The sequence below is a fragment of the Clostridioides mangenotii TR genome (genome assembly GCF_000498755.1).
GTDB lineage: Bacteria > Bacillota > Clostridia > Peptostreptococcales > Peptostreptococcaceae > Metaclostridioides > Metaclostridioides mangenotii_A.
The window spans coordinates 57,672-109,540 of the sequence record NZ_AXUS01000008.1 but is presented as its reverse complement, the minus strand read 5'-3'; the positions used below and the strand labels follow the sequence as shown (position 1 = coordinate 109,540).

At 31.4% G+C, this 51,869-nt stretch carries 42 protein-coding genes, 1 rRNA gene and 3 pseudogenes (1 of these 46 only partly in view); 5 read left to right on the top strand and 41 right to left on the bottom strand.

What is annotated here, in order from left to right:
• From T473_RS0105810 to T473_RS0105800, 3 genes are all read right to left on the bottom strand, one after another.
• Positions 1–94: ribosomal RNA gene (locus T473_RS0105810) — 16S ribosomal RNA — on the bottom strand; the annotation flags it as partial.
• A 355-nt stretch (positions 95–449) separates the two neighbouring features.
• Positions 450–1,823, bottom strand: a complete 1,374-nt coding sequence (locus tag T473_RS0105805) for a hypothetical protein (RefSeq protein ID WP_024621053.1) — start codon at positions 1,821–1,823, stop codon at positions 450–452.
• A gap of 252 nt (positions 1,824–2,075) precedes the next feature.
• Positions 2,076–3,320 (bottom strand): serine hydroxymethyltransferase, encoded by a 1,245-nt coding sequence (locus T473_RS0105800; protein ID WP_024621052.1) that lies wholly within the window; start codon positions 3,318–3,320, stop codon positions 2,076–2,078.
• 330 nt (positions 3,321–3,650) lie between these two features.
• Between T473_RS0105800 and T473_RS0105795 the strand changes: the two genes are divergently transcribed.
• Together T473_RS0105795 and T473_RS0105790 are read left to right on the top strand one after the other, a co-directional pair.
• Complete coding sequence (locus T473_RS0105795) at positions 3,651–4,439, top strand: threonine/serine exporter family protein (RefSeq protein ID WP_024621051.1); 789 nt, start codon at positions 3,651–3,653, stop codon at positions 4,437–4,439.
• Positions 4,439–5,143, top strand: coding sequence for a threonine/serine exporter family protein (locus T473_RS0105790; protein WP_024621050.1), 705 nt, complete (start codon positions 4,439–4,441; stop codon positions 5,141–5,143). The genes T473_RS0105795 and T473_RS0105790 overlap by 1 nt, the downstream gene beginning before the upstream one ends.
• A 142-nt stretch (positions 5,144–5,285) precedes the next feature.
• Here T473_RS0105790 and T473_RS0105785 read toward each other — a convergent pair whose 3' ends face one another.
• From T473_RS0105785 to uppS, 21 genes and pseudogenes are all read right to left on the bottom strand, one after another.
• Positions 5,286–5,723 (bottom strand): SoxR reducing system RseC family protein, encoded by a 438-nt coding sequence (locus T473_RS0105785; RefSeq protein WP_024621049.1) that lies wholly within the window; start codon positions 5,721–5,723, stop codon positions 5,286–5,288.
• Between the two features lie 12 nt (positions 5,724–5,735).
• The gene (locus T473_RS0105780; protein WP_024621048.1) at positions 5,736–6,029 is read right to left on the bottom strand and encodes a metal-sensitive transcriptional regulator; all 294 of its coding nucleotides are present in this window, start codon (positions 6,027–6,029) and stop codon (positions 5,736–5,738) included.
• A 191-nt stretch (positions 6,030–6,220) separates the two neighbouring features.
• Positions 6,221–8,001: pseudogene (gene aspS / locus T473_RS16315) on the bottom strand (aspartate--tRNA ligase).
• 251 nt (positions 8,002–8,252) lie between these two features.
• A complete protein-coding gene (hisS, locus tag T473_RS0105770; RefSeq protein ID WP_024621047.1) occupies positions 8,253–9,515 on the bottom strand; it encodes a histidine--tRNA ligase in 1,263 nt (420 codons plus the stop codon).
• Positions 9,496–11,114 (bottom strand): annotated as a pseudogene (gene hemZ / locus T473_RS19985) (coproporphyrinogen dehydrogenase HemZ). Before hemZ ends, hisS begins: the two are co-directional and overlap by 20 nt.
• Positions 11,115–11,134: 20 nt before the next feature.
• Positions 11,135–11,752: an MBL fold metallo-hydrolase gene (locus tag T473_RS0105760; RefSeq protein ID WP_024621046.1), complete on the bottom strand. Its 618-nt coding sequence runs from the start codon at positions 11,750–11,752 to the stop codon at positions 11,135–11,137.
• 12 nt (positions 11,753–11,764) lie between these two features.
• Entirely contained in the window at positions 11,765–12,214 is a 450-nt protein-coding gene (dtd, locus tag T473_RS0105755; RefSeq protein ID WP_024621045.1) for a D-aminoacyl-tRNA deacylase, read from the bottom strand.
• A 30-nt stretch (positions 12,215–12,244) separates the two neighbouring features.
• Entirely contained in the window at positions 12,245–14,464 is a 2,220-nt protein-coding gene (locus T473_RS0105750) for a RelA/SpoT family protein (protein ID WP_024621044.1), read from the bottom strand.
• 237 nt (positions 14,465–14,701) lie between these two features.
• Positions 14,702–15,214, bottom strand: a complete 513-nt coding sequence (locus T473_RS0105745) for an adenine phosphoribosyltransferase (protein ID WP_024621043.1) — start codon at positions 15,212–15,214, stop codon at positions 14,702–14,704.
• Between the two features lie 10 nt (positions 15,215–15,224).
• Complete coding sequence (gene recJ, locus T473_RS0105740; protein ID WP_024621042.1) at positions 15,225–17,699, bottom strand: single-stranded-DNA-specific exonuclease RecJ; 2,475 nt, start codon at positions 17,697–17,699, stop codon at positions 15,225–15,227.
• A gap of 36 nt (positions 17,700–17,735) precedes the next feature.
• A complete protein-coding gene (locus T473_RS0105735) occupies positions 17,736–19,397 on the bottom strand; it encodes an ABC1 kinase family protein (protein ID WP_024621041.1) in 1,662 nt (553 codons plus the stop codon).
• A gap of 92 nt (positions 19,398–19,489) precedes the next feature.
• Positions 19,490–19,987, bottom strand: a complete 498-nt coding sequence (locus T473_RS0105730; protein ID WP_024621040.1) for a gamma carbonic anhydrase family protein — start codon at positions 19,985–19,987, stop codon at positions 19,490–19,492.
• Between the two features lie 19 nt (positions 19,988–20,006).
• Positions 20,007–21,374 (bottom strand): thioether cross-link-forming SCIFF peptide maturase, encoded by a 1,368-nt coding sequence (scfB, locus tag T473_RS0105725; protein ID WP_024621039.1) that lies wholly within the window; start codon positions 21,372–21,374, stop codon positions 20,007–20,009.
• Between the two features lie 247 nt (positions 21,375–21,621).
• Positions 21,622–21,765: a cyclic lactone autoinducer peptide gene (locus T473_RS20085; protein ID WP_077173572.1), complete on the bottom strand. Its 144-nt coding sequence runs from the start codon at positions 21,763–21,765 to the stop codon at positions 21,622–21,624.
• A 27-nt stretch (positions 21,766–21,792) separates the two neighbouring features.
• Positions 21,793–22,377, bottom strand: coding sequence for an accessory gene regulator ArgB-like protein (locus T473_RS0105720; protein ID WP_024621038.1), 585 nt, complete (start codon positions 22,375–22,377; stop codon positions 21,793–21,795).
• Between the two features lie 831 nt (positions 22,378–23,208).
• The gene (ptsP, locus tag T473_RS0105715; RefSeq protein WP_024621037.1) at positions 23,209–24,933 is read right to left on the bottom strand and encodes a phosphoenolpyruvate--protein phosphotransferase; all 1,725 of its coding nucleotides are present in this window, start codon (positions 24,931–24,933) and stop codon (positions 23,209–23,211) included.
• A 40-nt stretch (positions 24,934–24,973) separates the two neighbouring features.
• On the bottom strand, positions 24,974–25,237 hold the full coding sequence (locus T473_RS0105710; RefSeq protein WP_024621036.1) for an HPr family phosphocarrier protein: 264 nt from the start codon (positions 25,235–25,237) through the stop codon (positions 24,974–24,976).
• Positions 25,238–25,284: 47 nt separating this feature from the next.
• A complete protein-coding gene (locus T473_RS0105705; RefSeq protein WP_024621035.1) occupies positions 25,285–26,514 on the bottom strand; it encodes a patatin-like phospholipase family protein in 1,230 nt (409 codons plus the stop codon).
• 44 nt (positions 26,515–26,558) lie between these two features.
• Positions 26,559–28,322 (bottom strand): Eco57I restriction-modification methylase domain-containing protein, encoded by a 1,764-nt coding sequence (locus tag T473_RS0105700; protein ID WP_024621034.1) that lies wholly within the window; start codon positions 28,320–28,322, stop codon positions 26,559–26,561.
• A 90-nt stretch (positions 28,323–28,412) separates the two neighbouring features.
• The gene (locus tag T473_RS0105695; protein WP_024621033.1) at positions 28,413–29,213 is read right to left on the bottom strand and encodes an N-acetylmuramoyl-L-alanine amidase family protein; all 801 of its coding nucleotides are present in this window, start codon (positions 29,211–29,213) and stop codon (positions 28,413–28,415) included.
• Between the two features lie 145 nt (positions 29,214–29,358).
• Positions 29,359–30,003 (bottom strand): polyprenyl diphosphate synthase, encoded by a 645-nt coding sequence (uppS, locus tag T473_RS0105690; protein WP_024621032.1) that lies wholly within the window; start codon positions 30,001–30,003, stop codon positions 29,359–29,361.
• Positions 30,004–30,155: 152 nt separating this feature from the next.
• On the opposite strand from uppS, the gene T473_RS0105685 reads away from it, so the two are divergent.
• From T473_RS0105685 to T473_RS0105670, 3 genes are all read left to right on the top strand, one after another.
• Positions 30,156–31,196, top strand: a complete 1,041-nt coding sequence (locus tag T473_RS0105685; protein ID WP_024621031.1) for an NADH:flavin oxidoreductase — start codon at positions 30,156–30,158, stop codon at positions 31,194–31,196.
• 15 nt (positions 31,197–31,211) lie between these two features.
• On the top strand, positions 31,212–32,174 hold the full coding sequence (locus T473_RS0105680) for an LCP family protein (RefSeq protein ID WP_024621030.1): 963 nt from the start codon (positions 31,212–31,214) through the stop codon (positions 32,172–32,174).
• 550 nt (positions 32,175–32,724) lie between these two features.
• Entirely contained in the window at positions 32,725–33,573 is an 849-nt protein-coding gene (locus T473_RS0105670; protein WP_029791554.1) for an LCP family protein, read from the top strand.
• A 119-nt stretch (positions 33,574–33,692) separates the two neighbouring features.
• On the opposite strand, the gene T473_RS0105665 is transcribed toward T473_RS0105670, so the two are convergent.
• The 17 genes and pseudogenes from T473_RS0105665 to T473_RS0105585 all read right to left on the bottom strand — a co-directional run.
• Entirely contained in the window at positions 33,693–35,810 is a 2,118-nt protein-coding gene (locus T473_RS0105665) for a family 10 glycosylhydrolase (RefSeq protein ID WP_024621029.1), read from the bottom strand.
• Positions 35,811–36,106: 296 nt separating this feature from the next.
• Positions 36,107–36,670, bottom strand: a complete 564-nt coding sequence (locus T473_RS0105660) for a C40 family peptidase (RefSeq protein ID WP_024621028.1) — start codon at positions 36,668–36,670, stop codon at positions 36,107–36,109.
• A 424-nt stretch (positions 36,671–37,094) separates the two neighbouring features.
• Entirely contained in the window at positions 37,095–37,814 is a 720-nt protein-coding gene (locus T473_RS0105655; protein ID WP_024621027.1) for a C40 family peptidase, read from the bottom strand.
• Positions 37,815–38,010: 196 nt separating this feature from the next.
• Positions 38,011–39,851, bottom strand: a pseudogene (locus T473_RS16305) (polysaccharide biosynthesis protein).
• 154 nt (positions 39,852–40,005) lie between these two features.
• Complete coding sequence (gene murJ / locus T473_RS0105645; RefSeq protein WP_024621026.1) at positions 40,006–41,550, bottom strand: murein biosynthesis integral membrane protein MurJ; 1,545 nt, start codon at positions 41,548–41,550, stop codon at positions 40,006–40,008.
• Positions 41,543–42,247 carry a glycosyltransferase gene (locus T473_RS18035; RefSeq protein ID WP_024621025.1) on the bottom strand — a complete coding sequence of 235 codons (705 nt, stop codon included), beginning with the start codon at positions 42,245–42,247 and terminating at the stop codon, positions 41,543–41,545. Before T473_RS18035 ends, murJ begins: the two co-directional genes overlap by 8 nt.
• Positions 42,248–42,267: 20 nt before the next feature.
• Positions 42,268–42,744 (bottom strand): hypothetical protein, encoded by a 477-nt coding sequence (locus T473_RS18030; protein ID WP_024621024.1) that lies wholly within the window; start codon positions 42,742–42,744, stop codon positions 42,268–42,270.
• 12 nt (positions 42,745–42,756) lie between these two features.
• The gene (locus T473_RS0105630) at positions 42,757–43,317 is read right to left on the bottom strand and encodes a glycosyltransferase family 4 protein (RefSeq protein ID WP_278246347.1); all 561 of its coding nucleotides are present in this window, start codon (positions 43,315–43,317) and stop codon (positions 42,757–42,759) included.
• A gap of 146 nt (positions 43,318–43,463) precedes the next feature.
• The gene (locus T473_RS0105625) at positions 43,464–43,907 is read right to left on the bottom strand and encodes a hypothetical protein (protein WP_024621022.1); all 444 of its coding nucleotides are present in this window, start codon (positions 43,905–43,907) and stop codon (positions 43,464–43,466) included.
• Between the two features lie 14 nt (positions 43,908–43,921).
• Positions 43,922–45,232, bottom strand: coding sequence for a nucleotide sugar dehydrogenase (locus T473_RS0105620; RefSeq protein WP_024621021.1), 1,311 nt, complete (start codon positions 45,230–45,232; stop codon positions 43,922–43,924).
• Positions 45,233–45,353: 121 nt separating this feature from the next.
• A complete protein-coding gene (locus tag T473_RS0105615) occupies positions 45,354–46,652 on the bottom strand; it encodes a UDP-glucose dehydrogenase family protein (RefSeq protein WP_024621020.1) in 1,299 nt (432 codons plus the stop codon).
• A gap of 144 nt (positions 46,653–46,796) precedes the next feature.
• Positions 46,797–47,549, bottom strand: a complete 753-nt coding sequence (locus tag T473_RS0105610) for a glycosyltransferase family 2 protein (protein ID WP_024621019.1) — start codon at positions 47,547–47,549, stop codon at positions 46,797–46,799.
• 108 nt (positions 47,550–47,657) lie between these two features.
• The gene (locus T473_RS0105605; RefSeq protein ID WP_024621018.1) at positions 47,658–48,407 is read right to left on the bottom strand and encodes a glycosyltransferase family 2 protein; all 750 of its coding nucleotides are present in this window, start codon (positions 48,405–48,407) and stop codon (positions 47,658–47,660) included.
• Between the two features lie 24 nt (positions 48,408–48,431).
• Positions 48,432–49,610 (bottom strand): CDP-glycerol glycerophosphotransferase family protein, encoded by a 1,179-nt coding sequence (locus tag T473_RS0105600; RefSeq protein WP_024621017.1) that lies wholly within the window; start codon positions 49,608–49,610, stop codon positions 48,432–48,434.
• Positions 49,611–49,631: 21 nt separating this feature from the next.
• Positions 49,632–50,471, bottom strand: a complete 840-nt coding sequence (locus T473_RS0105595; protein ID WP_024621016.1) for a glycosyltransferase family 2 protein — start codon at positions 50,469–50,471, stop codon at positions 49,632–49,634.
• An 18-nt stretch (positions 50,472–50,489) separates the two neighbouring features.
• Positions 50,490–51,686, bottom strand: a complete 1,197-nt coding sequence (locus T473_RS0105590) for a hypothetical protein (RefSeq protein WP_024621015.1) — start codon at positions 51,684–51,686, stop codon at positions 50,490–50,492.
• A gap of 24 nt (positions 51,687–51,710) precedes the next feature.
• Positions 51,711–51,869, bottom strand: partial view of a glycosyltransferase gene (locus tag T473_RS0105585; RefSeq protein WP_024621014.1) — the end only. Its footprint extends 579 nt past the window's final position; only the last 159 of its 738 coding nucleotides appear in the window; its start codon lies off the right edge, out of view; its stop codon occupies positions 51,711–51,713.

The window sequence follows — 51,869 nt, the reverse complement described above, 5'->3', positions numbered from 1 at the left end:
CGTCCGCCGCTCTCCCCGAAGGGGTTCGCTCGACTTGCATGTGTTAGGCACGCCGCCAGCGTTCATCCTGAGCCAGGATCAAACTCTCAATAATAATTTGACCTGCTCAGATACTATCGTTATCTTTAATATCTGGCTTTATATGGTTTGTTTCTTGTTTTCTTATAAATTAACCTACTGTTTAATTTTCAATGTTCTTTTCGTACCCGCATCGAGTACATGTATTATAATATCACCTAATAATAATCTGGTCAACTATTTTTTTGCATTTTTTTATATTTTTTTTACTTTTCTCTTTAAATTCTTTACTATATGGCTATTTATCAATATTTTTTGCATTTTTCTATACTTAATAAGCTTTTTAAATTAATTATTAAAGTTCAACTATAAAATACTTTGACAGCTTCTTGTTCTGGGACAGTCAAAGTATTTTTATAGAATTTTTATAACTATATAATAAACATTGCTACTATAGTTGTTACTATAAGTCCTATCATGACTGGTTTGAAGTTTCTCTTTGCTAGTTCTATTGGATCTACTCCACATATTGCAGCTGCAGATATCAACCCCCACGGAACTAAACATCCTCCTCCAACCCATATTCCTGCAATTTGACCTAAAGCCGCCAATGCACCTACGCTCGCATTTATTGCTGTACCAAATACAGATGCCAATGAACCCACTAACGATATTCCAGAAAATCCTGAGCCATCTAACCCTGTTATTGCTCCAACTACTGTTTGAATTCCAGCTACTGCTACTTTATTTAACGGAACAGAGTTTGATATAGCTATACCTATGTCAGATAAAAGTCCTCCTGATCCTTGAGCCAATACTGGACCAAAAACATTTGTAAGCGGATCTACTTCCCCCATATAGAAGAAGGCAGCTATTGGAATTATAGCTCCAAATATTTTTATACCGAATACAAAACCATCTATTATATTTTCACATACTTTATCAAAACTGTCTCTTCCGTAGTTCATAATGTCTATCAAAATAATTAAAAATACAGCAGTTCCACCCAAAAGTGCAGACGCCTCCCCACCTTTAAGGTCGAAAATAAACATAGCAGCTATATCTAGAATAAATCCTGCTCCTACCATTAATGTAGCTAATTTAGCTTTTAAATTAAATTTTTTATTTTGGATGTTTTTTATATTTTTAACTTCATCTAAAAATCTTCCTTGTTTTAAATCTCTTTTTAAAGTATAAAAAGCAATAGAAATTGTCACTACAGCCATAACCCAAAAAAGAATCATGCCATCATTGATTACATCTGACACTTCAACACCTGCTGCCCCTGAAGTAATGCTAGGTGCACCTTGAATAAAGAAATCCGTAGATAAAGCTAAGCCATGCCCAAATAAATTTAGAGCTACTGCTACACCAATAGCTGGTAAACCCGCCCTGATAGCAACTGGTAAAAATATAGCTCCCACAAGTGCTACTGCTGGTGTCGGCCAGAAAAACCAAGATAAAATCAACATAACTCCACCGGTTACGAAAAACGCAGAAGTTGGATTTTTAATTATTTTAGAAAATGGTTTAACCATATACTCAATAGAATCATTCTCTTCAAGTGCCTTCGATAAAGCTACCATAATAGCTATAATAAGTATAATTGGGCCCAACTCATTTAAAGATATTATAAAAGAATTAAATACTGCTCCTATAGCTCCAAATACAGTTTTATTATAAAAAACGCCTAGTGAAAATACCCCCAATATGCAAGGAACTACGGTATCTATTTTTAATATCATAGTGACTAAAATAATGAAAATAAACAAAATATAAATATAGTGTGCTGCCGTCAAAGCCATATATATGTCTCCTTTACAAATAAAAGATAATATATTATATGGCTCTATTGACTGTTTGTTACAGCACACTATATCAGTAGTATATAAAATATTAAGCATTAACTTTTCAATTCAAAGTATTGTATTGAATCAGAAAAATAACCTTAAAAACTTATGTCTTAAATTGTAATAATTGTTTCTTAAAGCTTTAATTCAAATTAATATATATTATTAAATATACATTAATAAAAAAACAGTAAATATGAGTCCAAATTAATCCATCAAATTGTATTCACTATAAAGTGGATATTTCTCAGTTAGACCTACAACTAATCTCTGAGCATTTGCTTCATCGTTATTAGTTATACATAAATCAATTGCTTCAGCAATAACTATCATATCTTCTTCTTTCATTCCCCTTGTTGTAACTGCAGGTGTACCTATTCTAACTCCACTTGTTACAAATGGACCATTTGGATCGAAAGGTATTGTATTTTTATTTACAGTGATATATGCCTCATCTAATCTCTTTTCTGCCTCTTTCCCAGTAATATTCTTATTAGTTAAATCTAATAGTACAAGGTGGTTGTCAGTACCTCCAGAAACAAGATCAAATCCTCTATTTTTTAATTCTTCTGCTAAAACTTTAGCATTTTTAACTACTTGCTTTTGATAATCTTTAAATTCATCACTTAGAGCTTCTTTAAAACACACTGCTTTAGATGCAATTATATGTTCAAGTGGACCACCTTGTATTCCTGGGAATATTGCCTTATCTATTGCCTTAGCATATTCTTCCTTACATAGTATAGCTCCACCACGAGGACCTCTTAGAGTTTTATGAGTAGTTGTAGTTACAAAATCAGCTACTTCACATGGATTTTGATGAAGGTCAGCTGCTACAAGACCAGCTATATGAGCCATATCTACCATAAGAAGTGCTCCTACCTCATCAGCTATTTCTTTAAATTTCCTAAAATCTATTTCTCTTGGGTACGCACTTGCTCCAGCCACAATCATTTTCGGATTTACTTCGTGTGCAACCTTTCTTACATTATCGAAATCTATAGTTCCATCATCAGTTGTTACTCCGTACTCGTGAAAATCAAAATACTGTCCTGAAATACTCACCTTAGCTCCGTGAGTTAGGTGGCCACCTTGAGATAAGTTCATCCCCATTACTACATCACCTGGTTTTAACATTGCAAAGTATACACCTAAGTTGGCATTAGCTCCTGAATGCGGTTGAACATTTGCATGTTCAGCCCCAAATATTTTTTTAAGTCTTTCTATAGCTATTGTTTCTATTTCATCTATGTATTCACAGCCACCATAGTACCTTTTACCTGAGTAGCCTTCCGCATACTTATTGGTTAAATGACTCCCCATGGTTTCCATGACCGGTAATGAGACTATATTTTCAGAGGCGATCAATTCTATATTACGTTGTTGCCTCGTAAGTTCTTTTCTCATACTAGCATAAATTTCTTGATCCATTTTTTTTAAATTCTCAAACATGTTGTTACCCCCTAAAATATAGTCTTATTTTATAATATTTAATAATTTTTCTGCTATCAATATGATAACAAATTATTAATAAATGATTATAGTGTTTAAGTAGAGAATAGTCAAGTATTTTTTATTTTATGTTTAAATAAAAATATTAAGTACAAAATAATAAAGGGCATAAAAGGGGCTTTTATACGTTTTATATCAATAAAAAACGGCTACTTAATTATGTCAAATGATTATCAAAAAAAATAAAATATTTTTTTTAATAATAGGTATTAAATGTGTACATAAATTTGATATAATCTCAATATCATAACTTTTTATTGGAGGTGCATTATGGGGCAAAAAAGTATTCAAAGCCAGAAAAAAGATGTACTCAAGGTTGCTTTATTTGTTGGTGAACTAATGATGAAAAACGGTGCAGAAACCTACCGTGTCGAAGATAGTCTACTTAGAATATGTAAATCTAGAGGATTTAATCATGTCAATGTCTTTACAACCCCTACTGTAGTTATCATTTCTGATGAAAAATTTGATGGGTTATCTTTTATGAAGACTATTGATTTTAGAGGAATAAACTTAAATAAAATTTCTCTCCTAAATGAATTCTCTAGAGAATTTGTAAGCAACAAAGATTACGATACAAAGAGTGCTATTTCTAGACTGTACGAAATACAAAATTTAAAACCGTATCCTCTACCTATTTACTATACATTTACAGGACTCGGATCTGCATGCTTTGCATGTTTGCTTGGCGGAAATAATTTTTTAAACTTTATGCTAACATTTATAATAGCTATATGTGCGGCTATTACTTACAATCAAATAATGAGACTAAGTTCTATAACAGTTTTTTCATGTTTAGTTACTTCTTTCCTAATTGCCGTCTCCGGGGTATTGTTATCAGAAATAGGTATACTTGGAGATCCCAAGATGCTTATAGTTGGATCGATAATGCCATTATTACCAGGAGTCGCCTTTATAAAGGCGATAAGGGATCTAATTTCAGGAAATCTACTCTCAGGGATTTCGAGAGCGTTCGATGCAGCAATGATAATAATATCAATAGCTGCCGGAGTAGGTTTTGTACTTAATATGTGGTACAAAATAGGAGGTATCTTATAATGACTGATATGCCAATAATTTTGCATTTTATGTTTTCAGGACTTGCAACCGTTGGTTTTGCAGTCTTTTTTAATACCCCAGCACGTCTATTAGCTCCTGCTGGTATAACTGGAGGGGTCGGTTGGATTGTATATATATATTTATTTAATCTTTCTGCAAGTACTGCATTTGCTGGATTTATTGCAGGAGCATTTGTTTCCTTGTGCAGTGAAGTACTAGCCAGAAAGATGAAACAACCAGCTATAGTATTTGTAATTCCAGGAATACTGCCACTTATACCCGGGATAGGTCTTTACAATACGATGTTATATATGATTCAAAAAAATTACTCTATGTCGATTACAAAAGGAACTGATGCAATATTTTTAAGTGCTGCAATAGCTCTTGGAGTTCTTGTAATAACATCACTTGTAAGAACAATGAATATAGTTAGATCGAGACAAATAGCGGATAGAAAACAGAAAAAATTAGCACAAGAAGCCATAAATGCAGCAAATTCATCAGAAATAAACCCACAAATTAACGATCAATACGAATGTGAAAGCGGCTCAATCAACAAAGAGGCTGAGCCTAATTTCGACTACGAATACGAGGTATTAAGTCAAAAATCAGATTCTAATACTTGCTATGACGATAATGACTACAACAACAGTCCTAGCATAGATTTCGATTTAGACGACTTAGACCCTAAACCAAGAAATTAATATAAAAAATAAAGAGAACCTACTTGATTAAGATAAATTTCTAGAATCCAGCAGGTTCTCTTTTTATATTTGTTTTAATTATATTCAATTTACTACTTTAGCTTTGATTGCACATTAACCAAACTAATTATTGAATAGTCTATTATAAATCAATTAGTATCCTAGTTACTATCGGAATATAATTTCTGCTATCCTTAAATTTCTTATCATTTACCCTCATCCATAAATAAGATGCAAGAGTCAGTGTAAGGCCTATAACAGCGCTAGCAATCTCTACATTACCAGCAAAACCTAAGGCATTTAACCCATAAAAAGTACCAATTGTACCAACAAGTAAAGTAATTAAAGGAAGCACATAAACTATAGCAGTTGCTTTTACAATATTTATATTCTCCATATTCACCTCAACATGATCTCCAACTTTTGCTCCATAAGTATTATCCACTTCAACAAGTATCTCCTTGCTCTCCGATGAAACTGTAGCACACTTTCCACAATGAGCACATGCTGAATGTTTTTGCATCTGAACCTTTGCAGTTACCTCATCGACAATTTCAACAATAAATCCACTTTGATTCATTACAACTCCCCCTTACTTCGTAAACTTATTAATAGTATCCATAAGCTCACCTATTGTTTTCTCTGTTTCTAAATAATCATCGTGTTTGATACTCTCTATAACACAACCTTTAACATGATTTTCAAGAAGTATTGTACCGACTTTATTTATCGCAGATCTAACAGCTGAAATTTGGACAAGTATATCGACACAGTATCTATCGTCTTCAACCATTTTTTCAATGCCCTTTACTTGTCCCTCTATTTTTTTGAGCCTCTTCGACAGGGCATCTTTATTATTCACTTGAGATAATTTTCTTTCTTCCATAAATTCACCTCATACTAAATTTATTTTAGCTTATTTAGCCCTTCTTATTAGTCATTATATATTTTTTTTAAATTCTGACACCTAAAAGATTGGCCCAGCAAATTGATCTATTCAATTGCTAATTAATTAGGTTATGCGACATTCAAAATCGTTCCGATAATTTTGCCTTGAAGCCGAACACAATTAATTGATTAATTTTGCGGTAACAATTTTATCCCTAATTCTTCAAGTTGTTTATCTTCACCACGTGTTGGTGCATTTGTCATTGGGCAAACTGCATTTTGATTTTTAGGGAACGCTATTACTTCTCTTATGTTATTCTCTTTAGTAAGCAACATAATTAGTCTGTCTAAACCAAGAGCGATTCCTGCATGAGGAGGTGCTCCGTATTTAAACGCTTCAATAAAGTATCCGAATCTTTCTTCAACAGTGTCTTCTGAAAGTCCAAGAGCTTTAAACATTCTCTTTTGTACTTCAGAATCAGAAATTCTTACACTTCCTCCACCTAATTCATATCCATTTACTACTATGTCGTAAGCTTTAGCTCTTAGAGAAGCTTTATCTTCTTGCTCTATTTTGTCTAAATCTTCATCAAGTGGTGCTGTAAACGGATGGTGCATTGATGCAAATGTACCTGTTTCTTCGTCCTCTTCAAATATTGGGAACTCTGTTACCCAAAGTAATTCAAATTTATCTTTGTCTTGAAGTCCTAATCTATTTGCTGCTTCTAGTCTAACTTGTCCTAGTGAATCGAATACTACAGAGTTTTTATCTGCTACAAATAACAGTAAATCCCCTACCTTAGCATCCATTCTGTCTACTATTTTGTTTAGCTCTTCTTCTGTAAAGAACTTAGCTATCGGTGAAGTTACTCCTTCAGCAGTTATCTTCATCCATGCAAGCCCTTTAGCTTTATATGTTTTAGCATGATCTTCTAGAGATGTAATTTGTTTTCTAGTAAAATCGTCTGCGTGCCCTTTTACATTTATTCCTCTTACGCTATTACCTGGTTTAGTTGCATCTGAAAATACTTTAAATCCACAGTCTGCTACTATATCAGATATATTTACAAGCTCAAATCCAAATCTTAAATCAGGTTTATCTGAACCGTATTTTTCCATAGCTTCAGCGTACTTCATTTGTCTAATTGGAAGTTTGATATCTACTCCAACAGTTTCTTCAAATATTTCTTTTAACATACCTTCCATCATTGCAATAACATCGTCTTGCTCAACGAAAGACATCTCGCAGTCTATTTGAGTAAACTCGGGTTGTCTATCAGCTCTTAAGTCTTCATCTCTGAAACACTTAACTATTTGGAAGTATTTATCCATTCCTGATAACATCAGTAACTGCTTAAGTAATTGTGGCGATTGTGGTAAACCGTAAAATTTACCTTGGTTAACTCTACTCGGCACTAAGTAATCTCTAGCTCCTTCTGGAGTTGGATTTATTAAAAATGGAGTCTCTATTTCGCAAAATCCATCATTTGATAAATAACGTCTAACTATGTTAGTAACTTTATGTCTAATCATTAAGTTGTTTTGCATATGAGGTTTTCTAAGATCTAAATACCTGTACTTTAATCTTAGAGCTTCTGAAACATCATCATCATCTTTTATATAAATTGGAGGTGTCTCTGATTTATTAAGTATTCTAAGCTCTGTAGCAAAAACCTCAATATTTCCTGTAGGCATATTTGGATTTTTAGATTGTCTCTCAGAAATTTTTCCCTTAATTGCTATTACATATTCAGAACCTAATTTTTCAGATTTTTCGAATGCTTCTTTGTCTACGTCTACGTCAAAAACTATTTGACAAATTCCGCTTCTATCTCTTAAATCTGTAAAAACTAATCCACCTAAATTTCTCTTTTTTGCACCCATCCCATAAGTACAACTTCTTCGTCTATATTAGCTTCTCTCAATTCACCGCAGTAATGAGTTCGCTTTAATCCATTTAACGTTTCCAAATCGATACCTCCATTTATTATATTTCGTCATTTTATTACTCGACCATAATTATTAAAAATAACATTTCGCAATCGATATGTCAATATACGGCGATTGTTATTACTTTTAAAAATCGGATCTATATCAGATATTTAGACCAATTCTCAAACTAATTTTTAAACTGATTATCAACCTAACGTTAAGTCTTACTTTTACCTAACTTTCAAACTAATTTTTATAAGGTCTATAAAATTGACTTTTTAAAATTCATTTATAAAACAGCTTTTAGCTCTTCGACTAAATTACTTAGTTTTACAGTTTTTTGCTCAGATGTCTCCATATTTTTAAGAGTTGCTGAATCATTTTCCAATTCATCATCGCCTATTACCACTGTGAACTTAGCCTTTATTTTGTCCGAGTACTTAAACTGAGCCTTAACACTTCTGTCTATGTGATCTTTATCAGAGCTTATGTAGTTTGCTCTAAGTTCTTTTAACAATCCAAAACTCTTAACTTTCGCCTTGTCACCTATAGTAACTATAAAGATGTCTGTAGAATTAGGATCTTCTATTTTAATGTTATTGCTCTCTAATGTTAGGAGAAGTCTCTCTACTCCTAAAGCAAAGCCAATACCGCTAGTTCCTTTTGGACCTCCTATTTGCTCGACAAGTCCGTCGTATCTACCGCCGCCACAAACTGTGCTCTGTGCCCCTATATCTTTTGATATAATCTCAAATGCAGTTTTTCTGTAGTAGTCAAGCCCTCTAACTATTTTCTTATCTATTTCAAAATTAATATCCATTTCATTTAAATAAGTCTGTAATGTTGAGAAGTGATCTTTACACTCTTCACATAAATTGTCTACAATAAAAGGTACATCCTTTAAGTTTTCCTGACAAGTAGGATTCTTACAGTCTATAACTCTCATAGGGTTCTTTTCCATTCTCTCATTACAAGTCTCGCAAAGGATATCAGCTTTCGATCTCAAAAATTCCATTAACTTTTTATTGTAAGCCTCTCTACAGACTGGACATCCGACAGAATTTATACTTACAACTAGATCTTTAAGCCCTAATTCATTGAAGTATTGAACTGATAGAGATATTACTTCAGCATCCAGCGAAGGTGTGTCACTTCCAATAGCCTCTATACCAAACTGATGGAACTGTCTTTGTCTACCTGCTTGAGGTCTTTCGTATCTAAAACACGGAGTTATATAAAATAACTTCGTAGGTTGTGTTTCACTGTAAAGTTTATTTTCGACAAACGCTCTAACAGCACCAGCTGTTCCTTCTGGTTTTAGTGTTAAATTTCTATCGCCTTTATCTGTAAAAGAGTACATCTCTTTTTGTACTATATCTGTAGTATCACCTACACTTCTTTCAAATAGCTCAGTGTGCTCAAATATCGGAGTTCTCATTTCTTCGTATCCGTATAGAGCACAGATGTCTCTAAAATGTTTTTCTAGGTAAGTCCATTTGTAAACTTCCTTTGGAGTTATGTCTTTTGTTCCTCTAGGAGCTTTTGTTAGCATTTTTGTGTACCTCCTTCTCTTTTCTGTGTGTCATTTCTTCAACTCTATCTATATAGTGTTCAACGTTTTTAACATTTTCAACTCTTTCAATTCTATTTTCATCATTGTAGACAAATTTTGATATCGATCCAGCGCCTAGCGCGTAGTTGCTCTGTTTTTCTTCCATAACCTGAATGTTGTATATACATTCGTATCCAACTTTAGCATAACCTATATTTTCTAAATTTCCTACCATATGTTTCTGTCTGTACATATAGTATGGGCTTAATCCCATTTCATAAGCGTACTTCATCGATAAGTCTATCATCTTGATGACTTCTTTATCGTGAGTCAATTTATCTTTGTACTTGTCCATATTTATTTTTAAGTTAGATGCTCTTTTAATCGCCATAGTGTGGACAGTTAAGCTTTCTGGTGATAGTTTTTTTATCTCTTCCAGAGTATTTCTAACCATTTCTAAATCTTCATCTATAAGGCCTAGGATTATATCCATATTTATATTGTCAAATCCCATCTTTCTAGCCATGTAAAAACATTCTCTTATTTCCTCTACCTTGTGCTCTCTTCCTATTTTAACTAGGGTATCATCGTTCATTGTCTGTGGATTAATGCTTATTCTACTAACATTATGCTTCTTTAAGACTTCTAGTTTCTCTCTAGTTATTGTATCTGGTCTTCCGGCCTCTACTGTAAATTCAAGGATTTTAGATAAGTCTAACTCGCTAAATAGAGCGTTTATAAGTTTATCCATTTCCTCTGCGCTTAGAGTAGTTGGAGTACCTCCTCCAATATAAAGAGTCTCTATCTCTTTGTCAGTGTTTTTTATTAAAATTGACACTGCTTTAACTTCTTCGATCAACTTATCCACATACACACTTTTTAGATGGCCGAAATCAGCTAGTGAATTTGAAGGAAATGAACAGTAAAGACATCTAGTTGGGCAAAATGGAATACTTACATATAGGGAGATTTTCTTTTCATCTATTGGGTAAATAAAATTTCTCTCTTTTTTGCTATGTTTAAACAAAGATCTATTTTATCTTCACTTATAAAATAATTTTCTTTAAGGTTTTCTCTAATTTGAGGCTCTGAAAATCCTTCACTCAACAAATTATGAACGACCTTAACTGGTCTAATACCAGTCAAAATCCCCCATGGAACGTACGCATCGTATAATTTTTTTAGTACCACATAAAAACTTCTCTTTACAGTCTCTTTACAGGATTTTTTAGCTATCATTTGATCTTCTTTTGATAAGGATTTAAATATATCTTTTATTAAATTCCCATCTTCTAAATCAACTTGATCAAAGTTTAGTTTTGTATAAATTTCGAGACTATTTCTTTCTTTATGTTCAAAAATCACTTTGCCATCTCTATAGCATTTGACCTCTGATGACAATGTATCGCCTTCTAGTGAAAGCGAATTTATCATCAGTGATCTGTTTTCTTGTATGTTTTCTTGTTTTTTATCATTTGTTATATTTTCAATCTTATCTTCTTCTACACTGTCTATAAAATTTAAATCATGAGTAAACATCTTGATTAACTCAGCGACTTCGTATTTATAGTCATGACCTTTTAGTAAAACGTCTAACATATCAACAACTCCCTAATAGACTATCTAAGATAAGGATTACTTTGTTTTTCTATTCCAAGTGTACTTGCTGGACCATGACCAGGATATACTCTAACATTATCTTCATATTTACAAAGTTTCTTTAAGCTCTTCTCCATAGACTTGTAGTCCCCACCAAATAGGTCAGTTCTACCTATACTACCTGCAAAAAGTGTATCCCCAGTTATCATATCGTCACCAAATCTTATACACATTCCCCCTGGAGTATGACCAGGGGTGTGTATAAATCTCATGCTAAGATTTCCTAACTTTAAAGTATCTTTGTCGTCGACATATATGTCTGCATCGAACTCTTGAGCTCCACAATGCATTCTAGAACTTAAATTTTTATCTTTATCATTTAACATCTCTTTTTCATTTTTGTTTGCTACTATTTTCGCACCAGTATTAGCTTTTATTTCCATAACGTATCCAATATGATCACCATGACCATGAGTCAAAACTATATACTCAAGGTCTAGATTGTTTTTCTTTATATAATTATATATATTTTGCAAACTTCCGCCTGGGTCTACCACCATACATTTATTAGTATCGTCATCACTTACTACATAACTATTAACTCCACAGTAATCATCGACAAATTTTTCCATTTTCATTTCGAATTCCCCCTAAAAAGATTTACTTGAATCTAACAGAATTGTTACAGGTCCATCATTTGTTAAGTCTACCATCATATGTGCTCCAAATTGTCCAGTTCCAACATTTAATCCTTGTGATTTTGCCTTAGCTATAAATTCTTCATATAGTTTATCTGCCAAATCAGGTTTTGCAGCATTTGTAAAGCTCGGTCTTCTACCTTTTCTACAATCTCCGTAAAGTGTGAACTGAGATACAACTAGAAGCTCTCCTCCTATATCCTTTAACGACAAGTTCATTTTATCATCCTCGTCTTCAAAAATTCTAAGGTTCAGGATTTTATCTATCATATAGTCTACATCCTTTGATGTGTCATCATGAGTAACTCCAAGTAAAACCATAAGTCCTTTATCAATTTTCCCTATAACATCTCCATCCACTGTAACGCTCGATGAAGATACTCTTTGAACTACTGATCTCATAGCATCCTCCCATTTTCAGTTGGTTGTATTTTAGTTGGTCATTCTGTAGGCATTTTCCACCCCAGGTATTGATTTTATCTTCTTCATAAGTGAATCCAATTGATCAGTACCATCGACCTCTATTAGTAAATTTATATTAACTATTGATTCTTTTCCTTTTCTAGCATTTATTCCATTTAGAGATATCTTCTCAAGTGTTACAATATGAGTAACATCGTTTACAATTCCTCTTCTATCAGCTGCTCTTATCTGGATTTCAGCCTCAAACTTAGCTTTATCCACACCATCCCATTCAACTTCTATAAGTCTATTTTCTAAAAATTCTCCAGTGTCATCTGTCGGTGTAATGTTAGGACAATCTGTTCTGTGAACTGCAACACCTCTACCCTTAGTTATATATCCAACTATATCGTCACCTGGAAGTGGATTACAACACTTAGCAAATCTTATAAGTATATTATCTAGCCCCTTAACACTAACTCCTTGTTGTGAGCCTTTCTTTCTTTTACTACTGTATTCCTGATCTGATATATTATGCTTAGCTATATCATCAGCTTGTTGCTGTTGATCTGCCTTTTGTTTTTTGACATCCCTTAAATAAAGTTCTTTGACTTTACTTGTAACCTGAGATCCCATAAGTCCGCCATATCCAACAGTAGCAATCAAGTCCTCAACACTAGGTTGGTTGAATTTTTTTGCAACAAGTGCCATATACTTATCTATCTGTTGATCTTTAGTTGGAAGTCCATGTCTCTTTAACTCCCTTTCCATGATCATATTACCGCGGTCGATGTTCTCTTCTCTTCTCTCTTTTTTGAAAAACTGTCTAATTCTGCTCTTAGCGTTTGGTGTCTTAACTATATTTAGCCAATCTCTGCTAGGCCCATTAGAATTAGAAGAAGTCAGTATTTCCACTATATTTCCGTTTTTAAGCTTATAATCAAGCGGTACTATCTTACCATCTATCTTAGCTCCTACACATTTGTTTCCTACCTTTGTATGAACCCTGTATGCAAAATCTATAGGAGTTGAATCAGCTGGAAGTTCTATGACATCACCTCTTGGAGTGAATACATAAACTTGGCTGTTAAATACATCTTCTTTAAGGGCATTCATAAATTCCTGTGGATCTTTAACATCCTTTTCCCATTCCATCATCTGCTTTAACCACTGAAGTTTTTCCTGTGATCTCTGTACTCTAGCATCAGTTAAACCTTCTTTGTACTTCCAGTGTGCAGCAATACCATTTTCTGCAATGTTGTGCATTTCATAAGTACGTATCTGAATTTCAAGCGGCTCACCATCAGGTCCCACAACAGTCGTGTGAAGTGATTGGTATAAGTTTGGTTTTGGCATTGCTATATAGTCCTTAAATCTGCCAGGAATAGGCTTCCAAAGAGTGTGTACTATACCTAAAACAGCATAACAATCCTTTACACTGTTTACCAAAATTCTAACAGCTGTTAAATCGAATATTTCTTCGAATGATTTGTGCTTCTTTTCCATCTTCTTATATATACTATAAAAATGCTTTGGTCTACCGTAGACATCGCATTCGATATTCATTTCTTTAAAAGTATCATTTAAAATTCCAACTATTTTTTCTATATAAGCCTCTCTTTGGCTTCTCTTCATAGAAACGCTATCTACTAATATATAATAACCTTCTGGATCCATAAATCTAAGTGCAAGATCTTCTAATTCCCATTTAATCTTTGAAATACCAAGTCTATGCGCAATTCCACCGTATATCTCAAGAGTTTCTTTAGCTTTGTACTTCGCCTTTTCTGGTGGCATATATTTTAAGGTTCTCATATTGTGAAGTCTATCAGCTAATTTAATAAGAATTACACGGATGTCTTTTGCCATAGCCAAAAACATCTTTCTTAAATTTTCAGATTGAGTCTCTTCTTTAGACTGGTACTTTATCTGTCCAAGCTTTGTTACCCCGTCTACTAAGTCAGCTACATCCTGACCGAACATTTCCTTTATATCTTCATAGGTATACTCTGTGTCCTCAACTACATCGTGAAGCAGACCTGCTGTTATAGTTTCTATATCTAGCTCCATATTAGCCAAAATATTAGCTACTGCAATAGGATGAATAAGATAAGGCTCTCCAGACTTTCTAAACTGTCCTTCATGCGCTTTTCGGGCTAGTTCATATGCCTTTTCTACTAAAGTAAAGTCAGCATTAGGAGCATAGGATTTAATTTTACCGATTAATTTTTCTAATTCTTTATCATACATATAACCACCTGTTTAATCAAAATTTTGTTCGTCAATCTATATGATCGTACATTGTACTATAAATATATTCAATTTATAGATTGTTTCTCCTAATACCCTAATAACTTAGATATAAGCAATTCCCTAGTAAATTTGTTAAATCGTCAGGTGAAATTAAATATATTTATACCGAAAAATTGCAGTGTAGCAAACCTGATGATTGAACAAATTTTGATTCAAGCTATTTACTTAAGCTAACTAGTATTTTATAAGAGATTTAACATCGTACTTTGTAAGCTTTTCTCTAGCATTTAAGAACTCTAGCTCTATTAAAAATTGAATTGACACTACCTCTCCGCCGAGTTTTTCAATAAGTTTAGCTGAAGCTTCTATAGTCCCTCCTGTAGCTAGTAAATCGTCTACTATTGCCACTCTAGTCCCTTTGTTGATGGCATCCTTATGTATTTCCAGAGTATCTGTACCATACTCAAGTCCGTATTCATACGATTCAATTTCGCCAGGTAGTTTACCAGGTTTTCTAATAGGTACAAATCCTGCTCCTAAAGCATAGGCTACAGGAGTTCCCATCAAAAATCCTCTTGCCTCTGGCCCAACTACTACATCTATATCTTTTGATTTTAAATCTTCAACCATACTATCTACTGCATATTTAAAAGCTTCTCCATCTTTTAATAAAGTGGTTATATCCTTAAAATCTATACCTTCCTTTGGAAAATCCATAATATCTCTAATCTTGCTTTTTAAATCCATACAAACCCTCCTAATAGCTGCTTTTGAATTTACTTATTAATTCGTTCAAATTTTTTAAAATAAGGCTACTGTTTAAATCCATTTTGCTGTCTGGCTTTGGCAGCATACTTATACATATACTATCTTTTTCACAGCTATAATCGAGAAGTTTAAGTTCTTTAAAAACATTTGATGTTGTAAAAAATTTCAGTGGAGATAAACCAAAGATCTTTTTAATATCAACTGTATCAAGTTTTACTTTTTTATTTATCATAACATTTTTATAAACTGATAAAAAATCGTCCCTATTTGGAATTAAATTATTAATTATATGTTGAATATACAATAAGCTAGTTTCATTATAATTTTTAACTATTTTACTTTTTTCGCCTTTATTTTTATAAATATGATTGTATTCGCCTAAAGTGAATAAATAATCATAAAGAATAATATTATTATATCTTTTTAAGTCTATTTTATCAATATTAGGAGCGAATATAAGTTGTATATTAGCATTATCTTTAGAACTGTCTACAATATTGTAATTTACATCGAATTCTCCATCTATTAACGATATGTCGGATACGGCTGAATTAAATCCATTTGCTGAGTTTGTAATTACTAGCGTGTTAGGTTGCAAGTACTCAAAAATATCTACAACAACATCTCCATTTACAAAATCGGTACCGGAATCTTCTTCGTCGATTATACTATAAAGTTCGGATAGATCATTTGGAATTATTTTATTCATTAGACTTATGCTTGCTTTGTCGTTATTTATATTTTTAGGGCGATACATTCTGACGTCTTTTAATAAGAATTGTATTTTAGTGTTTCCCATATAAGTATTTTGATCTAGCTGAAACAAAACATCTATTCTATCCCCCACTTCATAGCTTTTAGCTAAGTACGCCATATTAAATCCTACGCACTCATACTCATAAACTCCAACGGCTTTGTACTCGCTCTTTTTCTCAACCTTCAACTTCAAATGCTGTCTGGTTTTACCCATAACGATTATATCTTTTAATTCACAATTTCTCATAATAAATCTAGGAGTTGGATTACTCATTCCAAATGGTTCTAAGTTATGTAGTTCTTCAACCAGATCAAGACTAACAGATTTTTCGTCTAATTCATACTCTACACTCACATTTTCAACCATATCCTCTTCAGTCAAACTGTAGTCCGCAAATTTGTTGACTTCATCTCTAAGTATATCTATGTTTTCTTCTGGTAGAGTAAGCCCCGCAGCCTGCTCATGCCCTCCAAACTTAGTCATAAGGTCAGAGCATCTCATAAGAGCTTCAAATATACTAAATCCCTTTATAGATCTAGCAGATCCTGTAGCCTCGCCATCTTCTATGTTTAGTAAAACTGTCGGCTTGTAGTACTTTTCGGTAAGCTTTGATGCTACTATTCCTATAACACCATGTTGCCATCCTTCACTAGCGATTACTAGAACTTTATCATCTTCATACCTTTTATCCAAACTCATTATTTCTTCAGCTTCTCTGTACATATCAGCTTCAATAGCTTTACGTTCTTCATTTTTATCTTCTAACAGATTTGCTACTTCTTCTGCTTCCTTTTGAGAATCTGTTGTGAAGAGCTCTACACCTAGATAAGAAAACCCTAGACGTCCTGCCGCGTTTATTCGGGGTCCTACAGCGAATCCTATGTGTGAAGAACCTATCTTTGCACCTTCTACCCCACAAACCTTTAGAAGCTCCCTTAATCCCATATTTTTGCCTTTTCTCATAAGTTTTAAACCGTTTTTTACAATTATTCTGTTTTCGTCTTTAAGAGGCACAATATCACATATTGTAGCAAGCGTCACAATTTCTAGGTAATTGTACATTTTTGTCTCAAATTCTTCTGTTGGTGTCAAAGCTTGTATTAATTTAAATGCGATGCCACATCCACAAAGCATATCGAATGGATAGTTGCAATCTTCCTGTTTTGGATTTACTACTGCAAACGCATTTGGAATCTCATCTTGGCACTCATGGTGATCTGTTATTATAACATCTATACCAAGATCATTGGCTACATCTACTTCTTTTGTAGATGTTATACCACAGTCAACGCTTATTATAAGGTCACAACCTCTATCTTTTATTAGTCTGATTGCGTCTTCATTTATACCGTAGCCTTCCTCAAGTCTATTCGGAATATAGTAACTCACAGGATAGTTAATGTCCTTAAAATATAGACAAAGCACTGATGTCGAAGATACTCCATCGACATCATAGTCTCCGTATATCCAAATTTTTTCGTTATTTGCTATAGCCTTCTCTATTCTATCGACGGATTTTTTCATATCCTTCATTAAAAACGGATCTCTTAGATACTTTAGCGAAGGGTTTATAAAAATTTCCGCTTCATCTTCTGTCTCTATTCCTCTGTTTTTCAAAATCTGACTTATTTCCAGGGAAATCCCTAGATTTTTAGCAAGTTCATCTTCTTTTATTTTTCCAGTGTGTTTTAGTGTCCACTTTTTCAAAAACAATTCCCCCCTTACGTTCTTCCTCTTAAAAACTTAATCTTTATACTTTGATCTTATACTTCTTATAACTAAAAACAAACCTATTAAAAACGAAATAAAGAATCCAGATAGTGCTGTATACTTTATCCATATATTTTTTTCTATATTCGGTGACGCTACTATTAAAGATGATCCTATAATTATTGAAGCTAGAATCAAAGATAAAGACATTTGGGAAGTCAGCTCTATAACAACAGCTTCCAACTTTGTCATCTTAACATCTTCAATACTAAGTTTGATATTATTTCTCTCAACATTTTTAAGTATGGATTTTAGCTGTCTCGGAATTGACTTTATATCTAATAGGATCTCTTCTATATTCTGCTTAGTATCTGAAACCAAACCTTTTATATTAAGTTTGTGCTTATAGTAGTGTTTTAAAAATTCTTTGCTAAGTGAATCAAGAGAGAAATTCGGATTTAGAAGTCTAGCTGTTCCTTCAAGAGTTATTACTGTTTTAGCTAGTATCACGAGTTGGTTTGGAAGAACTACATTGTACTTTCTGAAAAATCTAAAAATCTCATTTAAAATTTCTGTGGCACTTATTTTCTCAAGCGGAACATCGTAGTAGTAGTGAATAAGATAGAGTAAATCTTGTCTAAATCCAGATATATTGGAGTCACTAGAAAGAGCATCCATCTCTAAAAGAAGATATATTATCTTGTCTACATTTTTGTCGACTACTGCTAATGCTATCTCATTTAGCATTTTTAAAGTCTTGTTGTCTATTATACCGATCATTCCGAAATCGATATATGATATTTTGTTTTTTCCTACCACAAATATATTTCCAGGATGAGGGTCGGCATGGAAAAATCCATCTGATAGTACTTGCACAAAAAACGACCTTACACCTATATTTGCAATATTCTCAGTATCCCATCCAAGACTTTTTATTTTATCTATGTCGCTGAGCTTAATTCCTTTGATTTTTTCCATTACCAGAATTTTTTTTGTACACCATTCTAAATACACTTCAGGTATATAAACTTCTCCACTATCTTTAAACATCTTTCTAAACTTCGTTGCACTTATCGCCTCAAATGTATAGTCAAGTTCTCTTAAAATCTGTGTCTCAAATTCCTCTATTATCTCTACTAAGTCGACTTTATAGTCTTTTTTTATATCGTTAAGAGTAACTGCTATAGTTTTAAGAATCTCGAGATCAGATTTTATTGTGCTTTCTATATTTGGTCTTTGAACTTTGACTATTACCTCTTCGCCGGTTTTAAGAGTAGCCTCATACACTTGACCTATTGATGCAGCTGCTATTGGCTCCTCATTAAAATAAGAAAATGCTTCTTTTATTCCCTGACCAATTTCCTCTTCAAAAATCTCTAAAGCTTTTTCATTAGGAAATTTTCCAGTATTATCTCTAAGTTTTGAAAGCTCGTCTATAATATCTTGATCGATTAGATCTTTTCTAGTACTAAGTATTTGACCTATCTTTATATAAGTTGGCCCGAGCTCTTCAAGGGCGAACGTCAACCTCTGACCTGTAGTCATATTTTTTATATTTTCCGATGTGTCAAAGATAGGTATTTTATAGGCTATGCCTTCAATATTTAGTTTTTCTACTATGAAACTAAATCCATATTTTATTAAAACATATGCAATCTCTCTATAACGTTTTAAATGCCTATAACTAATTCTCAAATTACTTCCTCCTCTAATTGACAAGACTCAATTTTTATCCTAAGAAGGAGACAATAATATATTGCCCCCTTAAAATTTAAATTCGTATTATTCTATTTATATCCATTTGCAGTATCTACATACCACTTTGCAGAACTTTTATTTCCTTCTATATCTTCTTCTGTCAGTTCTCTAACTACTTTGGCTGGTATTCCCATAAGAAGTACGCCCTCTGGGAACGTCTTACCAGATGTAACTACGCTTCCAGCAGCTACTATAGAGTTTGCACCTATTACAGCATTATCTAATACTATTGCTCCCATCCCTATAAGTGTATTATCACCAACTGTAGCACCATGAACCAAAGCTTTATGACCTACAGTTACATTATTTCCTATTTTAGTTATATAATCTCCGTGTAAAATGACTCCATCTTGTATGTTGGAATTATCTCCTATAACTATAGCTTCGCCATCTCCTCTTAAGACAGCATTGTACCAAATACTACAGTTTTTACCAATTTTAACATCTCCAATAATAGACGCAGTTTCTGAAATAAATACATTTTCTCCTATTTCAGGATTTATTCCCTTAAAATCTCTAATAACCATATACAGCCTCCTAAAAAGATTACTTGTCTTCTGTCATAAGTTTTGCCTGAATCATAATTGCACACTCTGTACGTTTTCTCTGCATTTCACAACCTAGATCGTATGGAACAGTTATGTCATTGTTAAAATTAATTGCATTAGCGTGGCAACCACCTGAACAGTAGAACTTATTCCAACATTTTTTACACTCTTCTTTGCTATATACATGAGCATCTCTAAATGACTGTTTTAATTTTTCAGGCATCATAATTTTTTCATCAAATATATTCGCCATCTTAAAGTCTTCATTACCTACAAATTGATGGCATGGATATATATCACCTGATGGAGTTACTGAAAGATACTCATTTCCCGCTCCACATCCAGTTATCCTTTTAATAACACATGGTCCTTGATTTAAGTCAATCATATAGTGGAAAAACTTAAATCCTTCTCCTTTTAACTGTCTATCTGCATATTCGTCTGCAAATTTTTCGTACTCTTCAAAAATCTTTGGAAGATCCTCTTCTCTAAGAGCATAAGGATTGCTTATATCTCCGACAACTGGCTCAACAGACGTAAGTTTAAAACCTTCATTTGCAAAGTGAATAATGTCTTTTGAAAAATCTAAATTATCTCTAGTAAATGTCCCTCTTATATAGTAGTATTTGTCCTTAGGTCTATTCTCGACAAGTTTTTTAAATTTAGGCATGATAATATCATAGCTTCCTCTGTCATTTAATGTCGGTCTCATACTATCATTTATATCTTTTCTACCATCTAAACTTAAAACTACATTGTGCATATTTTCATTAATATATTCAATTATTTCGTCATTTAATAAAACGCCATTTGTAGTTATTGTAAATCTTATATTTTTATTATGCCCTTTTTCAATACTTCTTCCATACTCTACAAGTTGTTTAACAACATCGAAGTTCATAAGAGGCTCTCCACCAAAAAAGTCGATCTCAAGATTTCTTCTGTTTCCTGAGTTTTCAATCAAATAGTCTATTGCAGCTTTTCCTACTTCAAAACTCATAAGCTCTTTGTCTCCACCGAAATCACCTTGTGCTGCAAAACAGTATTTGCATTTTAGGTTGCAATCGTGAGCTACATTTAAACAGAGTGCCTTAACTACTGATTCTCTGTTTACAAAACTAGGATGATCTTCATATGTATCTTCAGAATAAAGAAGCCCTTCATCTTTTAAGTTTGTAATTTCTTCATATGATTCATTTATCGATTTTTCGTCAAAACCATCCTTCATAAGAGCTATTATTTGCTCTCTTGTTTTATCTTCATAAAAATCTAACATCTTATATGATAATTCATCTAAAATATGCACAGAACCACCGTTCACATCTAGTGCAATATTATATCCATTCATTGAAAACTTGTGTATCATAAATCTTACCTCCCAAGTTGCGTCACAAATCTAAATTATTTTTATATACATTTCAACTAATTATATCATATTGTCTGTTTAAATTACAAAAATAAAGCCATGGACATATGCCCATGACTTTTATTTATATATCTATTATGTAATTAACACATTACTTCCCCCATGTAGCATTAAAAAGGTATCTCTATGTCAACCCTATTAATGAAAAAATATTACAAAAAAATTTAAATTCTATATATAATTAATATTAATTAACTTTATCCCTTTGATTCGTTAAAGGCTCTGGATGATACATAATCCAAGAACAAGTAGTATTTGTTGATAAAACCGCTGTGAACAATGCTAAAACACTACAGCATTTTAATGTTTTTATCTTAAATATTTCTAACAATCAAATCTCCCCCATAAAATTATTTTATCAACTAGTTCGTCTGTTAGTAGCAATAGCTAGTACTAGCATTATAAAAATCCAGTAAAGCGCAAATGCACTAAAAATGAAGTAATTTGTCAATATACCAAAATTTATACTAGCTATATTTAATGCGAATATTATTAATGACAATATCGCTGCAACTTTCTTATGATGAATTCTTTCTGCATTGCTAAGTGGGTTATTTCTGTGTTCTACCGGTGATAGTATACAAATTCCTATTAAACTTACTGCTAGTCCAATCATTAATGGAATCTGATTTACTTCTAAATCTATATAATTTATGGTTAAAATTGTAACTAAATATATAGTTGCAAAAGTTAGCAGACATCTTGAATAATTTTTTGCATGAAAACCTCCTGCGTACTGTCGTATTGGACAGTATGTCAATAAGAACAACAAAGTATGTACAAATTTTCCGAAAATTAAACCTATTAAAAGTACAGTTAATGCATTTGCTGCAAAAGCTATTATTAACTCAAATCCGTACGAATATACCCTGAATTCTTTCTCTTCAATGAGTTCATTCGTGACGAGAACTGATGTTATCCTATCTGCACTTAATTTAAACATTTAATACCACCCTTTCAAATATCTATTAAATGAAGGATAACCCTTCATTTTAAATTTTTCAACACCTTTTGCGAAACTGGGCATTAAAATTGCATAACTGGTCAAATTTTTAACCTTTAGTAGAAAAATATGCTCTCAACCTGTGCTTTCAATTGAATCGATGTTTTTTGTTTATAATCTTATCTTTCATTATAAAAAAAAAATAGCTCTTTTGTCTATTGATTTCTAACCAAATATTTACATATCCTTCAATTTTCACTTAAATCCACAAATTATGGATAACTTGTGGATAAGTTGTGGGTAAATACTGTTGAATTGTGAGTAATTGTGGATAAGTTTTTATTATTCTATATCGAAATTTCGAACAAAAATAAATAGGAGTGGTTAACCACTCCTATTGATATATAATAAACAAATAAACCCTCAAATAGATCAAATTGTATAATTTTATTAGAATGTTCCTCATAAGTGTTTCGCATCTCTATACTTAAGATCTACATTAACATCATTTAAAAGTAATTCTACTATTAAAATCCACCATACTCAACCTTAACTTTTATATATAAAAATTTGGTGCTATTTGGGGTTTATTCGATTATCAATTTCGTCTAGCTGCATATTTCTCTAAAATCTATTCTATGTTTATTATTCTTTATTTATCTTATATTCTATATTTCTTTTTTTATTATTGGTTTATATTATTCTATATAAATCTTTATAGACATCCTATATTTTTTCTTCATTATATAGTATATTGCTTTATATATATATTATACTATTTCTGAGATATAATTCTCTATATTCAAAAGAACTTTCTAATTATTTTTTTATTTATATACTAAAGGACTCTTCTAAATATTTATCCAATAAATTAGATATCTCTCTAGAAGTCTCCATAGAAAAAACTTTATCTTTTAGTTCTTGTAGATCTTGTGTATTAATAGAGCTGATTAGATGTCTTATATTAAGAATTGCAATAGGAGGCATCGATAGTTTCTCAAAACCTATTGCTAAAAGAAGTGGCACCATTTTTAAGTCACCACAAGGTTCACCACATATTCCAACCCACTTATTTTTATTTTTCGCACTTTCTAGAACGTGCCTCAATAATCTTAAAACTCCTGGATTAAACTTCTCATATATGTCATTTAGCCTATGATTACTTCTATCTACTGCCAATGTAAACTGAATCAAATCATCTATATCTACAGATAGAAAATCTACATGCTTTACTATTATATCTGAAATTATAGCCAGAGATGGAACTTCAATCACTGCGCCAATTTCTACATTTTTATTGTACTTAATCCCATCTTTATCTAACTTATCAAGTGTTTCTTTTAATATAGACTTTACCTCTATTAATTCAGCTAAGCAAGATATCATAGGGAATTCTATCTTTAACTTTCCGTATACACTGGCTCTATAAAGCGCTCTTAATTGAGTCTTAAAAATATCTAATCGATCAAGACAAAGTCTGATTGACCTATATCCAAGTGAAGGATTTAGTTCTTCTTTTAAGTTAATATAACTCAGCTCTTCGTCTGCTCCTATATCTAAAGTTCTTATTACTATTGGCTTGCCATCCATTTTTTCTATTATTGATTTATATACTTCATATTGTTGATTTTCGCTCGGAGATGTATCTCTATTTAAATATAGAAATTCAGTTCTTAATAACCCAATTCCTTCTGCATCATTTTTGATTATGTTGTCCATTTCAATTTGAGTGCTCATATTTCCGTACAGACTGATCTCTTTTCCATCTAGTGTAACTGTCTTCTTACCCTTTAATTTATTGAGCATTTCTCTTTCTTTACAGTATTTTTTTCTATACTCTATATACTCAGTTTTGATTTCTTCATCAGGGTTTACAATTACTTCACCACTTCGTCCATCAAAGACAATGAAGTCTCCATTTTTCACTTTTTGGGTTATATCATTTAATCCAACAACTGAAGGAATTTCAATGCCTCTAGATATTATTGCAGAAAAAGATGCCTTTGTACCTAAATCGGTTAACGATCCTACAACTGTATCTACATTAATCAAGTTAAAATCGTTTATTGTAAATTTATCACTTACCAAAATTGTATCTTCTTCTAATAATGATATATCGATTACTTCTAGTCCAAGTAAATGTTTAATCAACCTCTCAGTTATACTTTTTATATCAAATGCTCTTTCTGAAGTATATATGTTTCCCATAGATTCAAACATAGTTACAAATAATTCTTTAGCTTCATTTAATGCGTACTCTGCATTTACTTTTTCTTTTTCTATTCTTTCTTTTGTCGAAATAATTAAGTCCGAATTATCCAGTATCGACAGATGTTCTACAACCAATTCTGCTTCACCATAAGGCAACACTTTTATGGCCTTATTTTTAAGTCCATCCATCTCTTTTCTAGATATCTCTACAGCTCTATCAAGTCTCTCGATTTCGTAGTCCACATTGTCTATAGTTCTCTTTTCAATGATAGGTTTATTATCCACAACCACTAAAGCTTTTCCCATAGCAATACCAGGTGAAGCGCCTATACCATTCAGAAACATAAAATATTCCCCCCATAATTGTTAGATATTGACGATCTTTTTATTTTTCATCAAATTCATTTTCAATCAAATCTACAATTGCCTGCATTGCTTCACTCTCATCATCACCTTTTACTACTATCTTTATTTCTTCTCCCTTTGAAAGGCCTAGACTCATTATGCCCATTATAGACTTAGCATTTACACTTTTACCTTTAAATTCAACCTCTACATCTGATCTATATTTAGATGCTTCCTTTACAAACATACCTGCTGGCCTTGCATGAAGTCCACTTTTATTCTTTATCTTTACTATTTTCTCCATAGTTTTACTGTCCTCCTACTGTATATTCTCTCTATTTAAACCTTAATTTATCTGCTTTGTTCACTTATACCAGTAATCATACTATTTATCAAAAGTTTTGAAGTTTTATGCTTTTTTAATAAATTTATATTTTTTTGTATTATTGGTTTTGATCCAAAACTAGATATTATATCGTTGTTTGAGTCAATATTTGTGTTTACAATATTAAATACTTTATTGAAATCGTAAAGTTGTACTCTATTGATATTATTTTCCTCAAGTTTAGTCTCATATATGCGATAAAATAGATCCTGATACGAAAAATTCTTAGCTAAATTAAGTATATCCCCGACTTTTGGGATAACTACTTCCATAAGAGTCCTTAGATTAGGATCTTTTTTTATATTTAGCAAACTGCATATATTTTCAATTACGTCTTTATCTAGCTTTCTAAACATTTCAAAACAGTAATTGTCGTCAAACTTGTAATCTAGATCAAAGAAATACTTTACACCATCGCATCTTTCATACGCCTTCATAGTATCTAGGTATCCTAATTTTATATTTTTCTCAACACTATCTCTATCTTTATTTAAAGATCCCCCTAAGTATTCAGAAGGAATTATCGTCTTTACATTCATATTGCTGTATTTATTTAAACTCATTTTGCCGATAAGGTCATCGACAAGTCTTATTACTACTATATCTTCATACCCTTTATCTTTCAGCAGACCTACAGGTATATTATCTGAAAATACTCCATCTAAATACAATCTATCGTCCATTCTGTTAATCTGAAATATGGGAAGACTAGAACTTGCAATTAAATAATCTATCAATCTGCCTTCTGGCATATCTTCTATATACAACTGGTGGGGATTTAGTTTTTTATCCCAGTACACAGTTACAAGCCCGAAGTCTTTCTTTGACTCTCTCAATATTCTCTCATCTAAAGTGTTTTCTAGCAGAGATCTCAATGGGCTGATATCAATACCTTGATTTTTTCTAGCTTTATTCATAAGATCCAGTACACTGTTAAAGCTTTTGGTAGAGAAACTTATATCTTTAATTCTTTCATAATTATCTTTATCAATATCCATAAAGTATGTATAATCGTAATTTAGCCATATATCTTCCATAACCTCTATGTCATCTTGAACTATATAAGCTCCATTTAATGCTCCTATAGAAGTTCCAGATACACCTTGAAATTCCATACCTAATGATCTGAGAGCTTTATAAGCTCCTATTTGGTATGCTCCTTTTGTACCTCCGCCTTCTAGTACTAGTCCTCTCATATCATCACCACCAAATTAAGCTTTATTTGATTACAAAATACAATTTACGAATTATATTTTACCATATTTTGACCTTCTAAACATAAAGATTTAAGTATCAGATCATCTATTTTATTCTGTAAATACTCAGCATTCTGAATACTATGCTGCGATTTATTTCTAATTTCATCTATTATCTGCTTAGATAAACATTCTATTTTTTTGTAGCTTTCACCTTTATAGATTTTCATCTTCAGTACTTTATTTGGATAGTAATCATATATCCCTCTGCTCATTTTTTTAGCCGTAATTTTATAATATTTATCATACACTTTAGAATTTAAAAGAGCTACCAGGTATTCATATGAAAATTCATTTAAATACTCATCCTTAATAGCGAATGAATATACATCTGCACTTGAAAAATTGTAGTCGTAATCTATTGCAAATTTATTTTCTTTTGATTTGTAAGGATACATTATCTTAATTCTTTCAAACAAATCTACACTTCTTCCCCACTGTAGCTGATGCCATTTTCTTATATTTTTTTTACACTCTCTTCTATTCTTTAATCTTTCGCTGTATTCCTCTATTAAAGTTTCAAAATATTCTAGGTCGTCTTCATCTTCCATAATGTCCGAATACACTAATTGATAATTACTTGAATCTACTGAATACTTCTGTATATCTTTATTCTTTACCCAACTTTTTAAAAATTTGCTGTTTATTTTGTCGAGCCTCTTATCGCCCTTTCTATAAATAAATGCCTTGTCGCAACCAGTTATTACACCTTGAAAACTATCGACAATATCTCCAAGCCGATAAGTACACTTGTTTTGGATCATTGTATAGAACTTTTCACTGTCTTCATCCACAATAATCCAGTCATTATCTAAACTGTCTTTCTTTATCTTTAGGTGCTCAAATTTATCACTTCTAATATATACTGAAAGCCTTTCTATATTTTTCATCCTTATATCTTCGTCTTTAACTCTGTATACATCTGCGTATGACTCGCTTTTCTGATTACCAAATGTAAGTATACAACTAGAAATTCCTACATTTTTAAAAATTTTGGCTCCTAAAAAATCTACGCATTCCTCAATAGATATGTTTTCATTTATGTAGTTTCTTAAATCTTTTGCTGAAGGACTCTCTAAAAAATATCTGGGTGTCACTATACAGCTTTTTCCACCCTCATCCAGCAAATCCATGATTTTTTTAATAAAACAGAAGTAAAGATCTGATTTATCTTTATAGACTTCGCCAAAATTTTTATTTAGAAACTCTCTGTAATCTTTATCTATATTTTTATGTCCTACATAAGGTGGATTTCCTATTATATAGTCAAATTTATACTTATCGTCGTGATTTAATGAATCATTACACTTTATATTTTTTTCATAATTACATAAATTATTGAGATCTTTTTTTGATAACGAATCTCTTAATATTTTTATAGCCTCACTATCGATATCTGTTCCATAGATACAGTTATTTATTATGTGACTGTGAATATTTTTTTCATTCCAATAATCTTTGTCGTATTTATTTGATAGAGCTTTTAAATTATCTCTAAACATACTGTACAGTACATCGTAAGCTACTATTAAAAAATTGCCACAGCCACAAGACATATCAAACACCTTTGGAGATGGATTTGCAATTATGTCGTGTTTATATAGAGTCTTTTCCATAATGTATTCAACGATAAATTTAGGTGTATAATATATGCCTGAGCTCTTTCTGACCTCTTCATCTAAGCTCTTTTCATAATTATTTGATACAATAAAGTCATCTTCTTTAATGAAATTTCTATCCCCACGCATATTGCCCTCCAATCAGAATTCTTCATAGATAACAAAAAAGCTGATTATTATAAAATCAACTTTCTGAAAATAAATTATTAAATATTTTGTCTATTTATTATCTAAAAATGTTAATATTCCTTGAACAATACCTTCTGCTAATTGATCTTGATGTTTACTACTTAACAATTTTTTTTCATCTGCTGGATTAGTTAAAAATCCACATTCAACTAAAACCGCAGGCATGTCTGTATTTCTAAGTACTTTAAAATTGTTTTCTAGAATTCCTCTATCCTTTTCTTTTACGTAAGAAAGAGTTGTATCTTGTACATTTTCCGCAAGTTTTTTCGAACCATCAGTTGAGCCAGTCCTATACCATGTCTCAATACCAGTCGCTGTAGTTACTCCCTCTTGTGCATTTAGATGTATTGATATTAAGGCATCCACTGAATTTTCTTTTGCAAGATTGACTCTTTCGTCTAGACTTACAAACTTATCATCAGTTCTAGTAACCAATACTTGTACATCTTTTTGCTTAGAGAGGTTATTTGCTACCTTCTTTGCTATTTCAAGATTCAAATCCTTTTCATACAGTTTTGGGTTTGTTTTACTCTGAGCCCCTTTGTCATTCCCACCATGTCCAGGATCTATAAGTACTGTAAATTTCTTATTTTTATTTTCTTCTTCATCCCCCAAATCAAATTGTTCTGATTTCACCTTTTGTTCAGTCTTTAAGCTTGTTTTTTTGTTACTCTTAATTAACCCAACTACTCCTTGAGATGCTTTAAATATACAAAACACAAAGAACGCGGCAACTAAAATGACTATTAATAACTTCTTTTTATTAATTCTTTTTTTCTTTTTCCCCTTTGAAGTTTTTCCCCTCAAATTGTCGCTTTTCTTTTCTGACATCTCAACACCCTTCTCAGTTATAAAATTTAGTAATTTTTTATTAATCTTTATTTTCAAAAAATAAATATTTATTAATGATATTTTATCACCAAGAGAGATATTTTTCAACTCGATATATTTCTAAAAAGCTCTAAATATGCAGTTTTTATCCACCTAATGTTATATCTTGTGTATCATACCAAGAAAATGCCTCATTTAAGTCTTCATTTTTAAAGTCAGGCCAGTAATTCTCTATAATATAAAAGTCTGCATAAATTGATTGAATCGGCAAAAATCCACTTAATCTTCTTCTTCCACCCCATCTAACTATGAGGTCGAGTCTAGAAACATCAGATGACTGTATATGATCTTGTATATTATTCTTGTTTATTCCCTGAGCGCCTGCTATATTATTTACATCCCAGTACCATCCGTAATTTACAAGTAGATTAGCTTTTATTTGATTTTCTTTTGCTTCTATCCTATTAGTATAAGGAAGTAATTCTTTGGGGAACATTGGTGAACTTACATTTCCTACCACTAATAGTGCTGCTCCCTCATCCAAAAGTATATTTGCAGCTTTAATACACGCATCTGTAAATGCCTTTGTCTGATCAGCTGGTCTTCTAGTATTGTCTGTGGTAAAACCGTAGAATGTTACCTCATCACATCCACTATCTCTACAGTATCTGTAGGCTTCAAGCCCGGGATCAATCCCACTTATATATCCTTTATCCTTAGTCATTCCTTGGTTGCTCGCCCAACGTCTATTACCATCTGGTATTATTCCAACATGCTTTGGTATTCTCATTTTTAATCACCTCTTACCACACATTATTGTCACAAATATACTTTATTAATCAGTATTATTTATTAAATTCTTCCAAAATACATTTAACTCCTAATAAATGTGTAGTAAACTATATAAATATAGATTTTTTTATTAATAATGGAGGAAAACTGATGAAAACTTTATTTGACAAAACATCTATGAAAAATATAGATCTGAAAAATAGATTTGTAAGATCTGCGACATGGGAAAATAGAGCTTTGGAAAATGGATCTATTGATGAAAATATAATTGAAATATACAGTAATCTTGCAGATGGAGGGGTAGGTCTTATTATAACTAGTTACGCATATATAACTAATGAAGAAAAGCCTAATCCTAGAATGCTCGGTATATATGATGATTCTTTAATAGAAGTCTATACAGAGTTAGTGGACGATGTACATAAAAAAGGTTCTAAAATAATGATGCAAATAGTATATGGAGGTTCTAGCACCAGTTATAATACAGAATCCAGGACTATACTAGGACCATCTAACGTTCCAAACATAAATAAAGGTACCGTTCCAAAGGAAATGAGCAAAGACGATATAAAACATATTGTAGATTTATTTTCAAAGGCTGCCTTAAGATGTAAAAAAGCTGGATTTGATGGCGTTCAAATACATGGAGCTCATGGATATTTGCTAAGCCAGTTTCTAGACCCATACCACAATAAGAGAACTGACGAGTACGGAGGTTCCATTGAAAACAGATCTAGAATCATACTAGAGGTCTGCAGAGCTGTCAAAAATAGTGTTGGAGACGACTATCATGTCGGCATTAAAATTAACAGCAGCGACAATAGAGATGGAGGCGCCACAATAGAGGACTGCTTGTATACTACGAAAGAATTAGACAAATTAGGCATCGATTCTATTGAGGTAAGTGGTGGTGGATTTTACAACTTAAAAGGTGAATCATACTTTAAAGACGATGCATCTAAAGTGGCTGCATCTGTAAATTGCCCTGTAATACTTGTAGGCGGCAACAGAACTATAGATAACATGGATAATATATTAAACAATACAAATATTGAATACTTCTCAATGGCTAGACCACTTATAAGAGAACCAGAACTAATCAATCTATATAAGGAAGATAACTCCTATAAACCAAAATGTATAAATTGTGGTAACTGTATGAGCGTTGAGAAAACGTGTATATTCAATTAGAGAGGTGGAAATTTTTTGTCAGGATTAAAAAAGCTGGTGGCGTTTCTAACTATACTTATAATAGCCTTCCCAGCTAGCATATATGGATACGTTTATTTTAAATTAAAAACAATACAAGATAATAGCATTAATATCAACTCTTTAAACAGCAATGATTACAAGAGCGATAAGAGCATAACAAATATACTTCTACTTGGTACAGATGCAAGACCTGGAGAAGATAAGTCTAGATCAGATGCTATGATGATACTTACTTTAGACAACAAAAACAAAAGTATAAAACTTACATCGCTTAATAGGGACACATTTGTCGACATTCCTGGTCATGGAGAGCAAAAACTTACCCATGCCTATGTGTATGGTGAAGCTGAAATGCTTATAGACACTATTGAGCAGAACTTTGAACTAGATATACAACACTATGCCACAGTAGATTTCAATTCATTTATAGATGTAATAGATGCCGTAGGAGGCGTAGAAGTCGAGGTTCAAAAAAGCGAAATTAGAGAATTAAACAAATTTATACCTGAAACTTACAGATGGTCTAAAAATAAGGATAAAGGGTCGATCGAGTATATTCAAAACTCTGGAAAGCAAAAGCTCAACGGATACCAAGCTCTTTCTTTCTCCCGTATAAGAAAGAACGATAGTACCGCAGAAAGAGATAGAAGACAGAGAGATGTTATTCAAGCCTTAATAAATGAGGCTAAAGATCTTCCTAAGAATAAGTACCCAGGAGTTGTAAACAGTCTCCTTCCTTATATTAAGACAAATATGAATCCTAACACTATAATATCGCTTGGAACACAGTTGATAAGTATCGGAAATCTAGATCTAAAATCACTTGAGTTCCCTATGAATATAGATAAAGGAAGAAAAATAGGTGATTCAGGATTTGTTATACCTTTTGACTCGGAAGATATTGATGTGCTTCATGACTTTATATTTAAAGACATCGAGTACAGTGGTGGTGAATAGGCCTTCGGTTTAGTTTTTATATAGAGAGATAGAAAGAAAGGATGGGGATATACTGACCATATCAGACCAAAGTGCGGATCTGAAAATGGCGCAGTACATCCCCATTCCTTCTTTCTATCTCTCTATATATTTAACTTGATCCGTCGACGCTATCTCAAGATCTTTTATAACTCTTTAGGCGTAGCCTTCAGGGTGCTTTTGTGTATTGGTTTGTAAATCTTTTTATGTATTTTCAGGCCTAGCCTTAGGGTCGTCGCTATATGTTAAACTGTTTTAAAAACCCGTTCTCGGCATAATCTGCTAAATAAATTCATATTTTATTCATAATATACACCAAAATATTCTATTGAATAAATTCCCATACTTTATTATAATTAGGTGTACGTTGTTTAAAACCCAAGAAAAATCAGAAAGAAGGGATATATATGTCAAAACTCAAGAAATTTGTTATCTTTTTGGCTATTCTTGTTGTAGCTTTCCCAGCAGGGTATATGGATATTTTTATTATAAATTATCTTCTATTCACGATTCTAGCATTGGAAACTCTGCTTTGGATAACTTAGATTATAAGTATGAAGAGGGAATAACAAATATCTTATTGATGGGTACAGATGCGAGGCCAGAAGATGACAAGTCTAGATCAGATGCTATGATGATATTGACTATCGATGGTAAACACGGAAGTGTTAAACTTACATCTCTTGCACGTGATTCTTATGTTGATATACCGGGGCATGGTAATCAGAAATTGACACATGCTAATGTCTATGGAGGAGCTGATTTACTGATTGAGACTATCGAGCAAAACTTCGAGATAGATATCAATTACTACGCTACTGTAGACTTTGAATCTTTTATGTATATAATAGATACTTTAGGTGGGGTTAAAGTCAATGTAGAAAATGGATACATTAAAGAGTTAAATAAATTTATTCCAGAGACTTATGAATGGTACAAGGGTAAGAAAAAGACTAAGATCGAGTATATTAAGAAATCAGGCGAACAAACTTTAAATGGATATCAAGCTCTAGCTTTCACACGTATCAGACACAATGATACAGCTTTTGAAAGAGATAAAAGACAGAGAGAGGTTATGCAAAGCATACTAAACTCAGTTAAAGAACTTCCTATTACCAAATATCCACGACTTATGAATGCTGTTTTACCGTATGTTAAGACTAATATGAAGCCTAATGAGATACTGGCTCTAGGAACAGAAGTGCTTAAAATAGGAGACTTCAATATTAAACAATTTGAATTCCCTATTGATGATGAAGTTCACAGTACAGGTGGTATTTATGGAAAAGCTGGTTGGGTTTTAAGGTTTGAAGAAGATTCTATCAGTATCCTACACGATTTTATATTCGAGGATAAAGAATACAACCCAGATAATGAGTAACATTATAATTAATTATTAATCACTGCAAATTAAAAGCACTTTGAAGATTTCATTTCTTCAAAGTGCTTCTTTAGTTGTAATTATAATTCTAATTTAACTGTGTATTGTCGATTAAGCTTTTAAGCTATTAAATTTAATAATCGAATTAAAGCAGTTCTATTAATTCCCCCACCTATTTCGAATACTAATTCAGATTTTTTAGCATCCAAAACTGTACTTTGTGTAGCACTTACACTGTTTCCAAGCAGTACAACTGGTGAATTAGTTTTTGCAGCTAGAGGCCCAGCTGTTAGTGCATCTACTAACTGATCGCTTTTGCTTACAAATACAGAGCTGTAAGTTTGCACTGGATAGAACTTCTCTATTACTTTTGCATTTGTCTCTTGTCTATCGTTTCCTGCAATTCTATTTTTAGATACGTCAGATGCAACTATTGAGTCTACTTTAGTTATTACCTTGTCAGAAATACTTGCTGCTCCTCCTATAAAGTAAGCATCTTGTACGTCCTTCTCTTTAATCCAATTGTATATTCCAGTGCTTATATCATCTTTTGAAGTTAATACTATCGGTTGTTTTTCTGCTCCAGCTTTTGAAGCTATAGATAGCGAATCCGCTTCTCCTGTTCCACTAGTTATATATACTTTGTTTATATCGTTCTTTTCTGCTACTTTTTCAGCTATTAATAGAGATGTGTCGTATCTATCTGATCCACCAACTCTATCTATTGTTATATCAGATCCTAAATCTTTTATTGAATCTTCAACTGTTGATCCTATTGAGTTCTCTCCACCTATTAGTATTACATGTTTAGGGTTTAATCTCTTTAATTCATTTGTTGTTGAAATACCTATTTTATCTTTTTCTACTAGTAGTGTTGGTGCTCCATCAGTAGTTGCAAGTGGCGTAGAAGTAATTCCATCTACTATTGAATACCCGTTTACCAAAACTACTGTATCTGAGCCTTCTGCCCAACCTTTTTTACTTATTTCAACCGCTGTTTCGTATCTAGTATCTCCCTCTAGTTTTTCAACTTTCACATTTTCTGGTGCAACTTCAGGAGGAGCTACTTCCTTAGGGTATAATTTCTTTAAATCATTTTGTAATGTTGCACTGTTAACTATATCTTTGGCTGAGAAATACATACTTCCCTTTATCTCAGGATATTTTCTATTTAATTCTACTTGTTTAACAATTTCCTTAGCTATATTTTGTCCACCGTAACTACTTTGTCCTTGTTTATATATTCCTTGTCCTATATATAAATCTACATTCGTTCCTTTAACTTCATTTGCCCACCATGCTACTAGCTTTGAATAGTCAGCAACTTTTAAACCAATTGGCCAATAAAGTTGTGGCACTACATAATCTACAAGACCTTGTTTTATCCATGCTCTAGTATCTGCATATGTACCTACATAACTTTCATTTCCGCTAGTATCTGAACCAGTAGGCTCTGAAGCCGATTTATTTCTCCATATACCTGCTGGGCTGACACCAAATACCACATTTGGTTTAGAAGCTTTTACAGCAGCCTTTACTTGTCTTAAAAGGTCATTTACATTTTCTCTTCTCCAATTATCTTTGTTAGTACCCTTTCCATACTTAGCGTATGCAGCATCATCATTAAAGCTAGTACCTGGATAGAAGTAATCATCAAAGTGAACTCCGTCTATATCGTAATTGTTTACAACTTCCATAACGCTATCTACTATATACTTCTTAACTTCAGGTAATCCCGGGTTATAGTAGTACTTGTTGCCATGCTTTACAACCCAACCTGGATTTTTAATAGCTGGATGGTTTGCTGGAAGCTTAGTTAAGCTCTCGTCAGCCATTGTAACTCTGTAAGGGTTAAACCATGCGTGAAACTCCATACCCCTCTTGTGTGCCTCTTCTATCAAGTATGGCAATGGATCGTATCCTGGATCTTTACCCTGTACACCTGTTAAGTATTCAGACCAAGGATTTATTTTTGATTTGTATATTGTGTCTGACTTAGGTCTTACTTGAACTACTACAGTATTTATTCCTGTACTTTGTAATTTATTTAGTAAATTTATGTACTCTTGTTTTTGTTTTGCTTCGTTGTTTTTAGTCGATGGCCAGTCTATATTGTACACAGTTGATATCCATGCAGCTCTCATCTCTTTGTTGCTTTTAGTCTGAGCAGATGCACTTGCACCAGTAAATGTGAATACCATTATAAAGGCCAGAAATATTGAACCTATTTTCTTCATATCATTCCCCCCTGTTTCTCTTTTGTAATTATTTTGTTACTTGCTTTGTTACCTATTTGTTACACGTACTTATTTAGTATATCGAAGTTCTATATTATATGTCAATTAATGACATTAATTTAATTTTTCGATTATTGTTAATATAAGTGTTGTCGTATAGACCATTTTATAAATAAAGTAAAACAGCAAAGAAAATTATTTCCTCTGCTGTTTTACTTAAAAGGTATATATTAAATTTAAAAAGATTGACTAGGTTAAATAGTCTATTCTTTTGCTGGTTTAGCGACTTTAATTTACTACTCTTGTATTATACGTCTTGCTGTTATAAATCTATTTGAATAACTCCCTGTATCCATTTTTGTAACTTTTACTACATCTCCGGATTGTGGTGAATGTATAAATTGTTGATCCCCTACATACATACCGACATGTGTTATGCTTCCACCTGAACCAAAGAATACTAAATCTCCTTCTTTAAGGTTATTTCTCTCAACTTTAGTACCAGCTTTAGCCTGATCTCTAGATACTCTTGGAAGTGTTATACTAGCTGCATTTTTGTAAACGTAAGTTGTAAATCCTGAACAGTCAAATGAGTCAGGACCAGTAGCTCCCCATTTGTACGGTTTACCTTTTTGCTTATAAGCTAAATCGATAACTTTCTTTACTTTAGAGTTTTGTTCACTATTAGCGGCAACTAAATTTTTATTAAGCAGAACGCTACTTTCAATTGTCTGAGATACCATTGATTGAGAATCTGCTTCAGCCGCAATAGCAACTACTTGACCTTCTAAAAGTGCAAAACATGCTATTAGTACTCCTGCTATTATTTTTTTAAATCTCCTATAACTTATATCCATCATATCTTTGCCCCCATATATTAAAAGTAATCATTCTGTTACTTTTTTTGATCCTGTAATTCTTTGTTACTTTTTTGTTACTTTTCTAATTCATAAATATGATTCTATACTATATTCGAGAAAATTGCAACCCTTATTTGTAATATTTTTGTAACTTTTCATAATTTTTCTGTAATAACTTTGTTTCTTTTTGTATCCAATTTATTTTAACTACTCTTTTATTAAGGCATGCTTTTTAATTATTTTATAATCCAATCCAATTGGAATATAAAATAAGAAACTATAAATGTATATAATCATACAATAAAAAACAGTAGAGATAAATATCTCTACTGTATATAATTTAAGTTGTTTTTAACTATGTATTTGTAATTATCATATTATTGTAGTTTTTTAATCTTGTCGTTAGTAGTTTAGTACTCGCTTATTAGTTTTGTACTATACGTTTTGCTGTTATAAATCTCCTAGAGTAGCTTCCAGTATCCATTTTGCTAACTTTTACTACATCTCCTGTTTGTGGTGAATGTATGAATTTTTGATCTCCTACATACATACCAACGTGAGTTATGCTTTTACCTGAGCCGAAGAATACTAGATCTCCTGGTTGTAAATTAGCTCTGTTTACATAAGTTCCTACTGTAGCTTGGCTTCTTGATACTCTTGGTATAGTTATTCCAGCACCGTTTTTATAAACATAAGAAGTGAATCCTGAACAATCAAATGAGTTAGGTCCAGTAGCTCCCCATCTATATGGTTTACCTTGTTGTTTATAAGCAAGCTTTAATATACTCTCTACTTTGTCACTGTTTCCTTTATTTGGTGTTCCACCTTTTATAGTTAAGTATCTTCCGTTTACCCAACCTTTTACATGGTCAACAGTTTTTATTTGTACCCAGCCATTGTAGTGCATATTTAAAACGTCTACTTTATCTCCAGTGTTTATTCTTCCTACAACTCTCCCGCTTACGCCAGCTGAGCTTCTCATATTTAAAAAGTCACATTCATTTACTATTGCAGTTGGCTCTTTACTCTCTGTAGTTTCTGCTGCATTAGCTTGAATTGCCATTCCTTCCATCAGTACGAATCCTGATATCAATACCATAGCGATTGTCTTTTTGAATATGCTTCTTTTACTCTTAGTTATCATAGTTAAAATTTCCCCCATATCTATTATTTACAAATTTGTTACTTTCTCAAAACAACTAATTAATATACTAACGCATATGGAAAAAAATTGCAACCTTTTTTGTAACATTTTTGTAATTTTTCCTGTTTTTAGTAATAAATGTTTCTTTTTTCAGTCCTTTTTTTAATAAATACAAACAAAATTGTAACTACTGTAACTAATCATCAATTTTTGTTATAGCTATTTCCCTCTCATTTGCCTCCTCAGCGCTTATATAAGTAGTAACTAATGTTTTCATCAATGATTCTATTTTATCGGTCTTCTCGTCCTCTGTAACCATTTGTAACTCTTTTAATATTTTCTCTATTTTTTCTCTATTTATATTTATCGGCTTACCTATAAATATTTTTTTATGTGTTGTTTCTAAAAGACCTTCTTCCGACATAAGTAGCTCTTCGTAAAGTTTTTCTCCTGGTCTAAGTCCTGTAAACTTTATCTTAATATCTACTCCCGGCTCCAGACCGCTAAATTTAATCAAGTTATTAGCAAGATCTAAAATCTTTACAGCTCGCCCATATCAAGTACAAATATCTCTCCGCCCTTAGCCATAGCTCCAGCTTGAATAACTAGCCCAACAGCTTCTGGGATCGTCATAAAGTACCTAATTATCATGGGATGAGTTACTGTCACAGGTCCTCCGTCTGCTATTTGCTTTTTGAATAGCGGAATTACACTTCCATTGCTTCCTAATACATTTCCAAATCTAACGGCTACAAAATCTGTTTTGCTCTCTTTATTTATAGTCTGTATAATCATCTCAGCAGCTCTTTTAGTAGCTCCCATTATATTTGTAGGGTTAACAGCTTTATCCGTAGATATAAGTACAAATCTCTCTACATTGTGCTTAGATGCAACTTGAGCCGTATTTAATGTTCCAAATATATTGTTTTTTATAGCTTCACCCGGGCTAAACTCCATAAGTGGCACGTGTTTATGCGCAGCTGCATGGAAAACTATCTCTGGTTTATGCATATCGAATATTTCATCTAATCTTTTCTTCTCTCTAATCGATGCTATCACAACTACTAGATCCAGCTTGTCCCCATACTTTCTAATAAGCTCCTGTTGTATTGCGTAAGCATTGTTCTCATAGTTATCTAGGATTATTAATCTATTTGGCTTAAAGCTTGCAATCTGCCTGCAAAGCTCTGATCCAATCGATCCGCCTCCTCCTGTAACTATTACATTTTTTCCTGCGATATAGTTACTTATATCTTTATAATCAACTTCTATCGGTTCTCTACCCAATAAATCTTCAATTCTTACATCTCTAACCTGCTTAATATTTACTTTTCCATCAATGATCTCGTAGATTCCAGGTATTGTTCTTATTTTGCTATTTGTATTTTTACAGATATCTAAAATGTCCTTCTTTTTTTGTTTATTTATATTTGCTATCGAGAAAATAATCTCATTTACTTCGTACTTTTCGACAATTTCAGGAATCTCCTCAGTGCTTCCCACAATCTTTACATTGTGAATCACTCTTCCTCTTTTGTTTGGATCATCGTCAATTATGGCAACAGGTAATTTTCTGAGTCTAGGACTTCTGTTTAATTCCTGAACTACCATCTCTCCAGCATTGCCTGCACCTATTATAAGTACATTTGAAATTCCCTCCTGCATAGAAGTTCTGTTAATAATGATTTTTATAGCCCTATATGTGATTCTATAACCAAGTGTAAACATTATTATAAATATCGTATTTAAAATATAAAATAATACAGAATAATTGTAGCTAATAACTTTGTGTACAATAACCACTGGTATTAAGTATGCAAATGTTGCAGCAAAAATTGATATTATTCCTTCTTCACCTGCATATCTCCAAAGCGTACTGTAACACCTAAATATAATAAACGTAATAACATGAAGGATAATATACACTATTAATGGAATAAAGTTTCCTTTTATATAAAAACCCGTTGATGTAGTTGTAAGATTTAAAGACAACTCAAATGCTACTAATATACATATAGCATCTAAAACAACCAACATTATACGTCTAAATGAATGTCTTTTTAACAACTTCGCGAGAGAACTATCTCTTCTCAGTCTAAACCTTCTTTCCATATCTGTATAACCTCCTTTTCATATATATTATAACCCTAAAAATAATAAAGGCTATACTAAATTATAGCATAGCCTTTGATTATATACTTCTATTTTTTAATCTTGTTTTTATCAAATCAGTCACAATATTAATCTCTTCTATTTTCAGTAAATATATTAATAATAGATAAATAGATACACCGATTCCAATTGATCCAAATAAAGAAATAGCTTCTCCGATAAAGCCTGTCCCTAAAATATCACTCAATAACCTATGTATAAAAAATACAGCAACTCCCATAAATATAGATGAGATTAGCGTTTTAATCATTACCTTAAAAATATCTCCTTGTCCAAAATCACCAATTCTATTTTTTAAGCTTCTAAATAGTAAGTATATACATATAAGAGCTGATAAACTTGTTCCTAAAGCAAGTCCAGCATGCCCCATAAATCTTATAAGAACTAAATTAAATACTATGTTAAGAATCATGCATATAACACCATTTATCATAGGTGTTTTTGTATCTTGTAGAGAATAAAACACTTTTGTTAAAATCTCTCGTAGACCAAAGCCGAGCATTCCCACTGCATAGAAAACTAATGCTATCGCAGTCATTTGTGTAGCTTGACTATCAAATTTTCCTCTTTCAAATAAAAATCTAACTATTGGAGTAGATAAAAATATAGCACCTATTGAAATCGGCATTACTAACAATACAATAATATTTGTACTTTTTACTATTGACTCAGAAAAATGTTCATTATCATTATTAAGAGAAAATTTTGATAGCATAGGGTAAATTACTGCTCCTACAGATGCTATAAATAATCCCATAACAAATCCATTTAACCTATTTGCATAATTTAAAGCGGCAACACTACCATTGTTCAGGGTAGAAGCTAATGCTCTGTCTACGGTTGTATTTATTTGACTAATTGCCACTCCAATAAAAACAGGAGAAACTAAATATATTATTTTTTTAATATACTCATCTTTTAAATCAAAAACTGCTTTATACCTATAACCTTTTTTATACGCATATGGAATCTGAAATAAAAATTGACTAGCCATCGCTAAAAGAGTACCTATTGGTAAAATATATATATTATTTAACTTTATACTTAATACTATTGAGACTATGATTATTATATTGAAAGGAATTCCTGTTAGACCCGGAATTTTAAAACTCCCATTAATTTGTAAATATGAAGTCATAATACTACTAAGACCACTAAATAGGCCACCAAAAATCATTATTCTAGTAAAAATTACTGTTTGAGTAAACTTATCACCCTTATATCCAAATGCAAAAACTCTTACAATTGGTTCAGCAAATATAAATGCTAATATAGAAAGAATTATTCCTAATATAAGCGTTATATTGATAATATTGTTTGAAAATTTTAAAGCATTTTCATCTCCACCTTTTTTTTGGTTTTCATAAAATAATGGAATAAAAGTTGTAGCTATAGCAGTAGCTAATAAAGCAAATAATACTCTTGGAATATTCATGGCCATTATATACATATCACTTTCTAAACCATATGCAGCTCCTAAAACTACCTCTCTAGCAAATCCCAAACATTTTGATAGCATTGTTACTACCATAAGACCTAAAGTTGCTTTAGCTACTTTACTCATTTTGTACTCCTTTGTATACATTTATTTCATGCTGAGCTATTGCACTCCAAGTAAAACCATTTTTTACATCCTCTATCAATTTATTTTTATCATAACTCTGATTTAAAATATCAACAGTTTTTTTAGCCATCCTTAATTCAAAGTCATCGCCCTCGCTTACAATTAACTCGTCATTTCTAACAGCTTCACATATACCACCGACATCGCTTCCTATTACTCTCGTTCCACAGGCATTAGCTTCTAGAACAACACAACCAAAACCTTCATTTCTACTTGGAAGCAACATCATATCCATAACATTCATATAGTTTCTTACATCATCCACTTTAACATTACCACTAAAGAATATATTTAAATTTTTGTCCTTTGCATCCTTTTCCATGCCATCTCTTAGTGGGCCATCCCCTACAACTAAAAAACTAACTTCTTCTTTTGATAATATATTTATGTGGTCAAATATCTCAATTAGTTTGTCAGCCCTTTTAACAGTATTTAAATTTCCTGTGAATCCTATAATTTTACCACTTAGATTTATTTTTTTCTTTATTTCATCTATTTCTTCTTCAGCTATAGTATAAAATTTATCTGGATTTACTCCATTATTAATTACCATATAGTTATCTTTTTTATAACCTAATTCCTTTGCATTTTCATATAAGCCGTTACTGACAAACATATTAAAATATGCATTATCCATAACTTCATTTATTTTCTTTTTTATATGTTTTTTTGATATGGCATCGTATGTATATCACTACCATAATAAGTAACTATATATGGTTTTTTATATAATTTATTTATCCAATATCCTATTCTACCATGAGGATATCCCCAAGGAACACTTACTACATCACAACTTCTAATAACTTCCTCGTATTTTTTTAAAAATGGTAAATATCTAATTACATCAAAATTTGTTCTCTCAATTAACTTGCTAAATAAACCTGTCTTTAAATATATCTTTTTATATTCTACATTCTCATAGTCAAATTTATCAGAACCCTTTGTAGTAGTTGTCTTACCCATTATTTTTTTTAAAAAGTTTCTTATACCTACATCCCAAAATTGAATTGAATAAATATCGTAATCTTCTACAGTACCGCTTTTTATCATTTCTTTTATTCTTTCATGAGCAACTGTAAAAAGTCCTTTTCTATTATTTTCATTCATATTTACTAAATATAAAATTTTCATAATGTCTCCTTTCTAAAGAACTGAATCAGAATTCTTTATATCACAATAAATCTTTTTATATTCTAATGCTACATTCTTCCAATCGAAAGAGCCTTTTAACTCTACTTCTATATCTTTAAAATTCCATATTTCTTTTTCTAATATCTTAAGAATACTATCTGTAATTTCTTCTACATCATCATATTTTACTCCATAGCCGACAGTACCTTCATCGAAGTATCCATCAAAACCTTGACCTCTTGTATATATAACTGGAAGTCCTTGCGTAATAGCCTCTATATATACTAAACCAAATGTTTCATATTTTGAAGGCATTATGAATATATCATTTTTTCTGTATAAATTCATTATATCTTCTTTTTCCATATAACCATATAGAGTTATTTTATTTTTATACTCTGCTCTATTTTCTAGTTCTTTTAATTTGGTAAATTCCGGTCCATCACCAACTATATCTAAAGTAGCATTATAACCCATTTTATTTAGTTTATTTATCACTTCTATTGATGTCCTTATATTTTTGTTTTTATCTAATTTCCCAACATATATAAGTTTTATATTATCTTTTTTAATAATTTTAGGCTCTAATTCTAAGTTATTAAACCAAAACTCATCGATTCCATTTGGTATTACAATGGACTTTTGTTTTATTTCCTCTTTAAGATGTTCTGGTATATAATTATCTATTACAAAATCTTGATATCTTGAGGATATAAAGATTATTTTTTCGCATTTTTTAATATATCAATTCCAAGTTTTCGCAAATGGATCATTTTCTTAAAAAATGTATTTACATCTGTATTTCTAACTGCAACAATATAGTCAATATTTTTATCTCTTTTTAACTTATAAGCTACATATCCATTTACAAATAAAGAATGAGCATGTACAACATCTATGCTATCTAAATCTACTTTTTTATTTAAATCAGAATAAATTTTATTATTTTTCAAATTGAAACTTACTCTATCTATTTTATTAAAACAATTTGAGTAAATATAATTTGTTTTATCACTTTTTTTCCCTATATACTTATGTTCAAAACTTTGAGAATTGATAGGAATATAGACTTCATTATAAAAACCTTCCTCTTCTAACTTTTCCACTAAATTTTTATATAGTTTTGAAGTTATATAATAAGAACAAACGTGTAGTATTTTCATCTCTTCCTCCTTATTTATAATCTCCAATATACGAATTCATTATCTAAAGCCTCTTGTTTATTATATAATCCCTTGATATCTATTAAAACTTTTTTACCACTCTTAAAGTAAGAGCTTATTTGTTTCAAATCAATACTTTTAAATTCATCATGTGCAACTGCAAATAATACTGCATCTACATCTTTTATATCTTCAAGTGAATTTAAATTTATCTTATAATGATTATAAGATTCATGCATGTCCGCAATTGGGTCATATACCAATGTCTCGATATCATATTCTTCTAATTCTTTTATTATATCTATAACCTTTGTGTTTCTAGTATCTGGACAGTTTTCTTTAAATGTTAACCCAAAAATAGCTACCCGCGCACCTTTTACTTTTTTATCAGCTTTTATAAGATTTTTTACAGTGCTATCACAAACAAACTTTGCCATATCATCATTTATTTTTCTTCCTGAGGAAATTATTTGAGAGTGATACCCCAGCTCCTCAGCTTTGTAAATAAAATAGTATGGATCTACGCCTATACAATGGCCTCCAACTAAACCAGGGGTAAAGTTTAAAAAATTCCACTTTGTAGATGCAGCTTTTAAAACTTCCTGAGTATCTATATTCATTTTATTAAACACCATAGACAGCTCGTTCATAAATGCTATATTTATATCTCTTTGAGAGTTTTCTATAACCTTAGATGCCTCTGCTACTTTTATGCTTTCAGCTTTATATACACCAGCATCTATTATCATTTTATATACATTTGCTATAATATCTAAAGATTCTTTATCACAACCAGATACAACTTTAACTATATTTGTAAGTTTATTTTTTTTATCACCAGGATTTATCCTTTCAGGAGAATACCCAACTTTAAAATCCTTTAAATATTTAAGTCCAGAAATTTCTTCTAATATAGGTATACATATTTCTTCAGTAGTTCCTGGATAAACAGTTGATTCATAAACAACTATAGAACCTTTAGTTAGATTTCTTCCAACTGTTTCTGTAGCACTTATAACCGGTTTTAAATTAGGTGTCTTATCAATATTAATAGGAGTTGGGACTGCAACAATGTGAAATTTAGCTTCCTTTAATATATTTTCATCTGAAGTAAAAAATACATCTGTTTTTTCTAGCTCTAAATTTCCAACTTCTTGTGTGAGATCTATTCCATTTTTATAGGAATTAGTTTTTTCTTCATTTATATCAAAACCTATAACATCAACTTTCTTGGCAAATTCTATAGCTAATGGCAATCCCACATAACCAAGACCTACCACCGAAACTTTTTCATTTTTATTTTTGATTTTATTATCTAAGTTCACAATAATCCTCCTAACCTTTTAATATTCTATTTTATATTTTATACTAATTAAACATTTTTTCAAAATAAAAATATCTGTACATCACACTAAACGTATTTGGTACAGATACATATTTTATTAGCTATCTTCCTATAGAATAATATTCTATTCCTGCTTTTTTCATATCATCTAGATTGTAACAATTTCTACCATCTAAAACTAAAGGTCTTACCATAAGTTCTTTATATTTTTCTATATCGTAGTTTAATATATCTTTCCACTCAGTCATAATAAAACACACGCTAGCATCTTTTATAGCCTCATCGATGTTATTTGCATACTCTATTTTATCGTTGAATATCTTTTTTGCATTTTCTTCCCCTATTTTATCGTAAGCTGTAACCTTTGCGCCTCTTTCAATTAAGTACTCAATATTTACAATAGATGGAGCTTCTCTTATATCATCTGTTCCAGGTTTAAAAGTAAGCCCAAGCACAGCAATTTTTTGGTCTCTAAAACTATCCATTATTTTAGATGCTTTTTTAACTAGCTTTAATTTTTGGCTCTCGTTTACTTCAATAGCTGCCTTAACAGTTTTTAGTTCGTATCCATTGTGCTCAGATAACCAATGAAGAGCTTTTGTATCTTTAGGAAAACAAGAACCTCCATAACCTATCCCAGCCTTTAAAAATTTACTTCCTATTCTATCGTCATAGCTCATTCCACGAGCAACATCTTCTACATTTGCTCCTACTATCTCACATAGGTTTGCAATATCATTCATAAAAGATATTTTTAAAGCTAAAAAATCATTTGATGCATACTTTATCATCTCAGCACTATTTCTATTAGAAACTACTATCGGTTTATTAAACGGTTTATATATAGCTTCTAACTTTTCTCTTGCCCAGTCACTTTCTACTCCTATAACGATTCTAGAAGCATCTAGCATATCTTTAACTGCACTACCCTGAGATAAGAATTCCGGATTTGATGCAAGTTCGGCCCTCAAGTCCTTATTTTTTAATTCGCCATTAATATATTTTTCAATCTCCTCATTAGTTCCCATAGGAACAGTCGATTTAATTACTACTAATACGTCGTTTTCAACCGTCTCAGCTATCTGTTTTGCGACCATTTTTATATAATCTAGATTCGGAGAACCGTCGCTTCTCTCTGGAGTACCTACAGCAATAAGTATAATATCAGCATCAACGTAAGCACTTTTATAATCTGTTGTGTAATCTATTCTTCCCAGCTCATAATTTTTAACCATAAGCTCCTGTAGACCATCTTCATACATAGGAGGTATTCCTTTTTTCATACTTAATATTTTATTTTCATCTACATCTACACATACAATATTTTCATTGCCAACCTCTGCTAAACATATACCTGTAACCAGCCCTACATATCCAGTTCCAGCAATTGCTATTTTCATTGTACTTTCCTCCGACTTCTTAAAACTAAACATTGCTTTAATCATTATTATTGAAATTAATTTATTTCATATTATTAATCTAATTTCTATATTTATAAGCATTTAAAAATATCATTTGATTTCAAAACATTATATCTAATTTATTTAAACTCTCTTCTTTATCGCATTAAATACATAAAAGCAAAATACGTACATACTTTTAGGTAAACTAAGCTTTTCTACGTTTCTATAAGTGTTCCAAGTTCTTTTAAGCGCTTTAATTTTGTTGCTTGATATAGAATTTCCAACAAGTCTATAAAAAACTAAATCATCATATATACCATAAGCATACTTTTCTGTCTTTAAAAGTTGCAACCAAGTAGCTGTATCTTGTCCTCTTCTTACTAAAGGCATTTCAAAATTTCCTAATATATCTCTGTCTATGACAACTGTAGAACATCCTATAATAGTATTTCTCAATAATCCTTCATAATCAATCTTTTCTGGTGCTCTTGCTACTTTATTTGTTTTTGTACCATCTTCTTTCATGTATCTATACGACGTAAATGTGAATCCAACATTCTTCTTTAGCATATAACCTACTTGCTTCTCTAGCTTTTTGCTATCCCATAGATCATCGCTATCTGCAAACGCCACAAATCTTCCCTCAGCTAGGCTAAGTCCTTTGTTTCTAGAAACCGCAGCTCCCGAATTATTATCAAGTTTAATATACTTAATCCTCGATTCATGTTCACTATATCTTTTGATAACCTCACTAGAATTATCGTTAGAACAATCATCTATTAATAAAAGCTGCCAATTTTTATACGTTTGGTTTTGGATACACTCAATCGTCTCTGATAAAAACTTCTCTGAATTATATACAGGAGTAATTATCGATACTAAAGGTTCATTCATAATTTTCTCTCCTTATATAGCAATTGGCATAACTATAACCATTGAACTACTATTGTTTTCTTCCTTACAATACTTTGAATTTAAAGTGAGCCTTACTCTTCTATAACGCTAACTTTTTCTTATTCCGTTTATACTATAATTTATAAAATAGAATATAGCCCTTGGTAAAGAAATCTTTTCTACATTCCTGTATATGTTCCATGTCCATTTCGCTGCTTTTAATTTATTTCCACTTAGTGAAGTACTAGACTTTCTATATCTAGCCAACACTTCATCAACGCCATACGCAATGTAGCCTTTTTTTAAAATAGATAGCCATAAAACATAATCCTCGTGCGGGATACCACTCAGTTTAATGTCAAAATCCATTTTAGTTATGTCAATTACCACAGTAAGACATCCCATTATGTTTCCTCTTAATAGCCCATTATAATCTACAGAACAAGGAACTTTGATAGTTTTATGTAAACTATTGCTGTTTTCATCCATAAGTTCATAAGAAGTAAATGTAATTGCAAAATCATTATCTTTCATATAGCCGATTTGCTTTTCTAATTTTTTGCTCTCCCATTGATCATCACTATCGAGAAAAGCTATGAATTGCCCCGATGAATTTGTTATCGCTAAGTTTCTAGCATACGATACTCCCTGATTAGACTCAGTCTTGAAATACTTGATCCTAGAATCAATCTCCATAAAAGATTTAACAATTTCTGGAGAGCTATCAGTTGAACAATCATCGATAATTAACATTTCCCAGTCATTATAGGTTTGGTTTAATACTGATTTTATAGTTCCTTCAATATACTTTTCAGCATTAAACACGGGAGTAATTATAGATACTAAATTCTTATTCATATTACCTTCCTCACCGTTTTAATATTATTTATTCAATTTACCAATTATACAATCATAAATTCTTTCACAGTTTTTATTATCATTATACTTAAAAAATCTATTTCTTTCATTTATTTGATTATCCATGACTTTAAAATCATTGTCTATAATCTCAATAAGCTTATCTACAGCTTCACTACTATTATACGACAAAGTTCCAAACATTTCATTTTTTAAATTTATATATGAATCTATCTTTTTAATATATTCCTCTACATCAAATTGATAAAATAAAATAGGCCTATTCATATATAAGAAATCTATAGCTACACTTGAATAGTCAGTTATATTTGCTGCAGCGCTTCTGATCTCATCAGATAAAGTAACGCCCTTATCTAAAAATATTATTCTTTTACCTGTTATATTATCTTTTATATCATCTATAAACTCGTGCATTAGGTGATGCATATAAAATTTTATATTTATATCTTTCTCTTCAAGGTAATTATTTAATTTTTCACTGTTTAATAGTTCCATTATATTTGTGAAATAAGAAGTCTCTGTGAATTTTCCAGAATTAAATTTTATCCAATCTCTCCAAGTCGGAGTATAAAGAATATCTCTGCTAGCCGCCTCTTCATCTGTAGGCAGATTATCGTATCTTGCGTTACCTACTATACAGACTGAACCTTCATTCATTCCCCAGTCATCTGTCATTACTGACTTTTCAAATTCAGAACTCGCAGTAGATATATCGTAGCTCTTTAGTAAATTGTCTATTATACCTTTAAATCTTGAGTTCATAGGCTTTCTCTTTTTAAAACTAATAGTCCCATGGTTTAGATAAACTTTAACTGTTTTTTTATGGAATCTATTTAATATAGGAACTACAAAATTAAATGGAGCTATATCCGCAGATGGTGAATGTGAAAATATAATTGCTTTTGCATTGTAATAATACAAATAGTTTTTTATACTTCCCCTCATTAATTTACTACCAGGGATTTTTTTTATAACAGAACTCGCGGACTCAACAACCCAATAAATATCTATCTCCTTATGTTCTTTTAATATATATTCATAAAAAAACTTGGAATTATCATTGTATATTTCTCCTGAATGCCCGCCAATTATCCATATATTTTTATTTTTAAATTTGCCTTTATTAAATGGGTAAATTATAAAAGCAATAATCATATTAATTAAACATTTTAATTTTTCCATAAACACCATCCCTATTGTATGTTATAACTTGTACCCTCTAAATCCGCTTATTCTACCTTTTATTGTCGCACCGTGATAGTCTCTATTTGAACTTAGAACTAATCCTCCGATATTTCTTACAAGTTTAGATAACATAACCTTTATAAAACTAAGATTTTTTCTGTACACTATTTCCTTTTTACACAGAGCTCCAAATCCTCTTCCATAGTTGTAATCTCTCTTATATTTTTCTTTGGATTTTGAATGTTTCTTAGCTGGATGATAGACTGTATATTCTCCAAAATATTTTCCTCTAAATCCTCTATTTAATAAATCTAGTATGTAATCAATTTCCTCTCCAGACCCAAACTCTCCACCAACACCAAGACTCTCATCAAAAAGTGTATAGTTTTTATCTTCAAATCTAACGAAGAAAGTAATCGAAGTTATTGTATCAAGAACATTGCTAGATTTAATCTCACATTCACCTTCAGCCATCTTTTTAAAAGAATCTATTCCGTTTTTGTCCTTAGTCTTACAACTAAATATCTTGTAATCATCATTGCTCTTAAAAAAATCTACAACTGACCGAAGTATATCAGACTCATATTCGCAATCGTCATCGGGAAAGGCTATAATTTCCCCTTTGGCATTTTCTATACCGATATTTCTATTATAGCTAAGACCTTTTTTATTGCTTTTTATATAATTAATATTTAATTTTTCATTATATCTATTTACTATTTGTTTTACTTCATCAGTTTCATTCTGATCTACTACAATAAGCTCAAAATTTGTATGAGTTTGATCTTCAAGGCTCTTCATAAGAAGGTCGATTTCATCAAACCTATTCAAAGTAGGCATTATTAATGATATAAACATTTTTTCCTCCTAAACTAGCTATCTATTAAAGATTTTATATATATTTATCTCGTTTTTATTATTGTTGATAATAACTTTTAACAGCAGTACCAATGTAAAATTTAAACCAGATTCAAATATAATATTTTCTGCAAAACCATAAATTAAAAATATAAATACTATAGCTAGCAATACTTTATTGTCGCTTTTTATAAGAATATCTATTCCCATATACATTAACGCTAGGAAAAGTACAAATGTTACTAATCCCAATACTGAAACTAAATATATATATGAGTTGTCAAGTGGATTTGCAGCTTTTATAGCATCTCCAAAAGAGTTTCCAAAAGGCTTTAAGAAATTTCCTGCCTCAGCTAAATATACATGCCAATATTTAGGTCTACTTGATAATAGGTTATTCATCTGAGTGCTATTATAAAATTTCATTCCCATAAATATAGAAATTAACGATATAAGTATTGGAGCTATTTTCGCTAATATAGGTAAAAATACATTATCTTTAATATTTATATACCTGATCGCCTCTAAAAGTATCAGTCCCGCAACTATTGTATAAAATCCAGTTCTACTCGCTGTAACTGAATATATAAAAATAGTTAGCACAATTATCAGTACTCTATCAAATACATTATAGTCCTTAAATCTTAAGAAGATGTAAGAACATAATATAGGCATCATAAAGAAATAAGCTGAATTAGGATTACCTAACTCGAAATCAAACCTAGTTGCAAATGAAGATGTACTAAATCTATATGCTACTAAACTAGCACTTTGAAGCTCCGGAAATAAATTAAATATCAAGACAAATCCGCATAAAAGAAATGTCGATATTATCAAATAGTTTTTAACAACATAATTATCACTAATATTTTTGATTCCAGATGCTAAAAGAACAAATACAAGCATAGTACCGTTTCTATTGAGTAAATAAAGAGCTACGCAAAATACCAACAATAATATTTCTATACGCTTTTTATTTCCGTCCATCAAGAATAAAACTCCCAATAATCCTATTGATACATAAAATAGTGCTGACTGTATCAACACTATTTGAGTACTAGGAGTGCTTATCAAAGCAGTCATATATTTTCTTAATATAATCATAAACAATGCTATAGTAAATATTACCTTACTGTACTTTAATATATTAGGATTATTCGATAATTTAGAATTAAAGAAATCTGATTTTTTTATTTTTTTATCATTATAAAACATATTTTTCTCCTAATCTCTTAATTTTTAACTTCGCTTTTTTAATCCTAAAAGCGAATTGCTGATAAATATCTTTAGACATTTAAAAGCTTTATTAAAACCCTTTAGATTCTTGCTCTCTAAAAAGCAGTCTCTTTTTTTTGCCCAGCTCTTTCCCCACCAATGAATTCCGTAAGTATTTTCTAT

Excerpts from the sequence above, each read along its gene's own strand:
- T473_RS0105805 (WP_024621053.1), bottom strand. The coding sequence starts at position 1,823 with ATGGCTTTGACGGCAGCACACTATATTTATATTTTGTTTATTTTCATT.
- T473_RS0105800 (WP_024621052.1), bottom strand. The coding sequence starts at position 3,320 with ATGTTTGAGAATTTAAAAAAAATGGATCAAGAAATTTATGCTAGTATG.
- T473_RS0105795 (WP_024621051.1), top strand. The coding sequence starts at position 3,651 with ATGGGGCAAAAAAGTATTCAAAGCCAGAAAAAAGATGTACTCAAGGTT.
- T473_RS0105790 (WP_024621050.1), top strand. The coding sequence starts at position 4,439 with ATGACTGATATGCCAATAATTTTGCATTTTATGTTTTCAGGACTTGCA.
- T473_RS0105785 (WP_024621049.1), bottom strand. The coding sequence starts at position 5,723 with ATGAATCAAAGTGGATTTATTGTTGAAATTGTCGATGAGGTAACTGCA.
- T473_RS0105780 (WP_024621048.1), bottom strand. The coding sequence starts at position 6,029 with ATGGAAGAAAGAAAATTATCTCAAGTGAATAATAAAGATGCCCTGTCG.
- hisS (WP_024621047.1), bottom strand. The coding sequence starts at position 9,515 with ATGCTAACAAAAGCTCCTAGAGGAACAAAAGACATAACTCCAAAGGAA.
- T473_RS0105760 (WP_024621046.1), bottom strand. The coding sequence starts at position 11,752 with ATGAAAATGGAAAAATTTGTCGATGATTACTGTGGAGTTAATAGTTAT.
- dtd (WP_024621045.1), bottom strand. The coding sequence starts at position 12,214 with ATGAGATCAGTAGTTCAAAGAGTATCTTCATCGAGCGTTACAGTGGAT.
- T473_RS0105750 (WP_024621044.1), bottom strand. The coding sequence starts at position 14,464 with ATGTATGATAAAGAATTAGAAAAATTAATCGGTAAAATTAAATCCTAT.
- T473_RS0105745 (WP_024621043.1), bottom strand. The coding sequence starts at position 15,214 with ATGGATTTAAAAAGCAAGATTAGAGATATTATGGATTTTCCAAAGGAA.
- T473_RS0105730 (WP_024621040.1), bottom strand. The coding sequence starts at position 19,987 with ATGGTTATTAGAGATTTTAAGGGAATAAATCCTGAAATAGGAGAAAAT.
- scfB (WP_024621039.1), bottom strand. The coding sequence starts at position 21,374 with ATGATACACAAGTTTTCAATGAATGGATATAATATTGCACTAGATGTG.
- T473_RS0105720 (WP_024621038.1), bottom strand. The coding sequence starts at position 22,377 with ATGTTTAAATTAAGTGCAGATAGGATAACATCAGTTCTCGTCACGAAT.
- ptsP (WP_024621037.1), bottom strand. The coding sequence starts at position 24,933 with ATGTTTCTGAATGGTATAGGCGCTTCACCTGGTATTGCTATGGGAAAA.
- T473_RS0105710 (WP_024621036.1), bottom strand. The coding sequence starts at position 25,237 with ATGGAGAAAATAGTAAAGATAAAGAATAAAAGTGGACTTCATGCAAGG.
- T473_RS0105705 (WP_024621035.1), bottom strand. The coding sequence starts at position 26,514 with ATGAGAGGACTAGTACTAGAAGGCGGAGGTACAAAAGGAGCATACCAA.
- T473_RS0105700 (WP_024621034.1), bottom strand. The coding sequence starts at position 28,322 with ATGCGTGGGGATAGAAATTTCATTAAAGAAGATGACTTTATTGTATCA.
- T473_RS0105695 (WP_024621033.1), bottom strand. The coding sequence starts at position 29,213 with ATGTCAGAAAAGAAAAGCGACAATTTGAGGGGAAAAACTTCAAAGGGG.
- uppS (WP_024621032.1), bottom strand. The coding sequence starts at position 30,003 with ATGAGAATACCAAAGCATGTTGGAATAATACCAGATGGTAATAGACGT.
- T473_RS0105685 (WP_024621031.1), top strand. The coding sequence starts at position 30,156 with ATGAAAACTTTATTTGACAAAACATCTATGAAAAATATAGATCTGAAA.
- T473_RS0105665 (WP_024621029.1), bottom strand. The coding sequence starts at position 35,810 with ATGAAGAAAATAGGTTCAATATTTCTGGCCTTTATAATGGTATTCACA.
- T473_RS0105660 (WP_024621028.1), bottom strand. The coding sequence starts at position 36,670 with ATGATGGATATAAGTTATAGGAGATTTAAAAAAATAATAGCAGGAGTA.
- T473_RS0105655 (WP_024621027.1), bottom strand. The coding sequence starts at position 37,814 with ATGATAACTAAGAGTAAAAGAAGCATATTCAAAAAGACAATCGCTATG.
- murJ (WP_024621026.1), bottom strand. The coding sequence starts at position 41,550 with ATGAGTAAAGTAGCTAAAGCAACTTTAGGTCTTATGGTAGTAACAATG.
- T473_RS18035 (WP_024621025.1), bottom strand. The coding sequence starts at position 42,247 with ATGGATAATGCATATTTTAATATGTTTGTCAGTAACGGCTTATATGAA.
- T473_RS18030 (WP_024621024.1), bottom strand. The coding sequence starts at position 42,744 with ATGAAAATTTTATATTTAGTAAATATGAATGAAAATAATAGAAAAGGA.
- T473_RS0105625 (WP_024621022.1), bottom strand. The coding sequence starts at position 43,907 with ATGAAAATACTACACGTTTGTTCTTATTATATAACTTCAAAACTATAT.
- T473_RS0105615 (WP_024621020.1), bottom strand. The coding sequence starts at position 46,652 with ATGAAAATAGCAATTGCTGGAACTGGATATGTAGGGCTGGTTACAGGT.
- T473_RS0105610 (WP_024621019.1), bottom strand. The coding sequence starts at position 47,549 with ATGAATGAACCTTTAGTATCGATAATTACTCCTGTATATAATTCAGAG.
- T473_RS0105605 (WP_024621018.1), bottom strand. The coding sequence starts at position 48,407 with ATGAATAAGAATTTAGTATCTATAATTACTCCCGTGTTTAATGCTGAA.
- T473_RS0105600 (WP_024621017.1), bottom strand. The coding sequence starts at position 49,610 with ATGGAAAAATTAAAATGTTTAATTAATATGATTATTGCTTTTATAATT.
- T473_RS0105595 (WP_024621016.1), bottom strand. The coding sequence starts at position 50,471 with ATGTTTATATCATTAATAATGCCTACTTTGAATAGGTTTGATGAAATC.
- T473_RS0105590 (WP_024621015.1), bottom strand. The coding sequence starts at position 51,686 with ATGTTTTATAATGATAAAAAAATAAAAAAATCAGATTTCTTTAATTCT.